We start from the raw sequence: 57,671 nt of genomic DNA, 5'->3' as shown, positions 1-57,671 counted from the left end.
GCACGGCCATCAGGTAATGGCCGTGGTGGTCGTCGAGGATGATCGATTTGGCCACGCGCTCGGCGGGCACGCCGGCGACTCGCGCGGTTTCCAGGCTGCTGGACGAGTGTCGGTGGGCGACGATGTCGTATTCGCAGTGCGCGCGGTTCAGGCTGCTCTGGACTTTTTTTGCCATACGCATGATGCACCTCGGTGTTGCGCTGAACGGTGGTTGCCGTGTCTTTGAGTCTAGTTCGACGGCGTGCTGATGCCGGTAAATCCGCCCACTGGACACATCCGCACATTGATCAAAATTCAGCCAGCGCAACCCTCAACTAGACTGTAAGAACCAGACATGACGCTCGCGGAGGGTCACGTGAACAGTCGATGTTGTGCGTTTGCCTTGCTCCTGCTGATCAGCGGATCAGCCCTGGCTGCCGACACCCCGTTGCCGGCAATGAGTCCAGTGGGTTTGTGGTTGATTACGCTGGGTATCGTCTTTTTGATCGCTGAAGCCGCGCTGCCCAATTACGGCGTTATCGGGTTGGGCGGGATCATCATGTTCGTCATCGGCGCGCTGATCCTCAGCAACGCCGAACTGCCGGTGCCGCTGATGATCGGCCTCGGTCTGATCAGCGCCCTGCTGTTGATCGGACTACTGATCCGCGCCCTGAAAACCCGTCCGCGCCACGCCGTCAGTGGCGACGCCGGCCTGCTCGGCAGTGTGACCGCGATCACCACGGTGCAACCGGGCGATGCGAGTAACGGCTGGGTGCAACTGCAAGGTGAGCGCTGGCAAGTGCTCAGCGCGACACCGCTGCACACCGGGCAATCAGTGCGCGTGGTGGGGCGCAAGGGATTGTTGCTGCAAGTGGCCGCGACTGACGCGGCGCCGCTCGGAGAGTGATCATGGGTCTGCAAATCGGTTTTGTTGCGCTGCTGCTGTTGGTGATTGCCCTGGCCGGCTCAACGTTTCGCATCCTGCGCGAATACGAACGCGGTGTGGTGTTCCAGCTCGGACGCTTTTGGCAGGTCAAAGGCCCCGGTCTGATCCTGCTGATCCCGGTGGTCCAGCAAATGGTCCGGGTCGACCTGCGCACGGTGGTGCTCGACGTGCCGCCGCAGGACGTGATCACCCGCGACAACGTCTCGGTGAAGGTCAACGCTGTGCTGTATTTCCGCGTGCTGGATCCGCAGAAGGCGATTATTCAGGTCGAGGATTATCTTTCTGCCACCAGCCAACTGGCGCAAACCACCCTGCGGGCGGTGCTCGGCAAGCACGAACTGGATGAACTGTTGGCCGAACGCGAACAGTTGAATATCGACATCCAGCAGGTACTCGACGCACAGACCGACGCATGGGGCATCAAGGTCGCCAACGTCGAGATCAAGCATGTCGATCTCAACGAGTCGATGGTCCGCGCCATCGCCAAACAGGCAGAAGCCGAGCGCGAGCGGCGGGCCAAAGTGATTCACGCCGAAGGCGAACTGCAAGCCTCGGAAAAACTCATGCAGGCGGCAGAAATGCTCGGCCGCCAGCCCGGGGCGATGCAGTTGCGTTATATGCAGACCTTGAGTTCGATTGCCGGCGACAAGAGTTCAACGATTGTCTTTCCGTTGCCGATTGAGCTGCTCAAGGGCATGGCGGATTTGTCGGGGAAATCCTGACCCGCCTATTCACCCGCAGGTTTGGGCACGAACAAGCGTGCTTGCATCCCGCCCGCGTGGACTTCAGCGCTGGTCTGCCAGGTCGCAGGTAGCGGTGAGAACTCTTGTGGCTCATCGACGGTTCCGACCAGCCAGACCCGGCCTCCGGCTGGCAGCTCGGTCAGGCTGTTCAGATAGACATCACTCGTTACCAGCGTGCCGAACCCGTACTCATTTGGCCGCGTCGATTGGCCATCGGCGTTCGGTGGAGTGAAGAGGCGCACCTGCGCCCCGGTGCGATCGTAGTAGACGTAGCTCAGATACCAGAGCATGTCGCTGGTGACGATGCGGTCACCGGGAAGGAAATGCTGGTTGACGTACTTCACGACCGTGTCGAGTTGATCATGAGTATCGACCGTGGCGTTGTTGTTTACGCCGACCAGTTCCACCGCGATCAGCGACACCAGCACTGCCAATGCCAACATTCGCACGCGGCTGTACAAACGGTCGATGGCCAACGCCGTCAGCATCGGCAAGCCAAGGGCATACGCCGTCAGATAACGCTCAATGAATACCGGCGTAATGAACGACACCAGATACACCAGCAATAGCGGCAGCCCGGTGTACAGCGCCAGCAGAACACTGCCGCGCGACACACTGCGATCGCGCATCACCGCGATGACTGCCAGCCCCAACATCGCCAGCGGCAACGCCGCGAAAATCAGCCACGGCAAACTTTCACCATCATCCTGAATCAACCATGACCAGATCATCGACGGCAGCGAACTCAACGTAACGGCAGGCTCCCAACCGACATCGCCACCGGCCTCGAGCTGCTGCATGTGCTGCATCAAATCAAGCAGGTTGGGCAGCCAAGGCAGATACAAAGCAACGATGGCCAGGTTCGCCAGCCACCAGTTCCAGCGCTGGATATGCCGGAACCGGTAACCGCGCTGTACGCGGATCGCGATCAGATAAAGCCAGTGACACAGCGCCGCGAGCACGGCGAAATAGTGGGTGTAGAGCGCGGCGCTCATCAGCAGCAGGTAATACACCAGATAGCGCTGGCGTTGCGGGCGTCGGATCCAGTAGACCAGCGCCAGGCTCGCGGCGAGCAGCAGCGCCGCGAGCAGCGCGTACATGCGCACTTCCTGGCTGTAGCGCACCGCGGTCGGCAACAGCGCCAGCAACACACCGGCGATGAACGCTGCGCGACGGGTGGCCAGGCGATCCACCAGCCACACGCCCAGCCCCACCGCCGTAATGCCGGCCAGCGCACTGAGAGAGCGGACCGCCAGAATGCCATCCCCGAAAAATTCGACCCAGCCATGCAGCAGCATGAAGTACAGCGGCGGATGCACATCGAATGCCGCGTGCTGCCAGATTTCACTCAGCGAATAGCGCGCCAGCAGCAGACTGGAACCTTCATCGCCCCAGATCGCTGCCGCGGTCAGATCGTAAAAACGCACGAATGCGGCCAGCGCCAGGATCGGCCATAGCCAGTGATTTTTTATCCAGCGCACCCAGCGCAAGCTGCCGAACCAGGAGCCGGGCGCGGCAAACGGATCTTGCGTGTCGCCCATTGGCGTGACTCTGTTCGCCGCCATTGCTGCCTCTTGCCGCGCCGCAGCGCCACGAGAGTATGACGCGCCAACCTGCCCATCACTTTAGGTCAGCCACGGCAGAACCGTCGATGTCGGTTGGCGCTTTCACGACACCCGGCAACCCGGCGGCGACTTTTGTCGCTGGATACACCGACTCCCATCCCCCACCCAACGCCTTGTACAACCCGACCATCGCCAGCGAAACGCCGGTGGAACTCTCCACCCACTGCTCCTGCGTCGCCAGCAGCGCGCCTTGCACGGTGAGCACGTTGACGAAATCCACGACACCTTCGACGTATTGCTGTTGCGCGGTGCGCAGGGCGATCTGGTTCTGGCGGACGGCTTCGGCGAGGCTGTCGCGGCGGCGCTGGCTGGCGTTGTAAGCGGTCAGTTGATCGTCGATTTCATGCCAGGCACGCAGCACGGTTTGCTGGTAGGCGACCGCCGCTTCCTGCTGCTGGGCTTCACGCAATTGCAGCACGCCGCGCAGGCGCCCGCCGTCGAACAACGGCAAACTGAATTGCGGGCCGATGCCGAAGGCCCGCGAACCCCACGAGCCGAAATCGCTGAGTTGCATGGCTTGCGAGCCGAGGTTGCCCGACAGGGTAATACGCGGATAGAAATCGCCCTTGGCCACACCGATATTGGCAGTCGCGGCGTGCAAGCGCGCTTCGGCCTGACGGATGTCCGGGCGGCGTTCGGCCAGTTGCGACGGCAGGCCGATAGCGACTTGCAGCGGCGACTGCGGCACGGCGGCGTCTGTGGATAACTCTTTGGCCAATGCCTGTGGCGGTTCGCCCATCAGCAGGCTTATCGCGTTGATCAACTGCGATTGACGTTGTTCCAGCGCAGGCAGGCGCGATTCGATGGCCGCGACTTGCGCGGCGGCTTCGGCGACGTCGAGATCAGTTGCCACGCCGTCGGCCAGACGCAGTTGCGAGAGTTTCAGGCTGTGCCGCGCGACATCGAGGTTTTGCTCGGTAACGGCGCGGGTGTTCTGCACGCCGCGCAGTTGAATGTAGTTTTGTGCGGTGTCGGCGAGCACCGCGAGCAGCACGCCGCGACGGTCGTTTTCAGCGACTTCGAGGTTGGCATCGGCAGCTTCGGTTTCGCGGCGCACACGGCCCCAGAAATCCAGTTCCCATGAGGCGGAGAAACCGGCGTCCCACAGGTTGAACGCGGAATCGCCGTTGTGTCCGGACGGGTCGCTCAGACCTTTGCTGCTGTTGCGTTCGCGCGCGTAGCTGCCTGTGGCCGTAGTGTTTGGATAGCGGTCAGCGGTGATGACCTGGCGGGCGGCGCGGCTTTGTTGCAGGCGGCTGCTGGCCAGTTGCAGGTCGAGGTTACTGCGCACGGCGCGCTGGGTCAGCGCTGACAGTTGCGGGTCGTGGAAGACTTCCCACCAGCGTTCGTTGAGGGGTTCGCTGACAGCTTGGCTGGGGGCTGACTTGGCCGGCTTAGTCCAGTCGGCGATTTGTGTGGCTTCGGGTTTATGGAAGTCTGGGCCGACGGCGCAGGCGGTGAGGCTTGCTGTCACCAAGGCGCTGAAAATGAGTGGCTGCCACTGACCCCATCGCTGGCAAGCCAGCTCCCACAGGGATTGTGCAGATTGACCGAATTGTTTTGTTCCAAAGGTGGACCCTGTGGGAGCTGGCTTGCCAGCGATGAGGCCAGTCGAATTACCACCCATCATCGCTGGGTCACCTCACGCACGGATTTCTCTGAACTGCGCGTATCAATACTCGCCTCCACCGACATACCCACGCGCAACCGTTCGGCCAACGGCTGACCCGGTTCCAGCATGATCTTCACCGGAATCCGCTGCACCACCTTGGTGAAATTGCCCGTGGCGTTGTCCGGTTTGACTGCTGCGAAGGTCACGCCAGTCGCCGGGGCGATACTCTCGACACGACCGGTCAGCGCTTCACCACCCAGGCTGTCGACACGCACTTGCACTTCCTGCCCAGGCTGCACGTCCGTCAGTTGCGTCTCCTGAAAATTCGCCACTACATACGCCTGCTGCAACGGCACCACCGCCAGCAGCTTGCTGCCCGGCGTCACATAGGCGCCGACGCGCACGGCCCGTTCGCCGATCATGCCGTCCTGCGGCGCCGTGATACGCGTGTAGGAGAGTTCGAAACTGGCGATTTCCAGTGCCGCTTGTGCGTGTTTCAAACTGCCCTCGGCCGCGTCACGCTGAGCGGTAAGAATGTCGACCTGCTTGCGCTCTGCTGCCAGTTTTGCCGTGGCGGTATCGAGATGCGCAGTGGCCTGATCGATGCGAGTGCGCGCCTGTTGCGCGTTCTGCACCGTGCCGGCGCCAACGCCCGCCAAATGGTTGTAGCGATTCAACTCCTGCTGGGCGAAAGCCATTTCCGCCTTGGCGGACACAACCGAGGCCTGCGCCTGGGCGATCACCGAACTCTGCCGTTCCAGTGTCGCCTTGGCGTTTTGCAACTGCGCCCGCGCCACCAGAGTTTGCGCATCCGCCGCTTCGGCAGAAGCACGCAAATCGCGATCATCAATCAGCGCCAGCAACTGCCCGGCTTTTACTTGCTGGTTGTCCTCTACCAATACCTCCTTGATGAAACCGGCCACGCGCGGCACCACCAGGGTGTAGTCGGCGGAGACGAATGCATCGTTGGTATTTTGCTGGGTCCGCTTGCCAAACAAGCCGGGCAGCGCCAGATACACCAGCACGCCAACGGCCAGCGCAGCCGCCACGGCCACCGCGAGTTTTTGCTTTGCTTGAGTCGTCATAAAAACCTTCATTGTTCAGTGCAGCAATCAGGTCGGCGCGCGCGGCGGATAGATCCGCGTCGGCAGCCAGAAAATCAGCAGGATCAGCGCCACCGCGACGCCGGCCATGCACACATAAAGATCGGATGCGGTCAGCACCACTGCCTGTTCATGCAGACGATGGGCGAGGCCGGGATCACTGCGATCGGCCAGCGGCGAGTTGCCGAGGCTGTCGACCAACATGGTCGAGTGGAAATGCAGCCGCGCGGTGGTCAGCGTCTCGATCACTCCGGTGGCGACCACGGCCGCCAAGCCTTTCACCGTGTTGAACCATGCGGAGGCGAACGGCCCGTCCTGCGGCTGGATGCTGCCGGTGGACAACATCAACAGCGGCAACACCGACATCGGTTGACCGAAAATCTGCAGCCATTGCAGGACGTAGAAATTGTCGCGAATCCATTCCGAAGTCAGCAGCGATCCGCCCAGGCAGGACAACGTCAACATGCTCAAACCGATGCCAAGCACCCAGCGACAATCGACCCAGCGCAGGTTGCACAACGCTGCGACCAATGGCAGCGCAATCAGTTGCGGCAATGCGGCGATCAGCATGATCGGTGCGGTCTGCGCCGGCCGATAACCCTGCACCTGCGCCAGATAACTCGATGGAATCAACACCACCGCCTGCAGAACGACCAGCACACCGGCCAACGTCATCAAGGCGAACGACAGGTTGCGGATACCGAGCATCTGCAATTTGAAAAACGGAATCGGCTGCGACCACTCGTTGATCAGAAACGCCACCAGCAACAACGAGCCGGCGCCGAGCAATCCACAGATCAGGTTCGACTCGAACCAGTCCAGCCGATTGCCCTGCAACAGGCCGATCACCAGCATGCAGATCGCCGGAAAACCCAGCAGCAGGCCTTTCCAGTTGAACGACTTGAGGCGTTCCAGGCGCAGCGGATCCTGTGGAAGACCGAAAGCCACCATTGCCATCGCGATCAGGCATGGCACGATGATTTGCCAGAACGTCCATTGCCAGCCGACGTATTCAGTCCACATCCCGGCCAGCGGTGTACCCAGGCCGGGGCCGAAAGTAGCGGTCAGCGCATAACCGGCCAGGCCATAGAGTTTGATGTTCGCCGGCAAGAAGCGCAGGGCGACGGTCATCAGCATTGGCGGTAACGCGCCACCGGCCAGACCTTGCAGGATGCGCATCAGCAGCAGACTTTCGTAATTCGGCGCGAACGGGCACAGCACACCGAGCAGGGTGAACAGGCCAATGGCGCAGAGAGTGAAGCGGCGCAGCGAGAAGGTCACCGAGCACCACGGTGCGAAGGCCATGGCCGCGACCGAGGTGGCGGTGTAGCTGGCAACCAGCCAGGTGCCTTCGTCGTAGCCGATGTGCAACCCGCCACGAATGTCGGCCAGGGCCACCTTGGTGACCATCTCGTTGAGGCCCGACACCAGCACCGCCAGCAGCACGCCGACCAGACCGATGATGATCCGCGCCCCGAACACCGGTGGCGTGGCCGTCGTCGCCGGGCTGGCCGCAGCGATAGGCGCCGCCGCCGTCAGGGATGTCATGAATACTCACTCCGGAGGGAAAAATACCGGAGCATCTTAGTCGGGCTTGGCAATGACGAAAATTGACTAATTGGCAGTTTATAAGTGCGTCAGACGCAATGATCAACCCTGTAGGAGTGAGCCTGCTCGCGATGGTGGTGGATCAGTCGATGCATGTATTGAATGACACACCGCCATCGCGAGCAGGCTCACTCCTACAAGGGGTTTGTGTGGATTCGGAAGTTAAGGCTGTGCAGCCAGCCACGTTTCATCGCAACAGGCCTTGAGGGTTTCGCGTAGCCAGCGGTGCGCCGGGTCCTTATCGAAACGCGGGTGCCAGGCCTGGGTCAGCATCAGCGTCGGCAACGGGATCGGCAGGTCGAATGAGCGCAGTTTCAAACCCAGGCGACGCACGCTGAGCAACGCCTCTTTGGGCACCGGCAGAATCAGATCGGAATCCGGCAGCGCAAACATCGCAGCATGGAAACTCGGCGCAATCACCGCCACCCGCCGCTCCAGACCCAAGGCATTCAGTGCCGTATCGATGGGGCCGCGAGCGATGCCACGGCGCGACATGCTGATATGGGAGAACCCGGCGTAGCGCTCGGCGGTGATTTCGCCATTGAGCAGTGGATGGTCTTCACGCACCAACCCCACAAAATGCGTAGAGAAAAGATTTTGCACTTTGACTTCAGGAGTGACCGGCCGAGTGTTGCTGACGCTCAGATCGATGCGTCCCTCGCGCAGCGCTTCATCATCGCCATCGCCTTCCGGAACGAAGCGCAACTCGCAGTGCGGCGCGAGTTGATCGAGGGTATCGAACAGCTTGCCGCCATACACACCAATGAAAAAATCATTGGCGCGGATGCTGAAGCGGCGGCGCAGTGTGCCCAGTTCCACCGAGTCGGCCGAGCGGAACAGCAGCGCGGCTTGCTCGACCACGTCGCGCACCTGTTCGCGCAGTTCCAGCGCCTTGGGCGTTGGCACCAGGCCTCGGCCGGCGCGCACCAGAATCGGATCGCCAATGGCTTCGCGGATCCGCGTCAGGGTGCGGCTCATGGCGGCTGGACTGAGGTTCATCCGCCGCGCGGCGCCGACCACACTGCCCTCGTCGAGCAAGGCGTCGAGGGCGACCAGAAGGTTCATGTCCGGGAGTTGCATGCTGAGCACTCTTGGCTGATCAGGATTGATCTGGGCGCAATGCTAGCAAACATCCTTCAAGTATTGCGGTGGCATGACTGACGCTATCGCGAGCAGGCTCACTCCTACATTAGATCTTCAGTGCCTACAGATTTTGTGTCCTACGCAGATCCCCTGTAGGAGTGAGCCTGCTCGCGATGAGGCCAGCCGCAACGCCACAGAATTACCGCTGCATCCCCCAACGCTTGACGGTCACCCGCTCCAGCGTATCGAACACCAGATTCTCCACCAGCAAGCCAATCAAGATCACCACCGCCAACCCGGCAAACACCTTGTCGGTGTACAGCTCATTACGGTTCTGGAAGATGTACCAACCCAGCCCACCCTTGCCACTGGTCGCGCCAAACACCAGCTCAGCGGCGATTAACGTGCGCCAGGCAAACGCCCAGCCGATCTTCAACCCGGCGAGAATCGACGGCAGCGCCGCCGGAATAAGGATGAACAGCACCAGTCGCAAACCCTTCAGACCATAATTGCGCCCAGCCATGCGCAGGGTGTCCGAAACCCCGAGAAACCCGGCATAGGTGTTCAGCGCCAAGGCCCACAACACCGAATGCACCAGCACAAAAATCAGGCTGTTCTGCCCCAGGCCAAACCACAGCAGCGCCAGCGGCAACAGGGCAATCGCCGGCAACGGGTTGAACATCGAGGTCATCGTGCTCAGCAGATCGCGACCCAACTGCGTCGAAACGGCCAACGTGGTCAGGGCAAACGCCAAAACGATGCCAATCAGGTAACCCTTGATCAACACCACCAACGATATCCACACCTTGGCCAACAACTCACCACTGAGCAGACCCTCGAACAGCGCGTGACTGGTCTGCAAGAAACTCGGCAGCATCAGGTCATTGTTCTGAATCCGCGCGACCACTTCCCACAGCACCGCCAGCAGAATCAGGATCAGGCCTTTACGCAACCAGCCCTGTTGCCACAGCCGCGTGCCGAGCGACAGCTCGCGCTCGACCGGCACTTCGGTCAGCGGCTCCAGCACAATTTCGAATTCTTCACGCACAGATGATGAATGGCTCATCGGGTAGTCCTCCTGGCCGCTCAATAGGCGATGCGAATATCGTTGAAGTCATGGTCACGCTCGGTTTCCGGCGACTGGCCTTCGTCGAAAAGCAGACGATGAATGCGTCGCGCCGACTCCTGAAACGCCACGCCACCCAAGCTGTGCAAGTCGTATTGATGGCTGTGCACTTCGGCGCGCACCCGACCCGGATGCGGCGACAGCAAAAGGATGCGATTGCCGACCACCAACGCCTCTTCAATCGAGTGGGTGACGAACAACAGGGTGAAACGCACTTCTTCCCAGAGCAGCAGCAATTCTTCCTGCATCTTGCGTCGGGTCAAGGCATCGAGCGCGGCGAACGGTTCGTCCATCAAGAGGATTTTCGGCTGCATCGCCAACGCCCGGGCAATCGCCACACGCGCCTTCATGCCGCCCGACAAAGTGTGCGGATAGGCATCGGCAAACGCCGCCAGGCCTACTTTTTCCAGATAGTGCAACGCACGCTCTTCAGCTTCTTTTTTCTTCAGCGTGCGCGAAGCTAGCAGCGGAAACATCACGTTCTGTTTGACCGTTTTCCACGGCGGCAGCTGATCGAACTCCTGAAACACCACGATCCGGTCCGGCCCCGGCGCATCAACGCGCTGGCCTTGCAGGCGGATCTCGCCTTCGCACGGCTGAATGAACCCGGCGACCGCTTTCAGCAAGGTGGATTTGCCGCAACCGGACGGGCCGAGCAGCACATAGCGATCGGCCGGGTCGATTTCAAAACTGACTTGGTGGGTGGCGCGCACCACACGTTGCGGCGTGCGGTATTCGAGGCTGACGTGATCGACGGCCAGCAGCGCTTCGCTGCGGGCGACCGGGTTGCTGGCCGCGTGGCCTGGCAAGGGAGCGTTCATTTTTTGATCAATCTCCGGCGAATCAGAAAGGCGCGTCGCCCTGAATGGTCGTGCGATACAGCTTGCGGCGCAGGTGCGCCGGGCAGCCGGCGGCGAGATGGATCAGCGAACGGTTATCCCAAAACACCAGGTCGTGGGGCTGCCACTGATGGCGGTAGATGTTTTGCGGCAGCACGCTGTGGGCGTAGAGCTCGGTCAGTAGCTGCTGGCTCTCGTCTTCCGGCAAACCGACGATGCGTGTGGTGAAACCTTCGCTGACGAACAACGCCTTGCGGCCGTTTTCCGGGTGCGTACGCACCACCGGATGCACCACTTCCGCAACCTGAGCCAGTTGCTCCGGGGTCAGGGTCGGGCGCCAGTTACCTTCGAATTTGGTTTCGCTATAGCGGGCGGTGTAGGAATGCGCAGCGCTGCGGCCTTCGACTGCTTTGCGCAACGCTTCGGGCAAGCTGTCCCAGGCTTTGTGCATATCGGCGAACAACGTGTCACCGCCCTCGGACGGCAACTCCTGCGCGTGGAGCATCGAACCGAGGCTCGGCAGCTCTTTATAAGAGAGGTCGGAGTGCCAGAACTTGCCGGCATCGCCGAGGCCGATGTTCTGGCCGTTTTCGATGATGTTGGAAACGATGAGGATTTCCGGGTGATCGGCCAGCAAGAACTGCTTGAGCACGTGGATCTGCAACACGCCGAAGCGTCGGCTGAAGTCGATTTGCTGTTGCGGGGTGATTTGCTGGTCGCGGAACACCACGACGTGGTGATCCAGGTGCGCGCGATGGATGCGCGCAAAGTCCTGATCATTGATCGGCCGGGTGAGGTCGAGGCCGATGATTTCGGCGCCGACGGCACCGCTGAACGGGCGGACTTCAAAAGATTGCGGCGCGGCGGTCGCGGCGCTTGAGGAAGCAGTAGCTGCGGACATCTTTCCATCTCCCACGCACGGCACGCTCACGGGCGCGCTCGTCGATCAGACACTCACGCTGGATTGCGTGTTGGTTCAGGTCGTGCGGCGCGCCGATTGGTCGGCAGGTACGCAGGGGGATGACTTTATAGCTATAAGAACTGAAGATTAAATACCGTTATTGAATAACGATATGGCGATTGGTGAGGAATGGACTGAGTGGTGAGTGACGGTTTTTGTCACTTATTGACAGAGATGTGGTGTTTGGGCTGCCGCCATCGCGAGCAGGCTCACTCCTACAGGGATCGCATTCCATCTGGAGAAATGCGGTTACTGTAGGAGTGAGCCTGCTCGCGATGAGGCCAGTGAGGTCACTAAAAAATCAACGCTCGTGCAACGCCTCGGCCCGCGCGCGGATGATCGGTTTGAGCAGGTAGCTCAACACCGACTTCTTGCCGGTGATGATGTCCACCGACGCGACCATCCCCGGGATGATCAGCAATGGCTTCTCGTCCGTGCCGAGGTGACTGCGCTCAGTGCGCACCTTGATGATGTAGTACGTGGTTTTCTTGTCTTCGTCGGTGATGGTGTCGGCACCGATCTGCTCAAGCTTGGCCTTCAGCCCGCCGTAAATGGTGTAGTCATACGCGGTGAATTTGACGATCGCTTCCTGCCCCGGATGCAGGAAGGCAATGTCTTGCGGACGGATTTTCGCTTCGACCAGCAAGGTGTCGTCCAGCGGTACGATTTCGACCATGTCGCTGCCCGGCTGAATAACGCCGCCGATGGTGTTGACCAGCAACTTGTTGACGATACCGCGCACCGGCGATGTCACCAGCGTACGGCTGACGCGGTCTTCCAGCGCCTTGCCGGTCGCGCTGGCCTTGTTCAGGTCGGTGCGGGCTTCGTTGAGTTGGGTCAGCGCTTCGCTGCGGAATTTGCCGCGCGTTTCGTCGATCTTGCGCTGCACTTCCTTGATCGCCGATTCGGCGCGCGGGATGGCCAGCGTCGTTGCATCCAGCTGGCCGCGGGTTTCCACCTCGGCCCGTTTCAGACGCAAGACTTCCACAGGGGACACCGCGCCCTGCGCGACCAGCGGCTCGGACATGTTGATTTCCTGACGCTGCAAGCCGAGTTGCTGACGGTATTGCGCTTGCTTGGAGGCGAACTCGCGCAGCTCTTGCTGACGCTGGATCAACTGCTCCTGCAAACCACCGATCTCGTCGTGCAGTTGCTGACGACGGCTGATGTACAGCGACTCTTCGCTTTTCGCCTGACCCGGCACGGCTTTGAGCACGTCCTCGGGGAAATTCAGCGGGCGATCATCCACTTCAGCACTCAATCGCTCGACGCGCAGCAGCATCGACAGGCGATCAGCCTCGGTTTCACCGACGTTGGAGGCAAATCGCGTGTCGTCGAGGCGAATCAACGGCGCGCCGGCTTCAACAATCTGGCCTTCCTTGACGAACAGTTCAGAGATGATCCCGCCCTCAAGGTTCTGGATTTTCTGGATCTTCGACGACGGAATCGCCTTGCCGTCGCCCTTGGTCACTTCGTCGATCACGGCGAAGTTGGCCCACAGCAGCAGGAAGATAAAGAAGCCGATGATCGCCCAGATGGTCAGGCGCACGACGCGCGGGGCGTCTTCGATCAGCGCTTTGTTGACCTCCGGCAGCGGCTGGCCCTGCAACGATGCCGAGCCTTTGAAGTAGCGACGGATCGAATCCTTGAAACCCGACTTAAGCAACACTGATCTGCCCCTTCTTCAACGCTTCCATCACGGCGGCTTTCGGGCCATCGGCGAGAATTTGTCCACGATCGATCACCAGCAGACGATCGACCAGCGACAACAGTGAAGCCCGGTGCGTGACCAGCACCACGGTCTTGTTTTCAATCACGGCGGCGAGGCGTTGCTTGAGACGTTCTTCACCGGTGTTGTCCATCGCACTGGTCGGCTCGTCCATCAGCAGGATCGGTGGATTGAGCAACAGCGCCCGGGCCAGCGCGACGTTCTGCCGTTGGCCACCGGAGAGGTTCTGCCCGCGTTCGCCGACTTGCAGCTCGTAGCCTTGCGGGTGCAGACGGGCGAATTCGTGGACGCCGGCCAGTTCGGCCGCCTGCAGGACAAGCTCGTCTTCTACATAGCGTGCGCCAGAGACGAGATTGTCACGCAGGGTGCCGGCCAGCAGCTGAATGTCCTGTGGCACGTAGCCGATGTTGTAGCGCAGCTCACTGACGTCGATCTGACGGATATCCACACCGTCGACCAGCAACGCACCGTCGTCCGGCTGATACAGGCCAACCAGGAGTTTCGCCAGCGAACTCTTGCCCGAGCCGCTGCGGCCGATGATGCCGATTTTCTCGCCGGGTCGGATCACCAGATTGATGTTCTTCAGCGCCGGGTTCTGTTGTTCCGGGTAAGTGAAGTTGAGCTGGCGGCATTCGATCGCACCCTGCAAAACCTTGCGGCTCAGCGGGCGCTCTTCGAAGTTGCGCTCTTGCGGCAGCTCCATCATCTGGTCGACCGAAGTCATGGTCACGCGGGCTTGCTGATAACGGGTCAACAGGCCCGACAGCGACGCCAGTGGGCTCAGTGCGCGGCCGCTGAGCATGTAGCAGGCAATCAGACCGCCCATGCTCAGGTTTCCGGCGATGATCTGGTACACGCCGAAGACAATCATGATCACCCCGGCCAGTTGCTGGATCAGCAGGGTGATGTTCATCGCCAGACCGGAGAGCATTTTCACCCGCAGTTCGAGGCGACTGAGGGTGCCGATGGTCTGCTCCCACTGGTACTGACGTTCGCTTTCGGCGTTGTTGACCTTGACCGCGTCGAGGCCGGCGAGGGTTTCGATCAGGCTCGACTGGCGCTCGGCACCGAGGGCCATGGTGCGTTCCATGGTGGCCACCAGCGGCTTCTGCAAGGCGTAGCCGATCAGCAACGCAATCGGGAACGCCAGCACCGGAATCCACACCAGATGCCCGCCGAGAATGGCGATGACGATGAAGATGAGGATGGTGAACGGCAGGTCGATCAGGCTGGTCAGGGTCAGCGAGGCAAGGAAGTCGCGCAGGCTCTGAAACTCGTGGATGTTCTGCGCAAAGCTGCCGACCCGCGCCGGGCGGTATTTCATCGACATGCCGACGATGCGTTCGAACAGCGTCGCCGAGATGATCAGGTCGGTTTTCTTCCCGGCCAGATCCAGGCACAGACTGCGCAGGCTCTTGAGGATCAGGTCAAAGAGGTAGGCGCCGGTGATGCCCAGCGCCAACACCCACAGGGTCGCTTCGGCCTGGTTCGGCACCACGCGGTCGTAGACGTTCATCACGAACAGCGGCGCGGCCATGGCGATGATGTTGATCAGGAAACTCGCGGCGATCGCATCGGCATACAGCCAGCGCGAACGCTTGAGGGTGTCGCGGAACCACGAGCGCGCACGCGGAATCAGCGTGCCGTGATTGACGTCGAATTTGTGTTGCGGCTGAGCGAAGAAGACTTTGCCGGTGTAATCGTCGGCGAGCAGTTCGCGACTGACGATGGACTCGCCGCCGTCGGTTTCGCTGAGCAGCACCCGTGCTTCGTTGTCGCCCTGCCAGCCGAGCAGGACGGCGCTGCGGCCATCCTTGAGCAGCAGCAACGCCGGCATGGCGATCGCCGGAATTTCTTCCAGTTTGCGTTGCAGCACCCGACCTTGCAGGCCGGCGCGAGCCGCGGCGCGGGGCAGCAACTCGACACTGAGGCGTTGTTTGGGCAGCGGCAGGCCGGTGGTCAGCATCGCCGCGCTGGCGGGTTTCTGATGGAGCATGCAAAGGGCGAGCAGGCCGTCCAGTAACGGATCGTCGTGCAACGCGCGTGGATCATGACTGAGTTGAACTCGACTGACTTCTGATTCCACGCTCGACACTCTTTGACAGTTGAAAAGGGATAACTCAATTCATCCCAGGCAGCTGGACCTTGGGCTTGACGTCGTTTTGCACAACGGATGCCAACGGTGCGACCACTCCCTGGCTTCTGAGCAACTCGCCCATGGTCGCCTTGATTCGGTACTGAGTAAATAACTGAATGTTTTTGATTTCAGCCAGACGCCGCGAAGCGGTGAACAACTCGTTTTCGCTGTCGAGCAAATCCAGCAAGGTACGTTCGCCAAGGCTGAACTGACGCTGGTAGGCGGTGCGCACCGAGGTGCTGTGATCGACGTATTGCTGCGCGATCGGCACCTGCGCGTTGGCGTTGTTCAAGGCGTTCCAGGCCAGACCGAGTTCTTCGTTCAACTGACGCAAAGCGTTGTTGCGGATGTCCAGCGCCTGGTTCGACAGGTACGACTTGGATTCCAGATCGGCCTTGTTGCTGCCACCGGAATAGAGGTTGAAGCGCATGCGCAGCATCGCCTGCCATTCGTTGTTGTGGCCGTTCTGGCCGTCGAGGTCGTTGTCGGCGGTGCGACCCAACTCAGCGTCGAAACGTGGGTAGAAGGTCGACTTGGCGGTTTCGTACTGCTTCTCGGCGGCGGCGATATCGGATTCGGCCGAGCGCAGGATCGGGCTGTTTTCCAGCATCTGCTGGCGCGCTTCATTGAGATTGGCCGGCATCATCGCCATGAACGGCGCCGGACGCTCCAGTTGATCAGGCATCTGGCCAACGGCGCTGAGGAAGTTGGTTTCCGAGTCGGCCAGATTGGTCTGCTCGGTGATCAGGTTGTTGCGGGCCTGGGCCATCCGCGCTTCGGCCTGATCGAGGTCGGCACCGCTGCCGACGCCGCGCTGGGTGCGCAACTGAATCTGATCGTAGATGCGCTGGTGGCTCTTGAGATTGTCTTCGGCCAGACGCACGAACTCACGACGGGTCAGCACATCCAGGTAAACCTGGGCGACGGTCAGCGCGGTGCGCTCGGAAGTGCCGAGCAACGAGTAGGCGCGGGAGTTGACGGTGGCTTGTTGACGCCCGACTTCGCTGGACGTCGCAAAACCGTCAAAGACCATTTGCGAGAGACGTAAACTTGACTCGCTACGGTTCAGGGTTTCGTAGTGGTTACCGCCGGAGTTGGCGCGAGTGGTCACGCTGTCGGTGCCTTCACGGCCATAACCGCCGAGCAGATCGACCTTCGGCAGGTATCCCCCTTTCGCCGCTCTTAATTGATAATCCGCGGCCAAACGACTGTTGACCCCTGCCTGGATTTCCGGATGGACATCCAATGCCTGCTGCATGGCTTCTGGTAAGGATTGTGCTTGTACAAAAGAGGCGGCGAGAGCGAAGGGTACGGCGAAAAGCAGGGGCGAACGCATGGTAGGAATTTCCCAGAACTTCTTGTCTTGAATCACAGCAAAACGTGGCGCTGCGTCGGATGATGGCAACCAGATTGACCGTATGTCGGAAAGTTCAAAACAGGAACTGGATCACACGCTGAAGGACAGGTCGCCGCGGAAATATCAATGTGACATTAGTGGGGCGATTGTTTAGGATGGCACCCAGAAGGTCAATAGTTTGGCATAAAGTTAATAGCGAAAGAATCTAGCCAAAATATTGACGATTAGACGCGTCAAACTTGTTTCGCAAATTTTTAAAGTACGTCCAGACTGAATCGGCGCCCATGCCGTCAGGTCCATGGAAGTCAACTGAACGTGACACCCGGAGAGTCTTCAATGAGCAGTGTTGTTGCCATCGTCAAAAGCATTGTCGGTCAGGTATTCGTGGTGTCACCAGAGGGCGTGCGCCGCGTACTCGTTGAAGGCGATCGCCTGTTTGTCGGCGACCAGATCGACACCGGCCTCTCCGGCGCCGTGTCGCTTGAATTGGCTGATGGCCGCACCCTCGATCTGGGCCGCGAAACCCAATGGAGCGCCAACGCGCCCGACTCCAGCACTGACCTGGCCGAAGCCACCGCGCAGGCTGCGCCGTCGGTAGCAGAATTGCAGCAAGCCATCGCCGCCGGTGTCGACCCGACTACCGCTCTGGATGCAACTGCTGCCGGCCCGAGCGCCGCGGGCACTGGCGGTGCCGCCGGGGGGGGGCACAGTTTCGTGATGCTCGACGCCACCGCTGGCCGCGTTGACCCGACCATTGGTTTCCCGACCGCAGGCATCAATTCCGCCGGTCAGGCCGCGCAAAACATTACCGGCGGCCAGACCACCGACACCACCACCAACGCCCTGCGTGAATCGACCCTGAGCCTTAGCGCTACGCCGAGCATCACTGAAGCCGGCGGCGTGCTGGTCTATACCGCGACCCTGACCCAGGCGCCACTGACCGACCTGACCATTACCCTGTCCAACGGCGCGGTGATCGTGATTCCTGCCGGTTCCACCACCGGCACCGTCAATGTGCCGCTGGCGCCGAACGACACGGTTTATAACGACCCAAGCCAGATCGATGTGACCGTCACCGGCACCACCGGCGGCAACGGCATCACCGTGACGCCGCCGACCACCCCGGCCACGACGCAAGTCACCGACACCATCGACACCACCACCGTCACTCTGACGGCGGGGCCGAGTGTCACCGAAGGCGGGCAGATCACTTACACCGCAACCCTGACCAACCCGGCACAAACGCCGGTGACCGTCACCCTGTCGAACGGCTCGACCATCACCATCGGCGCCGGCCAGACCACTGGCACCGTCAACGTGCCGACCCCGGCCAACGACGTCTATAACAACGGCAGCACCGTCACCACCACTATCACTGGTGCGACTGGCGGCAACTTCGAAAACCTGGTGCCAAACCCGACGCCAGCGGTGACCACCATCACCGATTCGATCGACACCACCAACCTGACCCTGACCGCTACCGGCACAGTGGTCGAAGGTGGCCAGATCACCTACACCGCGACCCTGACCAACCCGGCGCAAACCCCGGTGACTGTCACCCTGTCGAACGGTTCGACCATCACCATTGAGGCTGGCCAGACCACCGGCACCGTCAACGTGCCGACAGCGGCCAATGACGTCTACAACAATGGCGGCACTGTCAGCACCACCATTACCGGCGCTACTGGCGGCAATTTTGAAAGCCTGGTGCCGAACACTACGCCAGCCACCACCACCGTTACCGATTCGATCGACACCACCAGCGTCAGCCTCACCGCCACCGGTACAGTCGTCGAAGGTGGCCAGATCACCTACACCGCGACGCTGACCAACGCCGCGCAAACACCGGTGACGATCACCCTGTCGAACGGCTCGACCATCACCATTGAAGCCGGCAAGACCACTGGCTCCGTCAACGTGCCAACCGCGGCCAACGACGTTTACAACAATGGCAGCACCGTCAGCACCACGATTACCGGCACCAGCGGCGGCAATTTCGAAAACCTGGTGCCGAACACCACGCCAGCAACCACCACCATTACCGATTCGATCGACGACACCAACCTGTCGCTGACAGCCACCGGCAGCGTGGCTGAAGGTGGTTCGATTGTTTACACCGCGACCCTGACCAACCCTGCCGGCACCCCGGTGACCGTTACCCTGAGCAATGGCTCGGTGATCACCATCGATGCGGGCAAAACTACTGGCACCGTGACCGTTCCGGCGCCTGCGGATGATGTCTATAAAGACTCCGGCAAAGTTGAAGTGACCATCAAGGACGCTTCCGGCGGCAACTTCGAGAACCTCGTGCCGAGCACCGTTCCAGCCGTTACCGAAGTGACTGACACCATCGACACATCGACCGTGAAACTGACGGCCGACACCTCGGTCGCTGAGGGTGGCACCGTCACTTACATCGCTACCGTTGGCGCGCCGGTGACCGGCTCGCCTGTCGTTGTGACCTTGGCCAACGGCCAGAGCATCACCATCGAAGTCGGCAAAACCACGGGAACCGTGACCACCACCGCGCCGAATGACGCGTTGACCGGCAATGCGCCGCTGACCAATTCGATCACCGGCGTTTCCGGTGGTAATTACGAAGATCTTGTGGCCGACAAGACCCCGGTTTCGACCGCCGTTACCGATGTTACCGACACCACCAACCTGTCGCTGAGCGCAACTGGCTCTGTGGCTGAGGGTGGTTCGATTGTTTACACCGCGACCCTGACCAACGCAGCCGGTTCGCCGGTCACCGTGACCCTGAGCAACGGCTCGGTAATCACCATTGAAGCCGGTAAAACCACCGGCACCGTGACCGTCGCAGCGCCTGCCGATGACGTCTACAAGGACGCCGGCAAAGTCGAAGTCACGATCACGGATGCAACTGGCGGCAATTTCGAGAACCTGGTGCCGAGCACCGTTCCAGCCGTCACCGACGTGACCGATACCGTCGACACCACCACAGTCAAACTGACCGCCACCGAGTCGGCGGCTGAAGGTGGCATCGTCACCTACACCGCCACTGTTGGCGCTCCGGTGACCGGTTCACCCGTTGTGGTGACCCTGGCCAACGGTCAGAACATCACTATCGAAGTGGGTAAAACCACCGGCACCGTAACCACTCCTGCACCGAATGATGCGCTGACCGGTCACGCACCGATCACCAACGCGATCACGGGCGTGAGCGGCGGCAATTACGAAGATCTCGTCGCCGACAAAACCCCGGTCAGCACCACTGTTACTGACACCACTGACACCACCGACCTGACGCTGAGCGCGACAGGCACCGTGGCTGAAGGCGGCCAGATCACCTACACCGCGACCCTGACCAATGCCGCAGGCTCGCCAGTCACGGTGACCCTGTCGAACGGTTCGGTGATCACCATTGAAGCCGGTAAAACCAGCGGTACCGTGACCGTCGCGGCCCCAGCCGATGACGTCTACAAGGACGCCGGCAAAGTCGAAGTGACTATCAAGGACGCCACGGGCGGCGACTTCGAGAACCTCGTTCCGAGCACCGTTCCAGCCGTCACCGACGTCACTGACACCATCGACACCTCGACCGTCAAACTGACCGCGACCGAGACCGCTGCTGAAGGTGGCACCGTCACCTACACCGCAACTGTCGGCGCGCCAGTCACCGGTTCGCCGGTCATCGTGACCCTGGCCAACGGTCAGACCATCACCATCGCCGTCGGCCAAACCACCGGCACCGCGACCGCCACCGCACCGAACGATGCGTTGACCGGCCATGCACCGCTGACCAACTCGATCACCAATGTGACCGGCGGCAATTACGAGAATCTCGTCGCCGACAAAACCCCGGTCAGCACCACCGTGACTGACACTACCGACACCACCAGCCTGACGCTCAGCGCCACCGGCACCGTGGCTGAAGGCGGCTCGATCGTTTACACCGCAACCCTGACCAACCCGGCTGGCACCCCGGTAACCGTGAACCTGTCGAACGGTTCGGTAATCACCATTGAAGCCGGTAAAACCACCGGCACAGTGACCGTTGCTGCACCTGCCGATGACGTCTACAAGGACGCCGGCAAAGTCGAAGTCACTATCAAAGACGCGACTGGCGGCAACTTCGAAAATCTGGTGCCAAGCACCGTTCCAGCCGTGACCGACGTCACTGACACCATCGACACCTCGACGGTGAAACTGACCGCGACCGAAACCGCTGCTGAAGGCGGCACCGTCACTTACACCGCGACTGTTGGCGCGCCAGTGACCGGTTCGCCTGTCGTCGTGACCCTGGCCAATGGTCAAAGCATCACCATCGACGTCGGCAAAACCACCGGCACCGTGTCGACCACCGCTCCGAACGATGTGCTGGCCGGTCACGCTCCGCTGACCAACTCGATCACCAACGTCAGCGGCGGCAACTACGAAAACCTGGTCGCTGACAAAACTCCGGTCAGCACCACCGTGACCGACACCGTCGACACCACCACCGTTTCGCTGACCGCCACCGGCAACGTCAACGAAGGCGGTTCGATCGTCTACACCGCGACGCTGACCAATCCGGCCGGCACGCCGGTAACCGTGACCCTGAGCAACGGTTCGACCATCACCATCGACGCCGGCAAGACCACCGGCACCGTGACCGTTCCGGCGCCAGCCGATGACGTCTACAAAGACGCCGGCAAACTCGAAGTGACCATCAAGGAAACCTCGGGTGGCAATTTCGAAAACCTGGTGGCCAATCCGACGCCAGCGGTGACCAACGTTGCCGACACGATCAACACCACGCACCTGACCCTCAGCGCTGAAAGCTATGTGCTCGAAGGCACGTCGATCACGTACACCGCGACCCTGACCAACGCCGCGCAAACGCCGGTGACCGTCAACCTGAGCAACGGCCAGACCATCACCATCGAGGCCGGTAAAACCAGCGGTTCGGTGACCATCGCCGCACCGAGCGATGACGTCTACAAAGACGTCAGCAAGCTCACCGTGACCATGACCGATGCCACTGGCGGCAACTTCGAGAAGCTCGACGTCAGCAAGACCCCGGTCAGCACCACCGTCAATGACACCATCGACAAAACCACGCTGACCCTCAGCGCCAGCGACACCGTCAGCGAAGGTGGCCAGATCACCTACACCGCGACCCTGAGCAATCCGGCCGGCACTGCCATGACCGTGACCCTGGCCAACGGCGCAGTGATCAACATCGCTGCCGGCGCCACCAGCGGTTCGGTGAACTTCGCTGCGCCTGCCAATACTCCATACATCGACGGCGGCAAGGTACAGACCGCGATCGCCAGCCACAGCGGCGGCAACTTCGAACAGGTCGATGCCAACCGTTCGGCAGTGGTTACCACCGTGACCGACACGGTCGACACCACCAATATCAGCCTCAGCGCCACCGCTTCGGTCGCCGAGGGCGGCTCGATCGTCTACACGGCGAGCCTGACCAACCCGGCAGGCACGGCGATGACCGTGACCCTGAGCAACGGTGCGGTGATCAACATTGCCAAAGGCGCGACCTCTGGCACCGCTACCGTCGCCGCACCGGCCGATGACGTCTACAAGGACGCTGGCAAGGTCGATGCGAGCATCACCAAGACCACCGGCGGCAACTTCGAGAACCTGGTGGTCGACAAAACCCCGGCGGTCACCGACGTGACCGACACCATCGACAACAGCACTGTTTCGCTGACTGCCACCGCCAGCACCAGTGAAGGCGGCGTGGTGGTTTACACCGCTTCCGTCACCGCGCCGGTGACCGGTTCGCCGGTTGTCGTGACCCTGTCCAACGGCCAGACCATCACCATCCCGGTCGGCGCCAGCAGCGGCAGCGTCAACTTCACCGCACCGAACGATGCCCTGGCCGGCGGCAACACGCTGAGTGTGAAAATCGACGGCGCCAGCGGCGGCAATTACGAAAATCTCGTGGCCGACAAGACCCCGGCCGTGACTTCGGTGACCGATACCGTCGACACCACCAACCTGTCGCTGAGTGCGACCGGCACCGTGGCTGAAGGTGGTTCGATTGTTTACACCGCAACGCTGACCAATCCGGCCGGTACGCCAGTCACCGTGACCCTGTCGAACGGTTCGGTGATCACCATCGACGCTGGTAAAACTACCGGTACCGTGACCGTCGCAGCGCCTGCCGATGACGTCTACAAGGACGCCGGCAAAGTCGAAGTCACCATCAAGGATGCAACGGGCGGCAACTTCGAGAACCTGGTGCCGAGCACCACACCAGCAGTGACCGACGTCACTGACACCATCGACACCTCGACGGTGAAACTGACGGCCGACACTACTGTGGCTGAAGGCGGCACTGTCACTTACACCGCTACAGTCGGCGCGCCGGTCACCGGTTCGCCAGTCGTGGTGACCCTGGCCAACGGCCAGAGCATCACCATCGAAGTCGGCAAGACCACTGGCACCGTGACTTTCACTGCGCCGAACGATGCGCTGACCGGTCAGGCGTCGCTGGGTAATTCGATCACTGGTGTCAGCGGCGGCAACTACGAAAACCTGGTGGCCGACAAGACCCCGGTTTCCACCACCGTCACCGACACCGTCGACACCACTGACCTGTCGCTCAGCGCCACCAATTCGGTCGCCGAGGGCGGTTCGATCATCTACACCGCAACCCTGACCAATCCGGCCGGAACGCCGGTGACCGTGACCCTGAGCAACGGCTCGGTGATCACCATTGAAGCGGGCAAGACCACCGGCACCGTCACCGTTGCGGCGCCTGCCGATGACGTCTACAAAGACGCTGGCAAGGTCGAAGTGACGATCAAGGACGCTACGGGCGGCAATTTCGAGAATCTGGTGCCAAGCACCGTTCCAGCCGTGACCGAAGTCACCGACACCATCGATACCTCGACCGTCAAACTGACCGCCACCGAGTCGGCGGCTGAAGGTGGCACCGTCACTTACACCGCCACTGTCGGCGCTCCGGTGACGGGTTCGCCAGTGGTCGTGACACTGGCCAACGGTCAGACCATCACCATCGAAGTCGGTAAAACCTCCGGCACCGCGACTACCACTGCGCCGAACGATGCGCTGAACGGCCACACGCCGTTGACCAATGCGATCACTGACGTGAGCGGCGGTAACTACGAGAATCTGGTCGCCGACAAGACCCCGGTTTCGACCACCGTCACCGACACCGTCGACACCACCAATCTGTCGCTGACCGCAACAGGCACCGTCGCCGAGGGCGGCTCGATTGTTTACACCGCGACCCTGACCAACCCGGCCGGAACGCCTGTGACCGTGACCCTGAGCAACGGCTCGGTGATCAACATCGAGGCGGGCAAAACCACCGGCACCGTGACGGTTCCTGCGCCTGCCGATGACGTCTACAAGGACGCCGGCAAGGTCGAAGTCAGCATCAAGGATGCAACCGGCGGTAACTTCGAGAACCTGGTGCCGAGCACCACCCCAGCGGTAACCGACGTCACTGACACCATCGACACCTCGACGGTCAAACTGACCGCCACCGAGTCTGCGGCTGAAGGTGGCACCGTCACCTACACCGCGACCGTCGGCGCGCCAGTCACCGGTTCGCCGGTTGTCGTGACCTTGGCCAATGGTCAGAACATCACCATCGAAGTGGGTAAAACCACCGGCACCGTGACCACCACCGCACCAAACGATGCGTTGACCGGTCATGCGCCGTTGACCAACGCGATCACCGACGTTTCCGGCGGCAATTACGAAAACCTTGTTGCCGACAAAACCCCGGTCAGCACCACCGTGACCGACACTGTCGACACCACCAACCTGTCGCTGACCGCGACTGGCACCGTGGACGAAGGCGGCCAGATCACTTACACCGCGACCCTGACCAACGCGGCTGGCTCGCCGGTCACCGTGACCCTGAGTAACGGCTCGGTGATTACCATCAAGGCTGGTGAAACCACCGGCACCGTGACCGTCGACGCTCCGAAAGACGACGTCTACAAAGACGCCGGCACCGTTGAAGCGACCATCAAAGGCGCGACCGGTGGCGACTTCGAAAACCTCGTCACCAACACGGCTCCAGCGGTCACCACCGTCAACGACACCATCGACACCTCCACCGTGTCGCTGACTGCCACGGCGAACGTCGCCGAAGGCGAAACCGTGGTCTACACCGCGACCGTGACTGCACCCGTGACGGGCTCGCCGGTTGTCGTGAACCTGTCCAACGGCCAGACCATCACCATCGCCGTCGGTGAAACCACCGGCTCGGTGAACTTCGTTGCACCGAACAGCCCGTTGGCCGGCGGCAGCTCGCTGAGCGTGACCATCGACGGCGCTACCGGTGGCAACTACGAAAAACTCGCGGTCGACGGCAAGTCCGCCGACACCGCGGTTTCAGACACCACCGACACCACCAACCTGAACCTGACCGCGACCGATTCGGTAGCAGAAGGCGGTTCGATCGTTTACACCGCGACCCTGACCAACCCGGCGGGTACGCCGGTAACCGTGACCCTGAGCAACGGTTCGGTAATCACCATCGAGGCCGGCAAAACCACCGGCACCGTAACTGTTCCAGCGCCTGCCGATGACGTCTACAAAGACGCCGGCAAAGTCGAAGTGACGATCAAGGATGCAACCGGCGGCAACTTCGAGAATCTGGTGCCGAGCACCGTGCCGGCCGTGACCAACGTCACCGACACCATCGACACCATCACCGTCAAACTCACCGCGACCGAATCGGCGGCTGAGGGTGGCACCGTTACCTACACCGCCACCGTCGGCGCGCCAGTCACCGGTTCGCCTGTTGTCGTGACCCTGGCTAACGGTCAGACCATCACCATTGGCGTTGGCCAGACCACCGGCACCGCGATCACCACCGCGCCGAACGATGCATTGACCGGCCACGCGCCGATCACCAATGCGATCACCGAAGTGAGTGGTGGTAACTACGAGAATCTGGTCGCCGACAAGACGCCGGTTTCAACCAATGTCACCGACACCGTCGACACCACTAACCTGTCGCTGACGGCGACCGGCACCGTGGCTGAAGGCGGTTCGATCATCTACACCGCAACGCTGACCAACGCGGCGGGCTCGCCAGTCACCGTGACCCTGTCGAACGGCGCCGTGATCACTATCGACGCGGGCAAGACTTCCGGCACTGTCACCGTTCCAGCTCCGGCAGATGACGTTTACAAAGATGCAGGCAAAGTCGAAGCAACCATTTCGACCGCGACCGGCGGCAACTTCGAGAATCTGGTACCGAGCACCGTGCCGGCCGTGACCAATGTCACCGACACCATCGACACCTCGACCGTGAAACTGACGGCCGATACCTCCGTGGCTGAAGGTGGCACCGTCACTTACACCGCGACGGTGGGTGCGCCTGTTACCGGTTCGCCTGTGGTCGTCACCTTGTCAAACGGTCAGACCATCACCATTGGCGTTGGCCAGACCACCGGCACCGCGATCACCACCGCGCCGAACGATGCATTGACCGGCCACGCGCCGATCACCAATGCGATCACCGAAGTGAGTGGTGGTAACTACGAGAATCTGGTCGCCGACAAGACACCGGTTTCAACCAATGTCACCGACACCGTCGACACCACCAACCTGTCGTTGAGCGCCACGGGTTCTGTGGCCGAGGGCGGTTCGATTGTTTACACCGCGACCTTGACCAACGCCGCTGGCTCGCCAGTCACCGTGACCCTGTCGAACGGTGCTGTGATCACCATCGAAGCCGGTAAAACCACCGGCACCGTGTCTGTTCCAGCGCCAGCCGATGACGTCTACAAAGACGCGGGCAAAGTCGAAGCGACGATTTCCACCGCCACCGGCGGCAACTTCGAAAACCTGGTGCCGAGCACTGTGCCGGCCGTGACCGAAGTGACTGACACCATCGACACCTCGACCGTCAAACTGACGGCTGATACGTCGGTCGCTGAAGGCGGCACCGTCACTTACACCGCCACTGTGGGCGCTCCAGTAACCGGTTCGCCGGTCACCGTGACCTTGGCCAACGGCCAGAACATCACCATCGAAGTCGGAAAAACCACGGGCACCGTGACATTCACCGCACCGAACGATGCTTTGACTGGCCACGCTCCGCTGACCAACGCGATCACTAACGTGAGCGGCGGTAACTACGAGAATCTGGTGGCTGACACGTCTCCGGTTTCGACTAACGTCACTGATACCGTCGACACCACTAACCTGTCGCTGACTGCGACCGGCACCGTTGCGGAAGGTGGTTCGATCATCTACACCGCAACGCTGACCAACGCGGCTGGCTCGCCAGTCACCGTGACCCTGTCGAATGGCGCCGTGATCACCATCGACGCCGGCAAAACCACCGGCACCGTGACCGTTCCGGCTCCGGCAGATGACGTCTACAAAGACGCCGGCAAAGTCGAAGCAACGATCTCCACCGCTACCGGTGGCAACTTCGAAAACCTGGTGCCGAGCACTGTGCCGGCCGTGACCGAAGTCACCGATACCATCGACACCTCGACCGTCAAACTGACGGCTGATACGTCGGTCGCTGAAGGCGGCACCGTCACTTACACCGCCACTGTTGGCGCACCAGTAACCGGTTCGCCGGTCACCGTGACCTTGGCCAACGGCCAGAACATCACCATCGAAGTCGGCAAAACCACGGGCACCGTGACCACCACCGCACCGAACGATGCACTGACCGGTCAGGCACCACTGACCAACTCGATCACCGGTGTAACCGGCGGCAATTACGAGAATCTCGTAGCCGACAAGACCCCGGTTTCGACCACGGTCACCGATACCGTCGACACCACCAATCTGTCGCTCAGTGCGACCGGTTCCGTGGCCGAGGGCGGTTCGATTGTCTACACCGCTACTTTGACCAACGCCGCCGGTTCACCAGTGACCGTGACGCTGAGCAACGGCGCCGTGATCACCATCGAGGCCGGTAAAACCACCGGCACCGTCACCGTCGCAGCGCCAGCGGATGACGTATACAAAGATGCAGGCAAAGTCGAAGCAACCATTTCGACCGCGACCGGCGGCAACTTCGAGAATCTGGTACCGAGCACCGTGCCGGCTGTGACCAATGTCACCGACACCATCGACACCACCACTGTGAAACTGACGGCGACAGAGTCGGCAGCTGAAGGTGGCAACGTCACCTACACCGCGACTGTCGGCGCACCAATCACCGGCTCGCCGGTTGTCGTAACCCTGGCCAACGGTCAGACGATCACCATCGGCGTCGGCCAGACCACCGGTACCGCGACCACCACGGCGCCAAACGACGCATTGACTGGTCATGCTCCACTGACCAACGCGATCACTGACGTAACAGGTGGCAACTTCGAAAACCTGGTGGCCGACAAGTCCCCGGTATCGACCAATGTTACCGACACCGTCGACACCACCAATCTGTCACTCAGCGCTACCAATTCGGTTGCTGAAGGTGGTTCGATCGTTTACACCGCGACCCTGACCAACGCCGCTGGTTCGCCAGTGACCGTAACCCTGTCGAACGGCGCCGTGATCACCATCGACGCCGGCAAAACCAGCGGCACCGTAAGCGTTCCGGCCCCGGCTGACGACGTCTACAAAGACGCCGGCACCGTGCAAGCGACCATCAGCACCGCCACCGGTGGCAACTTCGAAAATCTGGTACCGAGCACTCTTCCAGCCGTCACCAGTGTCACCGACACCATCGACACCACCACCGTGAAGTTGACCGCCACTGAGTCGGCGGCTGAAGGCGGCAACGTTATCTACACCGCTACCGTCGGCGCGCCAGTGACTGGCTCGCCGGTTGTGGTAACTCTGTCGAACGGTCAGACCATCACCATCGGTGTTGGCCAGACCACTGGCACCGCGACCACTACCGCACCAAACGATGCGTTGACTGGTCACGCACCGCTGACCAACTCGATCACCAACGTCACGGGCGGTAACTACGAAAACCTCGTGGCCGACAAGACGCCAGTTTCGACTAACGTCACTGACACCGTCGACACCACCAACCTGTCGCTGTCCGCGACTGGCTCCGTGGCCGAAGGTGGCTCGATCGTCTACACCGCGACCCTGACCAACGCCGCTGGCTCGCCAGTCACCGTGACCCTGTCAAACGGCGCCGTGATCACCATCGATGCCGGCAAAACCACCGGCACCGTGACCGTTCCAGCGCCAGCCGACGACGTCTACAAAGACGCCGGCACCGTGCAGGCCACGATCAGCAACGCCACCGGTGGCAACTTCGAAAACCTGGTGCCGAGCACGACGCCAGCAATCACCAGTGTTACCGATACCATCGACACCACCACAGTGAAACTGACCGCGACCGCCACTGCCGCTGAAGGCGGCAATGTCGTTTACACCGCAACCGTCGGCGCGCCAGTGACTGGCTCGCCGGTTGTGGTAACTCTGTCGAACGGTCAGACCATCACCATCGGTGTTGGCCAGACCACTGGCACCGCGACCACTACCGCGCCAAACGACGCATTGACCGGCCACGCACCGCTGACCAACTCGATCACCAACGTCACGGGCGGTAACTACGAAAACCTTGTGGCCGACAAGACGCCAGTTTCGACTAACGTCACTGACACCGTCGACACCACCAACCTGTCGCTGTCCGCGACTGGCTCCGTGGCCGAAGGTGGCTCGATCGTCTACACCGCGACCCTGACCAACGCCGCTGGCTCGCCAGTCACCGTGACCCTGTCCAACGGCGCCGTGATCACCATCGACGCGGGCAAAACCACCGGTACCGTGACCGTTCCAGCCCCGGCCGACGACGTCTACAAAGACGCCGGCACCGTGCAAGCGACCATCAGCACCGCCACCGGTGGCAACTTCGAAAACCTGGTGCCGAGCACTGTTCCCGCCGTCACCAGCGTCACCGATACCATCGACACCACCACCGTGAAACTGACGGCTACCGAGTCGGCGGCTGAAGGCGGCAATGTTGTCTACACCGCTACTGTAGGCGCGCCGGTTACCGGCTCGCCGGTTGTCGTGACCCTGGCCAACGGTCAGACCATCACCATTGGCGTCGGCCAGACCACCGGCACCGCGACCACCACCGCACCGAACGATGCGTTGACCGGTCATGCGCCGCTGACCAACTCGATCACCAATGTGACGGGCGGCAACTACGAGAACCTCGTGGCCGACAAAACCCCGGTCAGCACCAACGTGACCGACACCGTCGACACCACCAACCTGTCGCTCAGTGCGACCGGCTCCGTAGCCGAGGGCGGTTCGATCGTCTACACCGCAACCTTGACCAACGCCGCTGGCTCGCCAGTGACCGTCACCCTGTCGAACGGCGCCGTGATCACCATCGATGCCGGTAAAACCACTGGCACCGTGACCGTTCCTGCACCAGCGGACGACGTCTACAAGGACGCCGGCACCGTGCAGGCGACCATCAGCACCGCCACCGGTGGCAATTTCGAAAACCTGGCGCCGAGCACGACGCCGGCTATCACCAGCGTCACCGACACCATCGACACCACCACTGTGAAGCTGACGGCAACGGCCACTGCGGCAGAGGGCGGCAACGTCGTGTACACCGCGACCGTCGGCGCGCCAGTCACCGGTTCGCCGGTTGTCGTGACCCTGGCCAACGGTCAAACCATCACCATCGGCGTCGGCCAGACCACCGGCACCGCGACCACCACCGCACCGAACGATGCGTTGACCGGTCATGCACCGCTGACCAACGCGATCACCAACGTGACCGGTGGTAACTACGAAAATCTGATCGCAGACAAAACCCCGGTCAGCACCACTGTGACCGACACCGTCGACACCACCAACCTGTCGCTGTCCGCAACCGGCACCGTGGCCGAGGGTGGCCAGATCACCTACACCGCGACCCTGACCAACGCCGCTGGCTCGCCAGTCACCGTAACCCTGAGCAACGGCTCGGTGATCACCATCGACGCCGGCAAAACCACTGGCACCGTGACCGTTCCAGCGCCAGCCGATGACGTCTACAAAGACGCCGGCAACGTCCAGGCCACGATCAAAACCGCCACGGGTGGCAGCTTCGAAAACCTGGTGACCAGCACCACGCCAGCCGTGACCAGCGTCACCGACACCATCGATACCACCACGGTGAAACTGACCGCGACCGGCACAGCGGCTGAAGGCGGCAACGTCGTCTACACCGCCACCGTCGGCGCAGCCGTGACTGGCGCGCCTGTTGTCGTGACCCTGGCCAACGGTCAGACCATCACCATCGACATCGGCAAAACCACCGGCACCGTGACCACCACCGCACCGAACGATGCGTTGACCGGTCACGCCCCGCTTACCAACTCGATCAGCAACGTCACGGGCGGCAACTACGAGAATCTCGTCGCCGACAAAACCCCGGTCAGCACCACCGTGACCGACACCATCGACACCACCAACCTGACGCTGTCCGCGACCGGCACCGTGGCCGAAGGTGGCCAGATCACCTACACCGCGACCCTGACCAACGCCGCTGGCTCGCCAGTCACGGTGACCCTGAGCAATGGCTCGGTGATCACCATCGAGGCTGGTAAAACCACTGGCACCGTGACCGTCCCGGCTCCGGCCGATGATGTCTACAAAGACGCCGGCAATGTACAGGCAAGCATTACCGGCACCAGCGGCGGCGGCTTCGAAAATCTGGTGACCAGCAATACACCAGCTGTTACGAGCGTCACCGACACGATCGACACCACCACGGTCAGCATCACCGGCAGCAGCTCGGTGACCGAAGGCCAGACTGCCAGCTACACGGTCAGCCTGAATCACCCTGCGCAAACCGAAGTGACCCTGAAAATCGTCTACAGCGGCACCGCCGCCGACGGTTCGGACTTCACCGGTGTGTACACCGTGAAGATCCCGGCAGGTGCGAGCAGCGCGCAGTTCAACGTTGCGACCATCGATGACAAGATCACCGAAGGCACCGAGAACTTCGTGGTCAAGATCGATTCCGCCACCGGCGGCAACTTCGAGAACCTCGCGGTCAGCAGCACCAACGGCAGCGTCAGCACGTCGATTATCGACAACGATGCGCCGCCGGTCATCGACCTGGATGCCAACAATTCCAGCGGCGCCACCGGTGCCGACTACAAGGTGACTTTCACCGAAAACACTCCGGGCGCGGGCGTGTCGATTGCCGACACCGATATCAAGATCACCGACCCGGACAGCACCATGCTGACCGGCGCCACTGTAGTGCTGACCAACCGTCAGGACGGCGATGCGCTGAACCTGGGCAACAGCGTCAACGGCATCACCATCAATGCCAACAGCACCAACGGCACCGTGACCCTGACCTTGTCGGGCAACGCGACGCTGGCCGACTACATGCAGGCGATCAAGAACATCAGCTTCACCAACAGCAGTGAAGATCCGAGCACCGTGCCGCGCATCATCACCGTGACGGTGACCGATGGCGGCAACTACTCCAACACCGCGACCACCACGGTCAACGTGGTGGCGGTCAACGACGCGCCGGTTGCTGCACCGAGCAATGTCACCGGCACCGAAGACACGCCGCTGGTGCTCGGCTGGTCGACTTTCGGTGTGACCGACGTCGACAGCCCGGCCAGCAGCCTGGGTATCAAAATCACCCAGCTGCCGGGCGAAGGCAAACTGCAGTACCTGGACGGTTCGACCTGGAAAGACGTCGCCAACAACCAGACCTTCAGCAAGGCTGACATCGACGCGGGCAAGCTGCGCTTCCTGCCGGATGCCAACGAGTCGGGCGTCAACGGTTACGGCGGCACCGGCCTGGGCAACAATCAGGCGGATTACGCACAGATCAAGTTCCAGCCAACCGACGGCCAACTGCTGGGCAACACCGGCACCGTGAAGATCGACATCACGCCAGTGGCGGATGCGCCGACCGTGGGCGTGGCCGACAACAGCGTGAAGTCCACCGGCCTGATCAAGGAAGTCTGGACCGGCCTCTCGGGCCTGGGCACCAACGGCAATGGCGCGGATTCGACCACGTTGAAAAACGTTATCGACGGCGCCGGTACGCCGAACAGCAGCACTAACGTGAACAACGTCCAGTCTGACGGCAGCGTGACCGCCGGTACGGCGTCGAAGACTTCCGGCCTGATCTACCTGGAAGCCGGCAAGACCTACACCTTCAGCGGCATCGGCGATGACAGCCTGTTGGTCACCATCGGTGGCAAGAATGTGGCCTCGACCACGTGGGGCGTGGGCGGCAACCTCAACGGTTCGTTCACCCCGACCACCAGCGGTTACTACACCCTGGACATCTACCACCACAACCAGAGTGGCCCGGGCAGCTACGACGTCAACCTGTCGGTCAACGGCAGCACGCCGATCGACCTGAGCAGCACCGGCGTACCGATCTACACCGGCGTGAAGGATCTGGTGAATTCGGGCGTGACCGTCTCCGATCTGCACGGCACTAACGGCGAAGGCTATTACGACGGCTACAAACTCAACACCGGCGCCGAAGGCACCACAGTGAAACTGTCGGCGATCACCACCGCACTGACTGACACCGACGGCTCGGAAACCCTGAGCGTGAAGATCAGCGGTGCACCAGTCGGCTCGGTGCTCAGCGATGGCGCGGGTCACACCTTCACCGTCACCGCCAGCAGCGGCGACGCCAACGTCACTGGCTGGAACCTCGGCAGCCTGACCGTGACCCCACCGCCGTACTACAACGGCCAGTTCAACCTGACCGTGACCTCGACCTCCACCGAAATGGTCGGCGGTTCGGCCAGCAGCACCGCGACCATTCCGGTCACCGTGGTGCCGGCGGTCTACAACGCCATCGTCGCGACTTCGGGTGACGACACCTTCAGCGGCACCGATGGCAACGACATCATGGTCGCCGACATCGGTGGTCTGACCGTGGTGCCGGGCACCAACTACAACATCGCGTTCATGGTCGATAGCTCCGGCAGTATGAGCAGTTCGTCGATCAGCGCAGCCAAGGACTCGCTGACGTCGGTGTTCAACACCCTCAAGCAGAGCCTGGGCGGCAGCAACTCGGGCACGGTGAACATCTTCCTGGTGGACTTCGATACCCAGGTCAACAAATCGGTGTCGGTGAACCTCAACGATCCGAATGCGCTGACGCAGCTCAAAGCGGTGCTGGACTCGATGAGTTCCGGCGGCGGCACCAACTACGAGGACGTGTTCAAAACCACGGCCAACTGGTTCCAGAGCGCCGACGCTGTGGCCAACACCGGGGCGAAGAACCTCACGTACTTCATCACCGATGGCCAGCCGACCTACTACCAGAGCGGCGAGCAGACCAACCCGACGCTGTACGGCAGCGTGAAGTTCGATAGCGTAGTGACCACCAGCAATTACAAGCTGGGCGACACCTTCAGCACCTATATCGACAACACGCATTACCTGAGCATCAACGCCAGCGGAATTGCCCAGTTGCAGACCTACACGGCCCGTTATGGCTGGAGCACTACCAATCTGGGTACCGTTCACGCGCAGGGCGATGGCACTTACGAGCTGTCGAGCCTGGCGGGCAGCGGCAGCAGCACCACCTCGACCACCACCGACAACTCGACCAGCAGTTTCGCGTTGCTCAGCGGCCTGTCCAACGTTGAAGCCATCGGCCTCAATAGCGGCGTCAGCCTCAACGACCTGAAGCCTTACGATTCGGACAAAACGCCACAAACCAACATCGATCCGAAGGATCTGGCCAACTCGATCATTGGCCACACCGAAGCGACGCTGCCGGGCAACGACACCGTCAGCGGTGGCGACGGCAACGACATCCTGTTCGGCGACCTGGTGAGCTTCAACGGCATTGCCGGTGAGGGTTATCAGGCGATGCAGGCGTTCGTCGCGCAGCAGACCGGCGTCGACGTCAGCAAAGTCACCACCAGCAACGTGCACCAGTACATCACCGAGCACTATCAGGCGTTCGATGTGTCCGGCGCGCACGACGGTAACGACACGCTGTTGGGTGGTGCGGGCAATGACATCCTCTTCGGCTCGGGCGGCAACGACCTGCTCGATGGCGGCAAGGGTAATGACATCCTGCTCGGCGGCACCGGCAACGACACGCTGATCGGCGGTCAGGGTAATGACATCCTCATCGGCGGTTCGGGTGCCGACACCTTCGTCTGGAAGGCGGGCGACACCGGCAACGACGTGATCAAGGACTTCAAGGCCGCCGACGGTGACCGTATCGATCTGCGCGATTTGCTGCAGGGCGAGACCGGCAGCACCATCGACAACTTCCTGAAGATCACCACGGTCGACGGCACGTCGTCGCTGCAAGTCAGCTCGGCGGGCAAGTTCAACTCCGGCGACGCTGCTGCGGCCACCCCGGATGTGACGATCAAACTGGAAGGCAACAACTGGTCGAGCGCCAACATTCACAACCTGATTGCCGGCAGCGACCCGACCATCAAAGTCGACCACAACAACAGCTGATACATGAACAAAAACGGCCGCCCTTCTGGGGCGGCCGTCACGTTTGCGCCTACCGCGACGGTGACGATTACGTCGCCGCACCGCATACTCGCGCGCAGTTGGCTATGCTGCTGACAGCATGACGCTGGTTCATTTCCGAGGGATGCTCAATGTTTTACGTGCAACGCGATGCGCAAGGTCTGTTGATTCGCGTGGAAGCCGCGGCCTACGCCGAGGCCACGGAAACGCTGCCGGCCGACAGCCATGAAATCCAGGCCTGGTTCGCCAATGAAGTGGTGGAAACCAGCCTCAAACAGCTCAAGCAGAGCGACTTTGAAATGATTCGGGTCCTCGACGACCTGATTCAGGTGCTGACCCAGAAAGGCGTGATACGCGTCACCGACCTGCCACCGGCGGCTCAGGCCAAACTGATGGACCGGACCCAGGCGCGTGAGGCGTTGGGCGGACTGAGTCAGCTGATCGATGAGGATGAGGGCGGGTTGATCTGATTTCTTCGGATCAAAGGCCGACCCTCACCCCAGCCCTCTCCCGGAGGGAGAGGGAGCCGACCGAGGTGTCTGGCGTCATACATCGACCTGAGAAATCGAGTCGATTATGGATTCAGCGCAAATCGCTCACGTCGGCGTATTGCGTCAATATCCCACGGTCAGTCCCCTCTCCCTCTGGGAGAGGGCTAGGGTGAGGGTTGCTTTGGTGATGACTCACCGCCAAGGCTTCGGCTCACCCAACAACTGACCCTGAACCCCATACAAGCCCATCTCGCGAATCACCGACAACTCGCCTTCCGTCTCGACCCGCTCGGCAATCAGCGGCAAATCAATGCTGTGCGCCGCACGCTGGATCGCTTCGATAAACAAGCGTTTGTCACTCTCCTGATCGATCGCACGAATGTAGCTGCCATCGATCTTCAAGTACGCCAGCCCCAGCCGCGCCAGGTTGCCGATCATGCTGAAGCGCCCACCAAAGCGCTGCAGGCTAAGCGAAAAGCCGAGTTCACGCAGACGCCGGGTCAACTGCTCCAGCACGGCTTGCTCCGGCAATTGTTCCTCACCGATTTCCAGAGTCAGGCGCGCGCCAAGATTGGAATGCGCGCGCAGAATCTCGAAAATTTTATTCAGCGCCTGCGGATCAGCCAGGGTCGCCGAGGACAGGTTCAGCGCCAGCGAATCCTCATGCTCTTTCATCTGCTCGAGCACGCGCTCGAGCATCAGCCGATCCAGGCGCGCGGTCCAGCCGAAGCGCTCCAGCCACGGCAGGAAGCGCCCGGCCGGAATGGTCTGGCCCTGATCATCGAGCAAGCGCGAAAGCACTTTGTAATGCAGCACCAGTTGCGTGTCGGCGGCAGCCACCACCGGTTGGAAATACAGCTCGAAACGCTGCTGACTCAAGGCCTGATCAAGCAAGCGGTGCCAGGCGTGGTGATCGTCGCCGACATCCGCCGTCAGGCTCTGATCGATGCAGGCCCAGTTCTGCTCGCCCTGCCCTTCGGCTTGCGCCAGCGCCTGATCGCCGAGCGTCAGCACCTGTTGTGGCGAATCGCCGTGGGTGAATGGCGCCAGACCGATCGACGCCACGGCCGCGACGTCGGTAGCGCCGGTGGCGTGCAAACTGCTCAAGGCATTGTCGAGATTCTGCGCCAGTTGCAGCGCTTCCTCGCGGACCAGTCCCGGCGCCAGTACGGCGAATTCACCGCCACGAATACGGGTGACGAGGTTCTGCGTTTCCGGGTACTTGGCACACTCGCGGGACAACTGTTCGCCGACCGCTTTAAGAAATTCATCGGTGCGCTGACCGCCCAGACGCTGGTTGAGCCCGGCCAGATCCTTGACCCGCAACAGCAGCAGATAACCGGAGCTGGCCTGCTCCGGGTTGCTCACCCGGTTGTTCAACTGCATCTCGAAATAACGCCGGTTGGCCAACCCCGTGAGGTTGTCCTGATAGGACTCGGCGCGCAGTTTTTCACTGCGCTCGGCCTGCTCCTGGAATAGCGCCTTGAGCTTTTCGACCATCTGGTTCATCGCCTGCACCACGCGACGCAACTCGGGCGTGCGCGGCAGATCCGGCAAGCTGAGGAATTCACGACGGGCGATGGCGTGGGATTGCTTGACCATATAATCCAGCGGCTTCAACTGCCGGCGCAGCAACAGCGCGCCGAGCACCGCACTCACTGCGCCGCAGATCAACAGCCAGCCAAGGCTGCCCAACGCGCTCTGCCACAGTTTGGCCACGGCGAACATCGGATGGCTGACCACCTCGACCCGCGCCGCCTGCTCCCAGCCACGGCTGACCAGCGCATCGCCACCGGCCGGCTCCAGGCCAATCAGTTTGACGAACCAGTCCGGCACGTTAGTGACGGCCGGAATGCCGCTGCGCTCGACAATCGTCTGATCGGTCTTCAGATCGACCACGCGGATGCTCGCGTAATAACCGCTGTCGAAAATCGAGCTGACCAGCAACTCGACCATCGCCGGGTCGTCGATATTCGGTGTCAGCGACAAGGCCAGCGCCGTCGCGGCGTCCTGGGCGTGGGAGCGCAACTGATTGACGTACTGGGTGCGCGAGCTCTCCAGACTGACCATGAAGCTGCCGGTGAAGGCGACCACCAGGAACAGACAGATAGCGATCAACAGCTGTTTGAACAAAGACATCTGAGCGCGTGCTCCTAGTTAGTCGTCTCGACCGGGAAACCTTCGGCCTGCATTTTCTTCAAGACATCCTGCCAGCGTGACAGGCGTTTGGTATCACCGACCTTCTTGTTGCCCTTGGCCCCCGGCAAATACAGACCTTCGGCATTGAAAGAGTAGACCGGCAGCAAATCGGTTCGCTGCGACGCCGGCTGGATCGGGTCGATCAGGCTGTCGAGCACCAACGGCATGGCATCGGGGGTGGCATAGTAAGTCAGGACCATGTGCGCGCGGTTCTGGCGCAACGCTTTGACATAGGTGATGCGCAGCTTGTCACTGGAAACCCCGAGGTGGCGCAGACTGAAATACTTGGCGATCGCGTAGTCTTCGCAGTCACCGGCGCCCTTCCACAGCGCTTCGATGGGGGTTTCCCAATAATCGACCTCGTGCCACAGGTCGATGTCTTCGACGTAGCGCACCTGTTTGTTAAAGAACAGGTTCACCACTTTGAGCTTTTCCATTTCGCTGACCTGTTTCTGCGTGGCCAACAGGTTCTGCCAGGCATCGATACGCTGCTGGCCGGCGCCCAGTGGCCCGTAAAGTGCCGTGGCTTTGCGGCTGATCGCGGAAAAATCCCAATCGGCATGCAGGCCGCCCAGCATCATGCCGGCCAGCAACAATGCGCAGCCTAGCCAGCGCAGCGTCCGAGGGATCACGAAACGTACCGCCACAGCAGGTTTCCAGAGGGCAGGAAGGAAAGCGTTTGATGGTGAAGCTTAGCCCGGCAAAAAACAATGGCACCATGAGATCATCTGCGGCACGCTAAACTTCAGTTGCCAGCGCAATGTTTTACAAGGTTTGACAACCTGTAGAGCAATCACTAGTGTCATTTGGATCCAAATCAGGCCGACATACAGGGTGCGTAGTCGTGACACAGAAGCCCAAACCGCTGCACAGCATTAAAGTCGACGGACCGATTCCTGCGCATCTGGCCCGTTCAGTGATCGAAGAAACCCTGCGCTCGGCAATCCTCGATGGGCGCCTGCCCTGCGGCACCGCCCTGCGTCAGCAGGATCTGGCCGATCTGTTCGGCGTCAGCCGCATGCCGGTGCGCGAAGCCCTGCGCCAGCTCGAAGCCCAGGAACTGCTCAGCGTTACTGCGCATAAAGGCGCAGTGGTTGCGCCGTTGATTCAGGGCGATGCCACTGAAACCTACGAGTTGCGCATCCTGCTCGAATCCGAAGCCATGCGGCAGTCGGTTCCGCTGTTGACCGCTGCCGATCACGCACGCGCGGCGGCTTACATCGATGAGCTGGAGGCGCAACACGACTACACGGAAATCGGCCGGCTCAACCGTCTGTTCCACATGGCCCTGTACAGCAAAGCGCCCAACAAACGCTTGCTGCGGCTGGTCGAAGACGGACTCAACGAAGAGGAACGCTTCCTGCGTTTCAACCTTGAGGCCATGGGTCTGGGCAAATTGTCCCAGGACGATCACCGGGCGATGCTGCAAGCGGTGCAGGATCGCGACACCGACCGGTCGATCAAACTCCTTGAGCAACACCTCAATCGGGGCGTCGAGGTGATTACCCGCTATCTCGCCACCCCCGCCGCACAAAGCCGCCAAGCCGCGCGCTGAACGCGTAGCTGCCCGCGAATCACCCGCTTACAAATCCCCAAGCGATCTGCCAGCCCTCGGGTGGGCGGATCCGCGTGCCCGCTCTAACCTCCCTGCGCCGCTGAGTCCGAAATTGCACCTTGCCGGTGACGAATCGGTAATAGCCGTGGCGGTCATTTACCCGCACTCTTGAACGGCCAACCCCATAAAGAACGGGCGACGCGCCGTCCTGACGGCGCAGTCCCCGCACCAGGAACCTACGGAAGGAGCCTTGCCACGGGAAAAAGGAAGTCATGGCGCGGGGTCACGGCCAACTTCCGCCCTTTTAAATCATTCAACTCTTATTACTGGAAAGTTGCTTCGAGTGAGGCATTCACTCTTGTCGATCAATTTTGGCCGTTATTCGCCGAAAGGAGCTTCTACGCCCAAATAAAACTTCCGCCAGAAATTTTATCGGTATTACTCAACTTCAAAAAACAGCCAACTTAAAATAATTGAAAATATACTTGTTAAACACTTTGGCGGTGTATTAGTTTTTCCCCGCCAAGTGTGAACTTCACCGTTCACTTCGGCAGCGGCCCAATGCCTGCGGCACAGCAGCAGCGCTTTATGGGCAGGCATGTCAGCGCTATATCAGCGCCGTACTTATCTTGCAGAAAGAAAGGCTGTCGTTCGCCGAAAAAACCAGCAAGTCGTCGTTTCATTGTTTGCGCAGTTGCCAGAACAGTTCCATTCAACATCAACGATAAAGGACATCATGATGCCCAATAAGAACCAACTCGCCCTGAAAAAAGCCGAACTTAGCATTCACCCGATCTTTTCCGAGATCACTTCGTTATCGGTGTTGCAACGTTTCATGGAAACCCACGTATTTGCCGTGTGGGATTTCATGTCGCTGACCAAACGCCTGCAGCAGGAGCTGACCTGCACGCGGTTGCCGTGGTTGCCGCCGCGCGATCCTCACGCCGCCCGGTTGATCAACGAGATCGTTCTCGGCGAAGAATCGGACGATCGTCTGACCGAAGGGCATTACAGCCATTTCGAGTTGTACCTGGATGCCATGCGCGAAATCGGCGCGAATACCACCGCCGTGGAGCGCTTTGTCGCGCTGCAACAGGAAGGTGTGAGCTATGACGTCGCGCTGCAAAGCGTCGAGGTTGATCCGGCCGCCGCGCAGTTTGTCCGCGACACCTTGCGTACCGCCCTGCATGCACCGGGACACAGTGTGGCGGCGGCGTTTCTGCATGGCCGCGAGAGCGTGATCCCGACCATGTTCCAGCGCATCCTCGACGACTGGGGCATCGGTATCGAGCAGGCGCCGACCTTCCGCTATTACCTGGAACGCCACATCGAAGTCGACTCCGAAGACCACGGCCCGGCGGCGGAGCACCTTCTCGAGCGTCTGGTCGCCGGCGATCCGCAGCGCCAGGCCGAGGTCTACGCCAGCGCCATCGCCGCCGTGGAAAGCCGTATCGCCTTGTGGGACGGCCTGCGCCTGAGCATGCGCGAACCATTGGCGGAGGTGGCCCAATGAATGCCGCCGACTATCAATCGTTTGCCGATGCCTGGGAAAACCGCGCGACCATCCGCACTCGCCCGCGACGCGTGCTCGAAGACGACGAGCGGCTGATCTACCCGCTCAGCCGCCAACCACTGGTGCTCAGCGAAACTTTCCTGCGCGAGTGTCCGCAGCAGCGTGATTTTGCCTTGGTGCAGACGTTGTACAAATTCATCAACGATGTGGTGATTTTCGAGACCGAGATCGTCGATAAAACCGCGCGCAGCATCGCCAAGAATCGCTTCGCCGTGGCCTTCCCGTTTGCCTGTCGTTACGACGCGATGACTGTGGTGGTCGACGAGGATTACCACGCGCTGGTGGCGATGGATTTCATGCAGCAAACGGTGGCGATGACCGGTATCGAACCGATTCAGTTGCCCGATGAAATCGAACTGAGCCGGGCCATTCCTGCTGCCGTAGCGTTGGCGCCCGAGCACCTGCGCAGCGCGGTGGAACTGGTTTGCGTGGCCATCGCCGAAAATACCGTGACCGGTGATGTGGCGGCGTTCGCCCGCGACGACACGGTCAAGCCGTCGATCAAAGGCCTGATGGCCGATCACCTGCTCGATGAAGGTCGTCATTCGAGCTTCTGGGCGCGGATGGTGCGCATCTATTGGCACACCGCCAGCGTGGCGGATCGCGAAACCATCGCGCAAATCCTGCCGGTGTTCATCGGCCATTACCTGACCAACGACATCCAGAAAACCTTCGACCTGCGCCTGATTGACGCACTGCGTGTCAGCGAGGCCACACGGCGCTCGCTCAGGGACGAGATGGCCGGACTGGCGTTCCCGATCAATCGCCACCACCCGCTGGTGGGCAACATCGTCAAGTTCTTCCACAACAGCTCGCTGCTCGACACGCCCTGCGTGCAGCACGCCTTGCGTGACTACCTGGTTTGATGAGGAGGTCGACATGAAACGTCTCGACATTTTGCTGATTGGCGCCAGCCAGGCCATGACCGACCTGGCGCAGGAACTGGAACAACACGGGCACTCATTGCAGCGCAGCGGCGTGGCGGCATCGACGATGGATCTGATCATCGATGACGGCTTCATTGGCGCTGGCGACTTCTGCGCCATCCCGCATCTGCATCTGCGTTTGGGTGTTGGCGTGCAGAGCCTTGGCGGCTTGCCGTCACTCGATCTGCTGTGTTTCCTCGGCTCCACACTGATCAGTCGTGTACCGATTGCCGATGAGCCGTCCGGCAACGGTCAGGCCCTGCGGCAACGGGTGCTGATGCAGGTGGTGGACGAAGTGGCGTTGCTGGTCAGCCGCTTCTCCCGTGACGCTGAGTATCTTCAGCAGGCCGGATCTGTGCGTGCGCCGGATTTCGAGCGGATGGAAAACCTGCTGTTTCTCGACAGCCTGGCATACGTCCATCGCCTCAATGACACCGCGAATGCGGCGCTGCTGAAACTGGCGCAGGTTCCGGTCATCGAGCGCCTGCAACAGAGCTTGATCCACCATGCCGAACGGCCGGCGCTGCACCTCGCCGAACAGTCGCTCAGCTACCAGCAACTGCACACCCACAGTCGTGCGATTCAACAGCGCTTGCTGCCTTTGCTCGAGCAACATCCGCAACCGTGGGTGGTCGGTATCTGCCTACCGAAAAGCCCAGAGCTGTTTGCCTCGATTCTGGCGATCCTCGGCAGCGGCGCGGTATACCTGCCGCTGGAGCCGAGCCATCCGTTGCAGCGCCAGCAATACATTCTGCAAAACGCTGGTGCGTTGCTGTTGCTGCATGACGGCGAGCATCCACTCAGCACAACCATTGCGGGGCTGGATGTCAGCTGTATCGACAGTGCTGACGCGGATCTCAGCCAACCGCTGATGCACCAGCGACCCAAACTTGAGGCGCCCTGCATGGCGCTTTACACCTCGGGCACGACCGGGCATCCGAAGGGTGTATTGCTCAGTCAGGCCAACCTTGCGCACTTCACCGCGTGGTACGCCGATTACGTGCAGTTGCAGGCCGAAAGTCGGGTCTTGCAGTTCTCTTCGCTGAGTTTCGATTCGTCACTGATCGATATCTTCCCGACGCTGCTTGAAGGCGCCGAACTGGTGGTGCCCGACGACACCCAACGGCGTGACCCGCTGCAACTGATCGCGCTGATCCGCCGCCGGCAACTGACCCATGCGTTCCTGCCGCCGGCGCTGTTGAGCATCCTGCCGCTGGAGCAACTGGAAGGCGTGCAAGTGATGACCGGCGGCGATGTCTGCGAGCCGTTCGTCATCGAGCAACTGACCCGTCAGGGCACGCTGCACAACCTTTACGGCCCGACCGAAGCCACGGTGCTGATCACTGCGCGTGAGCTGATACCCGGTGACAGCAACCGCAGCCTCGGCGCGCCGATCGCCAACAGCCAGGTGCTGATTCTAGATGACGATTTGCAACCGGTGCCGCAGAACACCGTCGGCGAATTGTTCATCGTCGGCCCCGGCGTCTGCCTCGGTTATCTGAACAATCCACAGCAGACCGCCGAGCGTTATCTGACCTTGAATCTGCCGGACGGGCAGACGCTGCGCGCCTACCGCAGCGGCGACATGGCCAAGTGGGGCGAGCACGGAATCGAGCTGTGCGGACGTCGCGACAATCAGGTGAAGATCCGTGGTTTTCGGGTCGAGCCGGAAGAGATCGAGCGCTGCCTGCGCGAGAGCCAGTTGTACCGGCAAGTGGCAGTGGTGATCGACAGTCAGCGGCGCATTCTGGCCTTCCTCGCCCAGCCGCAATCAGACACCGCGCGCGACGCATTGAAGGCCCACGCCCGACAGTTTTTGCCGGACTACATGCAACCCATGGCGTGGACCGAGCTGCCGAACATGCCGTTCGCCAGCAACGGCAAGGTCGACCGCAAAGCGCTACTGGAACTGCCGGTGAACGTGCAGGACAGCGGGCCGAAATGTCTGCCGGCTAATGCTGATGAAGCACTGCTGCTGGAGATCTGGGCGGAATTGCTGGAGTTGCCGACCAGTGACATTTCCACCGACGAAAGCTTCTTCAATCTCGGTGGCCATTCGATTCTGCTGTCGCGGATGTTGCTGCGTTTGCGTGAGGAATTCGGTCGTAGCATTTCGATCAATCGCTTCATCGAACTGCCGACCATCATCAAACTCGCAACGCTGGTGCGCGGCACCGATGACAACGCGGTGCTCAGCGCCCAGGCCATGGCCGACGCCGAACGTGCACTGGCCATCGAACCGCTGCCGATCAGCAGCATGGGCGATGTGCACAAGGTCATCGTTACTGGCGCCAACAGCTTTGTCGGTGTGCACATCGTCGAGGCGCTGCTCGGTTGGGGCGCCAGCGAAGTCGCGTGTATGGTGCGTGATGGCGGCGGGCAAACGGCGGCGCAGCGCTTTGCCGAGTCACTGCGGGAAAACCGTCTGGAGCATCTGGATTTGAGTCGGGTGCGGGTTTACGCGGCAGACATTACGCGTCCGCAGCTGGGCTTGAACGACGAAGATTATCAACGTCTGGATCGTGAGTTCGGCGCGTTGGTGCACAACGCCGCGAACGTCAATCACGTGCTTGATTACGAGTCGCTGGCGGCGGACAACGTCGAGCCGATTTTCGCGCTGCTACGCCTGTGCGAAGGGCAGAGCAAAAAGGTTTTCAATTTCGTCTCGACGCTGTCGGCTTCAAGCACGGTCGATGATGCGGGACGGGTGCTGGAACTGCCCGCCGCGCTGACGCCACCGATCTACATTCGCAACGGCTACAACCTGTCGAAATGGGTCGCTGAACGCATCCTTGAACGGGCGCGCGAACGGGGCGTTCGGGTCAATCTGTATCGCCCCGGCAACATTAGCTTCAACAGCTTGAGCGGCGTTTGTCAGCCGCACAAAAACCGCTTGATGCTGATGCTCAAAGGCTCGATCCAGCTCGGCCAGGTGCCGGCCTTCGCGCTGAATTTCGACCTGATGCCGGTGGACTTTCTCGCCCGTTTCATCGCCTTCCACGCCAGCCGTTATGCGCCCGAGCGGGCGGTGTTCAACCTGCACAACCCCGAGCCGCTGAGCTGGGACGCCTACGTCGCTTCGTTCCGCGAAACCGGCAGCGAGTTCGCGCTGGTCAGCGTCGCCGACTGGCAGCAGCAACTGGGCCGGGTCGATGCCGACAACGCGCTGTTCGGCGTGCTCGGTTTCTACCTCAACGGTTTTGAAGAAGACATCGGCGACATCTCTCTGATCGGCCACGCCAACGCTGAAGCCGGCGTGCAGCAAATGGGCGCGCATTACCCGCCGAAATCCCCGGCGCTGCTGCGTCGCGGCTGCGACTACCTGAAACAAATCAACTTCATCTGAAGCAATAAAAAAGGAGCAATACCATGAGCAATCTGCAACCCGACACCCTGATCAAAAACCCCCATGGCTGCCACGTTGTGTCATCGGTAGAAGTGCCGGCGGACGCCGCACAGGTCTGGGCGGTGGTGGGCAACTTCGCCGGTTTCGACCGTTTCATTCCGGCGCTGTCGCACATCGAAACAATCGGCGAGGGCGTGTCCTCGCTGCGCAAGAAATGTTTCAAGGACGGCAACGTGGTGGTTGAACAACTCAACTCCCGCGATGAACACGCGCGGAGCATGACCTGGACGACGATTTACAACACGCTAGGGGTGGCGAATCTGTGGGCGGCGATGAATGTGGAAGCGCTGGGCGCAGGCAAGTCCCGGGCGACGTGGACGATCATTGCCGAGCCGGCTTCGGGGGGAGAAGAAGCGCTGCCGGGGTTCAAGGATTTTGTGCAGGGGTTTGCGGATGATGCGATGGGGAATGTGCTGAGGCTGTTTGTTTAAGGCCTGAGTTCGGCGGTGAGTTCTAGACCGCTATCGCGAGCAGGCTCACTCCTACAGTTGATCGGGTTCCTTCAGATGGAACCCGGTTTAATTTGTAGGAGTGAGCCTGCTCGCGATGAACGATAACGCGGTCTGACTTGTGGTCAGATCTTGAAGCTGTCGACCAACTGCTTCAGGCGATTAGCCTGCTGCGACAACGCATCACAATCCTTCAACGTTTCATTGAGGTTAGCCACGCTCTGCTGGTTCAACAGGTTGATCTGGTTAACGTCGACGTTGAGGGTTTCGACCACGGCGGTCTGCTCTTCAGTGGCCGCTGCCACCGACTGGTTCATGCCGTCGATTTCACCGATGCGCTGGGTCACGCTGACCAGACGCAAACCGGCCTGGTTGGCCACTTCAACGCTCTGCTCGCTGGACGCCTGACTGGCGTTCATGGTGGTCACCGCTTCACGCGAACCGACCTGTAGCGAAGTGATCATCTTGTGGATCTCTTCCGCCGACTCCTGGGTGCGGTGAGCGAGGTTACGCACTTCGTCCGCCACCACCGCAAAACCACGCCCGGCTTCACCGGCACGTGCCGCTTCGATCGCAGCGTTGAGTGCCAGCAGGTTGGTCTGTTGCGAAATGCCTTTGATCACATCGAGGATGTGACCGATGTTGTCGGTGCTGGCATTGAGGGTTTCGATCTGCGTGCACGACAGGCTGATCTTCTGCGACAGTTCGGTCATCGCTTGAATCGTCTGCTCGACCACCTGCCGACCGTCATCAGCCTGCTCGCTGGCGCCACTGGCATGCTGCGAAGCATCGGCGGCGTTGCGCGCAATTTCCTGTGTGGCGGCGCCCAATTCGTTGATTGCTGCGGCCACACTGTTGGTGCGCGCACTTTGCTCGTCGGAACCGACGATCGAGGCGTTGGACGACGCCATCACCCGTTGCGACAAATCATGAACATGACGGGTTGCCGACGACACTTCGGAAATCGACGCGTGAATCCGCTCAACGAACTGGTTGAAGGCGCTGCCCAATTCACCGAACTCGTCTTTGCTCTCGACCACCAGACGACGGGTCAGATCGCCTTCGCCTTGAGCGATGTCTTTCATCGCACGGCCCATGGTGGTCAGCGGACGCATCAGGACGTTGATCAACAGGCTCAGCAGCAGTGCAATCGCCGCCACCGCAACGAACATCGCGATCAGCGCCGAGGTGCGGAATTGGCTGAGTGCGGCGTAGGCTTTGTCGCGATCGATCGACAGACCGATGTACCACTGCGCATTCGGCAGATCGCTGACCGGGGTGAACGACAGAATGCGTTCCTGGCCGTTAAGCACCACGTTCTGGTTGCCCTTCTCGATGCGCACGCTGGTGTTCGGATAGATGTCTTTCAGGTTTTTCATGACCTGATCTTTGTCCGGACTGACGATCACCTGACCGTCGGCACTGACCAGGAATGCATGGCCAAGACCACCGAAGTCCACCGAGTTGATGATCTTCACCAGGGTTTCCAGGCTCAGGTCACCGCCAACGACGCCGAGCAGTTCGCCGTTCTTCTTCACCGGCATGGCGATGGTTACCACCAGGCCACCGACAGCAGCCATGTACGGCGGCGTCAGCATGGTTTTGTCAGCCGCGACGGCTTGCTTGTACCAAGGGCGCTGACGCGGGTCGTAGCCGTCCGGCATCTTCGCGTCAGGGCGCTGAGTGAACACACCGTTGGCCTGGCCAACGTAGGTGAACTGGAAGTTCGAGGTGAAGGCCGGTTGATCGACCAGGCCCGGGAAATCGGCGTCCTTGCCCTGATGGGCGACGTTCTGCGCGAGGTTTTCCAGCACCAGAATCCGCCCGCTCATCCAGTTCTGCACGCTGCTGGCGGTCAGATCACCGGCCTGCTGCACAGAGGACTGGAGGTTCTGGCGAATGGTGTTTCGCTGCAGATAGTCGTTGTAGAGGGTGAACAGCGCGAACGCCAGGACCACGACGCCCGAGGCGGCCAACAGGATTTTATGGCTGAACTTGAGATTCATTTCATGGGACTTCTTATGCCAAAAGTGGGGATGCGTTCCGGATGCAACATTCCATGTACAGCGCAGGCAGCGTTCTTCTGGCCGCTCTACTTTGGTGCACGCATGTCTCACCAGTCTGTCGGCACGTGTCGGAGAAATCTTAGGGCTGTGCGGGAAATGGATGGCATTTCTGGCGAATTCCCGCTGAACGGCGTACTAGAGCGGCTGGTGACCGGTTTTTTATGAGCGTTGTATCAGTGGCAGTTGCAAATTCTGTAACCCTTGATGACAATGCGAGTAATTATCATTTGTGACGTTCGCGTTCATGTCCTCACCTGAGTTTGCAGTACAGGCGCTTTACAGTAGTCATCACGGCTGGCTCAACGCCTGGCTGCGCGCGCGGCTGGGCAACGCGGCAGATGCGGCAGATCTGGCCCAGGATACTTTCGTACGCCTGTTGCAACGCACCGAACGCCTCGAACTCAAAGCACCTCGCGCCTTCCTGCGCACCATCGCGCGTGGTCTGGTGATTGATCATTGGCGGCGCGAGGAAATCGAACGCGCCTATCTGGAAACCATTGCGCATCTACCCGAAGCCGAAACGCCAAGCGCCGAAGCCCGCGCACTGGTAATCGAACTGCTGGAAAGCATCGCGCGCATGCTTGAAGGACTGAAGCCGAAAGTGCGTCAGGCCTTTCTGCTGGCGCAGTGCGAAGGTTTGACCCACAAGCAGATCGCCGAACAGATGGGCCTGTCGTTGCGCTCGGTCGAACGTTACGTCGCCGATGCGCTGTATCACTGCTACGTGCTGCGGTACGAAAACTGATGCCTGTGGATAATCTTTCTCTGAGTCGCCGCACCGAGCCGCAGCAACAGGTGGTCAAGCAGGCCATTCACTGGCTGTTGCGACTGCGCAACAATCACGATAATCCGCGCCTGAACCGCCAGTGTGAACAGTGGCGCGCTGAACATCACGAGCATGAACTGGCCTGGCAGCGGGTGCAGTCGCTGCAAGCCGAATTGAGCAATAACCTGCGCGCAGTGCACGGTGCGCAAGTGGCGTTCAACACTCTGGAAAACAGTGCTCAGGGTTTGGGCCGGCGACAGGCCTTGAAATTGCTGTCTGGCGCTTTGCTGATGGGCTCCGCTGCATGGCTGGCCAAGGACACTGCGGCATGGCAACAGTGGAGCGCCGATTACACTACGGCGACGGGCGAGCGGCGCGGCTTCCAGTTGCCGGATGGCACGCGGATCGAACTGAACACCGCGAGTGCAGTGGATCTGGATTACACCGCGCAGCGGCGGCTGATCAAACTGACGCGCGGCGAGATCATCGTCACCTGTGGCGGCGCTGATCAGGGGGCATCCTTCGAGCGGCCGCTGCGCGTGCAAAGCCGTCACGGCATTTACGAACCGCAGGATGCGCGGTTCATCCTGCGTCAGGATAGCCGTTGCACGCGACTCAGCGTCACCAGTGGCCGGGTTGCCATTCACTCCGGTACGACATCGCTGGAAGCACTCGCCGGGCAGAGTTATCTGATCGACCACCACCAGGTACGTCCGGCGCCGCCGCTGGATATGGATGCCGGCGCGTGGGTCGATGGCCTGATCGTCACACGCAATATGCGCCTGGGCGACTTTCTCGCTGAAGTCGGGCGTTATCGCCAGGGCTTTCTGAGTTGTGCGTCCGACGTTTCCGAGCTGCGTCTGTCCGGCGTGTTCCGCCTGGAAGACACCGACAAGCTGCTAGCCATCCTGCCGCAGACGTTGCCGGTACAGTTGCGCTACCGCACGCGCTGGTGGGTGACGCTGGAGCGCGTCGCCTGAAATTATTGTGGCGGGTTTTCGCTGCAGGTCCGGCTTAGTCAGTAAGCACTTCAATTCAAGCGTTTGCGACTTCCTACGGAAACCTACAATGACTGTCCGCGCCACCTGTAAGACCACTCTGAATTTAACTGCCGAATCGGGCCTGCTGCGCCACGCCGTTCGGGCAGCGCTTTTTTCCACGGCGCTGGGCGTCAGTGTGATGCCCGGTTTGAGCATGGCGGATAATCCGGCGGCCAGTGAAGTCAGCCATCGCTACAACATTGCCGCCGGGCCGCTGGCAGAGGCGTTGAATCAGTTCGCCCGTCAGGCTGGCATCACGTTGTCGATGACCCCGCAGCAAACCCAAGGCCGGCAATCGCCCGGCGTACAGGGGGAGTATTCGACTGATCAGGCGCTGAGCCATTTGCTCGGCGGTTCCGGTCTGGAAGCGGTCAGTCAGGACGGCAGCAGTTACATCCTGCGCCCGCTGGCTGAAACCGAAGCACTCGCCTTGCCGACCACCGACATCAAAGGCTTCGCCCTCGGCAACGCATTGGGCAGCATGGATGGCTACAACGCCACGCACAGCCAGATCGCCACCAAGACCAGCACCGCGTTGCTGGAAACTTCACAAAGCGTCTCCGTGGTCACTCGCGAGCAAATGGACGACCAGGGTTCGCAGACCGTCGCGCAGGCAATGCGTTACACCCCGGGCGTGCTGACCAATCCGTATGGGGCGACCCACCGTTATGACTATGTGGCGATGCGCGGTTTCAACGATGGCTCGGTGGACAATATCTACCTCGACGGCCTCAAGTCGATGGGCGACAGCGGCACTTACAGCACCATGCAGGTCGACCCATATTTCCTTGAACGCGTGGACATTCTCAAGGGACCGTCGTCGGTGCTGTACGGTCGCAGCTCGCCGGGCGGTCTGGTGGCACTGACCAGCAAGAAACCGCTGTACGAGGCTTACCATCAGGTTCAAGCGACGGTCGGCACGCAAGGTCAGCGCGGGGTCGGTTTTGACTTCAGCGGCCCGGTCGATGACGACAAGCGTATTGCCTATCGTCTGATCGGGTTAACGGATCAGTCCGACACGCAATTCGACCACAACAAGGAAAAACGCTTCGCCCTCGCACCCACCCTGAGCATCGATTTCAGTGAAGACACTTCGCTGACCTTACAGGCTTATCTGCAACACGATCCGGATGGTGGCTACCACGGTGGTGTGCCGGCCGATGGCACGATTCATCAGCGTAATGGCAACCGTATCTCGCCGCACTTCTTCGAAGGCGAGCCGGGTGTGGATGGCTATTCACGTGATCAGCAATCGTTCGGTTATCAATTCGAACATCGCTTCAACGATGTCTTCACCGCACGGCAGAATTTCCGTTACCTCGATTCCAAAGTAAACATGGATCAGGTCTACGCCTATGGCTGGACCTCACCGACCAGCAACGAGCTGAACCGCTACTACACCGGCGGTGATGAGCGTCTGCATGCGTTCATCGTCGACAACATGCTCCAGGCCGAATTTTTCACCGGCGCGACCAAACATACGGTGCTGATGGGCGCGGATTATCAGCGGCGTAAAACCGTGGTCGACTGGACCAGCGGCGGACTCGCGCCGATCAATGCGTTCAATCCGGTGTACGGCAACTCGGCGATCGACATGTATGGCGAGACCAGTTATCTGCGACGCCTGGAGCAGACTGGGGTTTACCTGCAAGACCTGATCGAGATGGACAAGTGGCGTTTCTCGCTGGGTCTGCGCCAGGACTGGGTCGAGACTTCAGATGAAAACCGTATCGCTGAGGCCGGACGTCCGGTTGGCACAGAGATCAATGATCGCCGCACCAAACTCACTGGCCGGGCCGGTGCGTTGTACCTGTTCGATAACGGTTTGGCGCCATACATCAGCTATTCCGAATCGTTTAACCCCAACTCCTATGCCGACAGCGCCGGTAACCCGCTGGCCCCTACCGATGGCACACAATGGGAAGTCGGTTTGAAGTATCAGCCACCTGGTACGGACAACCTGTTCACCGCGTCGCTGTTCCGCATCGACCAGGAGAACCTGGCGACCAAACTGCCGCAGGAAAACTTCTATCGTGCGGTCGGTGCCGTCCGCTCTCAGGGTCTGGAACTGGAAGCGCACATGCAGTTGACCGATAACCTCAAGGTTCTCGGCAGCTACACCTTCACCGATATCGAATACTCGAAGTCGATGGTCAGTACGTTGAGCACCCCGACTGACGTGATCGAGAACAAAGGCAATTCGCCGACGCAGGCGCCACGACACATGGCTTCGTTGTGGGCGGACTACAAGTTCGACAGTGCGGTACTCGATGGCCTGCGCCTGGGCGGCGGCGTGCGTTATGTCGGCTATAGCTGGGCGGATGCAGAGAACACCTTGAAGGTGCCGTCCTACACACTGTTCGACGCCTCGATTGGTTATGACCTGGGCAAGGTCGGTTTGAAGGGCGTTGATGTACGCCTGAATGCGAACAATCTGACCAACGAGTCCTACGTGGCTTCCTGCGCCAGTCTGAACTTCTGCTACATGGGCGAAGAGCGCAATGTCGCGGCGACGGTCAGCTACCAGTTCTAAGCCTTTGTCCTGGGCATAAAAAAGCCAGCCTCTGAAACTCGGAGGCTGGCTTTGTCGTTTTCGCGGGGAAATTTCAATGCGTGCGTTTCTGGTTCTATTGCATCGATATATCGGTTTAGCCACAGCAGTGTTTTTGCTGTTGGCCGGGATTACCGGGAGCATTCTGGCGTTCAATCATGAACTGGATGAATGGTTGAACCCTGAGTTTTATGCTGCGTCTGCGCAGGGCTCTCGACTGCCGCCGGGCGAATTGGTTGATGCGGTGCAATCTGCACATCCAAAGCTGCAGGTCTGGTACATGGAGTATCCGCATGAGGCGGGGCATACCGCTTTACTGGCGGCAGTTGCGCGTACTGATCCGGCGACAGGAAAGCCATTCGATGAGCGTAATCAGGTGTTTTACCTGGACCCGGTGAGTGCAGAACAGACGGGGCAGCGTTATTGGGGGGAATGCTGTTTTGGACGGAAGAATTTTGTTCCGTTCATCCTTGAATTTCACTACAACCTGACATTGCCGGGGAACTGGGGGTTGTGGCTGATGGGGTTAGTGGCCGTCGCCTGGGTGATCGACTGTTTTGTGGCGCTATGGCTGACATTGCCGCGTGGACAGCCGTTCTGGAAGAAGTGGTCAACTGCCTGGAAAGTGAAGGGCGGTCATGCCTATCGGCTCAACTTCGATCTGCATCGCGCCGGGGGGTTGTGGTTGTGGCTGTTGTTGCTTCCAATCGCCGTGAGCAGCGTGGCGATGAACTTGCCCAGTCAAGCATTCAAACCAGCGGTATCGCTGTTTTCGCCGATTGAGCCGAGCGTCTATGAGGCGCGAGGACGAATGCCTCCATCAACGCTGGGGGTGACGCAATTGAGCTATCAACAGGCATACGAAAGGGCACTGCAGGAGGGGAAAAGGTTAGGACTGACAGCAGCGATTGGGGAGTTGTATTACAGCTTTGAGTACAACTTCTACGGCGCTGGATTTGGACAACATGACACTGAAGCCCATGGCAAATCCTGGTTGTTCTTTCATGGTACGGATGGGCGATTGTTAGGGAAGGAAATTGCAGGCCAGGGAACGTTGGGAGAGCAGTTTTATCGGTTGCAGTTGCCGATACATGGTGGACGGATCATTGGTGTTACCGGGCAAGTAATGATCGCGGTGTTAGGTGTTTTGATTGCAGGACTGTCAGGGACCGGCGTCTACATCTGGTGGCGCAAATGGCAGGCTCGACGCATCAGCAAGGCACGCAAAGCAGTCTGATTATTGGTTTTTACAGGCGCTGAAATGACAAAACCCCTGTCTGCGTTAGCAGACAGGGGTCTCGGAATTTAATCTTGACGATGACCTACTCTCACATGGGGAAACCCCACACTACCATCGGCGATGCATCGTTTCACTGCTGAGTTCGGGATGGGATCAGGTGGTTCCAACGCTCTATGGTCGTCAAGAAATTCTGTATCTGGCTCGTCAACACGGTAACAAGCCAGCAAAAACGGATGTTTCTACTAAAACAAAACCCCAACTGCTTTCGCAATTGGGGTTTCGGAATTTAATCTTGACGATGACCTACTCTCACATGGGGAAACCCCACACTACCATCGGCGATGCATCGTTTCACTGCTGAGTTCGGGATGGGATCAGGTGGTTCCAACGCTCTATGGTCGTCAAGAAATTCGGGTACTGAGTCGTGACCTTATGGCCTCGCTTCAGCAAATTGGGTACGTGATAGCTTTCGGTGTCTTGTGCTGCCTTTTTAGGTGCAGTCGAACTTTCGGTTCGTTTCGTCTTCACACACCGCAATCTGGTCTCTTCGACGCAAATTGCTTGGGTGTTATATGGTCAAGCCTCACGGGCAATTAGTATTGGTTAGCTCAACGCCTCACAGCGCTTACACACCCAACCTATCAACGTCGTAGTCTTCGACGGCCCTTCAGGGAACTCAAGGTTCCAGTGAGATCTCATCTTGAGGCAAGTTTCCCGCTTAGATGCTTTCAGCGGTTATCTTTCCCGAACATAGCTACCCGGCAATGCCACTGGCGTGACAACCGGAACACCAGAGGTTCGTCCACTCCGGTCCTCTCGTACTAGGAGCAGCCCCTCTCAAATCTCAAACGTCCACGGCAGATAGGGACCGAACTGTCTCACGACGTTCTAAACCCAGCTCGCGTACCACTTTAAATGGCGAACAGCCATACCCTTGGGACCGGCTTCAGCCCCAGGATGTGATGAGCCGACATCGAGGTGCCAAACACCGCCGTCGATATGAACTCTTGGGCGGTATCAGCCTGTTATCCCCGGAGTACCTTTTATCCGTTGAGCGATGGCCCTTCCATACAGAACCACCGGATCACTAAGACCTACTTTCGTACCTGCTCGACGTGTCTGTCTCGCAGTCAAGCGCGCTTTTGCCTTTATACTCTACGACCGATTTCCGACCGGTCTGAGCGCACCTTCGTACTCCTCCGTTACTCTTTAGGAGGAGACCGCCCCAGTCAAACTACCCACCATACACTGTCCTCGATCCGGATAACGGACCTGAGTTAGAACCTCAAAGTTGCCAGGGTGGTATTTCAAGGATGGCTCCACGCGAACTGGCGTCCACGCTTCAAAGCCTCCCACCTATCCTACACAAGCAAATTCAAAGTCCAGTGCAAAGCTATAGTAAAGGTTCACGGGGTCTTTCCGTCTAGCCGCGGATACACTGCATCTTCACAGCGATTTCAATTTCACTGAGTCTCGGGTGGAGACAGCGCCGCCATCGTTACGCCATTCGTGCAGGTCGGAACTTACCCGACAAGGAATTTCGCTACCTTAGGACCGTTATAGTTACGGCCGCCGTTTACCGGGGCTTCGATCAAGAGCTTCGCGTTAGCTAACCCCATCAATTAACCTTCCGGCACCGGGCAGGCGTCACACCCTATACGTCCACTTTCGTGTTTGCAGAGTGCTGTGTTTTTAATAAACAGTCGCAGCGGCCTGGTATCTTCGACCGGCATGAGCTTACGGAGCAAGTCCTTCACCCTCACCGGCGCACCTTCTCCCGAAGTTACGGTGCCATTTTGCCTAGTTCCTTCACCCGAGTTCTCTCAAGCGCCTTGGTATTCTCTACCCAACCACCTGTGTCGGTTTGGGGTACGGTTCCTGGTTACCTGAAGCTTAGAAGCTTTTCTTGGAAGCATGGCATCAACCACTTCGTGTTCTAAAAGAACACTCGTCATCAGCTCTCGGCCTTAAGATCCCGGATTTACCTAAGATCTCAGCCTACCACCTTAAACTTGGACAACCAACGCCAAGCTGGCCTAGCCTTCTCCGTCCCTCCATCGCAATAACCAGAAGTACAGGAATATTAACCTGTTTTCCATCGACTACGCTTTTCAGCCTCGCCTTAGGGACCGACTAACCCTGCGTCGATTAACGTTGCGCAGGAAACCTTGGTCTTTCGGCGTGGGTGTTTTTCACACCCATTGTCGTTACTCATGTCAGCATTCGCACTTCTGATACCTCCAGCAAGCTTCTCAACTCACCTTCACAGGCTTACAGAACGCTCCTCTACCGCATCATCCGAAGATGATACCCGTAGCTTCGGTGTATGGTTTGAGCCCCGTTACATCTTCCGCGCAGGCCGACTCGACTAGTGAGCTATTACGCTTTCTTTAAAGGGTGGCTGCTTCTAAGCCAACCTCCTAGCTGTCTAAGCCTTCCCACATCGTTTCCCACTTAACCATAACTTTGGGACCTTAGCTGACGGTCTGGGTTGTTTCCCTTTTCACGACGGACGTTAGCACCCGCCGTGTGTCTCCCATGCTCGGCACTTGTAGGTATTCGGAGTTTGCATCGGTTTGGTAAGTCGGGATGACCCCCTAGCCGAAACAGTGCTCTACCCCCTACAGTGATACATGAGGCGCTACCTAAATAGCTTTCGAGGAGAACCAGCTATCTCCGAGCTTGATTAGCCTTTCACTCCGATCCACAGGTCATCCGCTAACTTTTCAACGGTAGTCGGTTCGGTCCTCCAGTTAGTGTTACCCAACCTTCAACCTGCCCATGGATAGATCGCCCGGTTTCGGGTCTATTCCCAGCGACTAGACGCCCTATTAAGACTCGCTTTCGCTACGCCTCCCCTATTCGGTTAAGCTCGCCACTGAAAATAAGTCGCTGACCCATTATACAAAAGGTACGCAGTCACAGAACAAAGTCTGCTCCCACTGCTTGTACGCATACGGTTTCAGGATCTATTTCACTCCCCTCTCCGGGGTTCTTTTCGCCTTTCCCTCACGGTACTAGTTCACTATCGGTCAGTCAGTAGTATTTAGCCTTGGAGGATGGTCCCCCCATATTCAGACAAAGTTTCTCGTGCTCCGTCCTACTCGATTTCATGACTAAGAGATTTTCGCGTACAGGGCTATCACCCACTATGGCCGCACTTTCCAGAGCGTTCCGCTAATCTCAAAGCCACTTAAGGGCTAGTCCCCGTTCGCTCGCCACTACTAAGGGAATCTCGGTTGATTTCTTTTCCTCAGGGTACTTAGATGTTTCAGTTCCCCTGGTTCGCCTCTTGCACCTATGTATTCAGTACAAGATAACCATCTTATGATGGCTGGGTTCCCCCATTCAGACATCTCCGGATCAAAGTCTGTTTGCCGACTCCCCGAAGCTTTTCGCAGGCTACCACGTCTTTCATCGCCTCTGACTGCCAAGGCATCCACCGTATGCGCTTCTTCACTTGACCATATAACCCCAAGCAATCTGGTTATACTGTGAAGACGACATTCGCCGAAAATTCGAATTTCTCAACTAAGAGAACTCACAAATTTTACCTTAGCCTGATCCGTTACCAGTGAAAGTAACGTTCAGTCTATCTTTCTATCACATACCCAAATTTTTAAAGAACGAACTAGTCAAAGACTAGAAATCAACATTCACCATCATAATGATGGAATGCTCATTTCTAAGCTTTATACAAGAGAAGCAGTAGTGGTGGAGCCAAACGGGATCGAACCGTTGACCTCCTGCGTGCAAGGCAGGCGCTCTCCCAGCTGAGCTATGGCCCCGTATTTCTACAGGCGTTTCCCACACAAAATTGGTGGGTCTGGGCAGATTCGAACTGCCGACCTCACCCTTATCAGGGGTGCGCTCTAACCAACTGAGCTACAGACCCAATTTCGGGCTGCTTCTTTCGTCTTCTTCAATGAATCAAGCAATTCGTGTGGGAACTTATGGAGCAGCTGATGTCGTCGATTAAGGAGGTGATCCAGCCGCAGGTTCCCCTACGGCTACCTTGTTACGACTTCACCCCAGTCATGAATCACACCGTGGTAACCGTCCTCCCGAAGGTTAGACTAGCTACTTCTGGTGCAACCCACTCCCATGGTGTGACGGGCGGTGTGTACAAGGCCCGGGAACGTATTCACCGTGACATTCTGATTCACGA

The 57,671-nt window shown here is 60.0% G+C and carries 28 protein-coding genes, 2 tRNA genes and 4 rRNA genes (2 of these 34 running past the window's edge); 13 read left to right on the top strand and 21 right to left on the bottom strand.

Going from position 1 to position 57,671, the window contains the following annotated elements; translation table 11 throughout:
• Positions 1-181: the start of a YbaK/EbsC family protein gene (locus tag U6037_RS00740; protein WP_322845474.1), read on the bottom strand. The gene continues 281 nt to the left of window position 1, outside the view; only the first 181 of its 462 coding nucleotides appear in the window; its start codon is at positions 179-181; its stop codon lies off the left edge, out of view.
• Positions 182-355: 174 nt separating this feature from the next.
• Between U6037_RS00740 and U6037_RS00735 the strand changes: the two genes are divergently transcribed.
• Both U6037_RS00735 and U6037_RS00730 read left to right on the top strand, forming a co-directional pair.
• Positions 356-886, top strand: a complete 531-nt coding sequence (locus U6037_RS00735; RefSeq protein ID WP_322845473.1) for an NfeD family protein — start codon at positions 356-358, stop codon at positions 884-886.
• A 2-nt stretch (positions 887-888) separates the two neighbouring features.
• Complete coding sequence (locus tag U6037_RS00730; protein ID WP_007917711.1) at positions 889-1,647, top strand: slipin family protein; 759 nt, start codon at positions 889-891, stop codon at positions 1,645-1,647.
• Between the two features lie 5 nt (positions 1,648-1,652).
• Here the strand turns inward: U6037_RS00730 and U6037_RS00725 are convergent, their stop codons facing one another.
• From U6037_RS00725 to U6037_RS00675, 11 genes are all read right to left on the bottom strand, one after another.
• Complete coding sequence (locus tag U6037_RS00725) at positions 1,653-3,233, bottom strand: glycosyltransferase family 39 protein (protein WP_322845472.1); 1,581 nt, start codon at positions 3,231-3,233, stop codon at positions 1,653-1,655.
• A gap of 55 nt (positions 3,234-3,288) precedes the next feature.
• Positions 3,289-4,923 (bottom strand): efflux transporter outer membrane subunit, encoded by a 1,635-nt coding sequence (locus U6037_RS00720; RefSeq protein WP_322845471.1) that lies wholly within the window; start codon positions 4,921-4,923, stop codon positions 3,289-3,291.
• A complete protein-coding gene (locus U6037_RS00715) occupies positions 4,920-5,990 on the bottom strand; it encodes an HlyD family secretion protein (RefSeq protein WP_322845470.1) in 1,071 nt (356 codons plus the stop codon). Before U6037_RS00715 ends, U6037_RS00720 begins: the two co-directional genes overlap by 4 nt.
• 27 nt (positions 5,991-6,017) lie before the next feature.
• Positions 6,018-7,556, bottom strand: a complete 1,539-nt coding sequence (locus tag U6037_RS00710) for an MFS transporter (protein WP_322845469.1) — start codon at positions 7,554-7,556, stop codon at positions 6,018-6,020.
• 222 nt (positions 7,557-7,778) lie between these two features.
• Positions 7,779-8,696 carry a LysR family transcriptional regulator gene (locus U6037_RS00705; RefSeq protein ID WP_322845468.1) on the bottom strand — a complete coding sequence of 306 codons (918 nt, stop codon included), beginning with the start codon at positions 8,694-8,696 and terminating at the stop codon, positions 7,779-7,781.
• Positions 8,697-8,898: 202 nt separating this feature from the next.
• Complete coding sequence (locus tag U6037_RS00700; protein WP_322845467.1) at positions 8,899-9,765, bottom strand: ABC transporter permease; 867 nt, start codon at positions 9,763-9,765, stop codon at positions 8,899-8,901.
• A 20-nt stretch (positions 9,766-9,785) separates the two neighbouring features.
• Positions 9,786-10,646 (bottom strand): ABC transporter ATP-binding protein, encoded by an 861-nt coding sequence (locus tag U6037_RS00695; protein ID WP_158834421.1) that lies wholly within the window; start codon positions 10,644-10,646, stop codon positions 9,786-9,788.
• A 22-nt stretch (positions 10,647-10,668) separates the two neighbouring features.
• The gene (locus U6037_RS00690) at positions 10,669-11,565 is read right to left on the bottom strand and encodes a TauD/TfdA family dioxygenase (protein ID WP_322845466.1); all 897 of its coding nucleotides are present in this window, start codon (positions 11,563-11,565) and stop codon (positions 10,669-10,671) included.
• A 361-nt stretch (positions 11,566-11,926) separates the two neighbouring features.
• Complete coding sequence (locus tag U6037_RS00685; RefSeq protein WP_007918311.1) at positions 11,927-13,294, bottom strand: HlyD family type I secretion periplasmic adaptor subunit; 1,368 nt, start codon at positions 13,292-13,294, stop codon at positions 11,927-11,929.
• Entirely contained in the window at positions 13,284-15,440 is a 2,157-nt protein-coding gene (locus U6037_RS00680; RefSeq protein ID WP_127925365.1) for a type I secretion system permease/ATPase, read from the bottom strand. The genes U6037_RS00685 and U6037_RS00680 overlap by 11 nt, the downstream gene beginning before the upstream one ends.
• 34 nt (positions 15,441-15,474) lie before the next feature.
• Positions 15,475-16,827: a TolC family outer membrane protein gene (locus U6037_RS00675; RefSeq protein WP_194935313.1), complete on the bottom strand. Its 1,353-nt coding sequence runs from the start codon at positions 16,825-16,827 to the stop codon at positions 15,475-15,477.
• A gap of 357 nt (positions 16,828-17,184) precedes the next feature.
• Between U6037_RS00675 and U6037_RS00670 the strand changes: the two genes are divergently transcribed.
• Positions 17,185-35,223 carry an immunoglobulin-like domain-containing protein gene (locus U6037_RS00670; RefSeq protein WP_322845465.1) on the top strand — a complete coding sequence of 6,013 codons (18,039 nt, stop codon included), beginning with the start codon at positions 17,185-17,187 and terminating at the stop codon, positions 35,221-35,223.
• 149 nt (positions 35,224-35,372) lie between these two features.
• Positions 35,373-35,711 (top strand): hypothetical protein, encoded by a 339-nt coding sequence (locus U6037_RS00665; protein WP_007918987.1) that lies wholly within the window; start codon positions 35,373-35,375, stop codon positions 35,709-35,711.
• Between the two features lie 213 nt (positions 35,712-35,924).
• Here the strand turns inward: U6037_RS00665 and lapD are convergent, their stop codons facing one another.
• Entirely contained in the window at positions 35,925-37,871 is a 1,947-nt protein-coding gene (gene lapD / locus U6037_RS00660) for a cyclic di-GMP receptor LapD (RefSeq protein ID WP_322845464.1), read from the bottom strand.
• Between the two features lie 14 nt (positions 37,872-37,885).
• Complete coding sequence (gene lapG / locus U6037_RS00655; protein ID WP_322845463.1) at positions 37,886-38,578, bottom strand: cysteine protease LapG; 693 nt, start codon at positions 38,576-38,578, stop codon at positions 37,886-37,888.
• 197 nt (positions 38,579-38,775) lie between these two features.
• On the opposite strand from lapG, the gene U6037_RS00650 reads away from it, so the two are divergent.
• The 5 genes from U6037_RS00650 to U6037_RS00630 all read left to right on the top strand — a co-directional run bounded on the left by U6037_RS00650 (position 38,776) and on the right by U6037_RS00630 (position 45,822).
• Positions 38,776-39,486 carry a GntR family transcriptional regulator gene (locus tag U6037_RS00650; protein WP_322845462.1) on the top strand — a complete coding sequence of 237 codons (711 nt, stop codon included), beginning with the start codon at positions 38,776-38,778 and terminating at the stop codon, positions 39,484-39,486.
• A gap of 739 nt (positions 39,487-40,225) precedes the next feature.
• Positions 40,226-40,999 carry a DUF3050 domain-containing protein gene (locus tag U6037_RS00645; RefSeq protein WP_416221695.1) on the top strand — a complete coding sequence of 258 codons (774 nt, stop codon included), beginning with the start codon at positions 40,226-40,228 and terminating at the stop codon, positions 40,997-40,999.
• Positions 40,996-41,925 carry a diiron oxygenase gene (locus U6037_RS00640; RefSeq protein WP_322845460.1) on the top strand — a complete coding sequence of 310 codons (930 nt, stop codon included), beginning with the start codon at positions 40,996-40,998 and terminating at the stop codon, positions 41,923-41,925. Before U6037_RS00645 ends, U6037_RS00640 begins: the two co-directional genes overlap by 4 nt.
• Before the next feature lie 13 nt (positions 41,926-41,938).
• Positions 41,939-45,331 (top strand): non-ribosomal peptide synthetase, encoded by a 3,393-nt coding sequence (locus U6037_RS00635; RefSeq protein ID WP_322845459.1) that lies wholly within the window; start codon positions 41,939-41,941, stop codon positions 45,329-45,331.
• A gap of 23 nt (positions 45,332-45,354) precedes the next feature.
• On the top strand, positions 45,355-45,822 hold the full coding sequence (locus tag U6037_RS00630; protein WP_322845458.1) for an SRPBCC family protein: 468 nt from the start codon (positions 45,355-45,357) through the stop codon (positions 45,820-45,822).
• A 143-nt stretch (positions 45,823-45,965) separates the two neighbouring features.
• Here U6037_RS00630 and U6037_RS00625 read toward each other — a convergent pair whose 3' ends face one another.
• Positions 45,966-47,846 (bottom strand): methyl-accepting chemotaxis protein, encoded by a 1,881-nt coding sequence (locus U6037_RS00625; protein WP_322845457.1) that lies wholly within the window; start codon positions 47,844-47,846, stop codon positions 45,966-45,968.
• Between the two features lie 304 nt (positions 47,847-48,150).
• Here U6037_RS00625 and U6037_RS00620 point away from each other — a divergent pair, with 304 nt between their 5' ends.
• The 4 genes from U6037_RS00620 to U6037_RS00605 all read left to right on the top strand — a co-directional run bounded on the left by U6037_RS00620 (position 48,151) and on the right by U6037_RS00605 (position 53,500).
• Positions 48,151-48,651 carry a sigma-70 family RNA polymerase sigma factor gene (locus U6037_RS00620; RefSeq protein WP_150687708.1) on the top strand — a complete coding sequence of 167 codons (501 nt, stop codon included), beginning with the start codon at positions 48,151-48,153 and terminating at the stop codon, positions 48,649-48,651.
• Positions 48,651-49,652, top strand: a complete 1,002-nt coding sequence (locus U6037_RS00615; RefSeq protein WP_322845456.1) for a FecR family protein — start codon at positions 48,651-48,653, stop codon at positions 49,650-49,652. Before U6037_RS00620 ends, U6037_RS00615 begins: the two co-directional genes overlap by 1 nt.
• An 88-nt stretch (positions 49,653-49,740) precedes the next feature.
• Complete coding sequence (locus U6037_RS00610) at positions 49,741-52,245, top strand: TonB-dependent siderophore receptor (protein WP_322845455.1); 2,505 nt, start codon at positions 49,741-49,743, stop codon at positions 52,243-52,245.
• Positions 52,246-52,321: 76 nt separating this feature from the next.
• Positions 52,322-53,500 carry a PepSY domain-containing protein gene (locus U6037_RS00605; protein ID WP_322845454.1) on the top strand — a complete coding sequence of 393 codons (1,179 nt, stop codon included), beginning with the start codon at positions 52,322-52,324 and terminating at the stop codon, positions 53,498-53,500.
• Between the two features lie 72 nt (positions 53,501-53,572).
• Here U6037_RS00605 and rrf (U6037_RS00600) read toward each other — a convergent pair.
• The 6 genes from rrf (U6037_RS00600) to U6037_RS00575 form a co-directional block, all read right to left on the bottom strand.
• A 5S ribosomal RNA gene (gene rrf, locus U6037_RS00600) occupies positions 53,573-53,688 on the bottom strand.
• A gap of 105 nt (positions 53,689-53,793) precedes the next feature.
• Positions 53,794-53,909: ribosomal RNA gene (rrf, locus tag U6037_RS00595) — 5S ribosomal RNA — on the bottom strand.
• Positions 53,910-54,075: 166 nt separating this feature from the next.
• Positions 54,076-56,969: ribosomal RNA gene (locus tag U6037_RS00590) — 23S ribosomal RNA — on the bottom strand.
• 246 nt (positions 56,970-57,215) lie between these two features.
• Positions 57,216-57,291, bottom strand: a tRNA-Ala gene (locus U6037_RS00585).
• A gap of 30 nt (positions 57,292-57,321) precedes the next feature.
• Positions 57,322-57,398 (bottom strand) — tRNA-Ile (locus U6037_RS00580).
• 81 nt (positions 57,399-57,479) lie between these two features.
• Positions 57,480-57,671: ribosomal RNA gene (locus U6037_RS00575) — 16S ribosomal RNA — on the bottom strand; it runs 1,345 nt beyond the window's last position.
• Together the 16S, 23S and 5S rRNA genes with 2 tRNA genes alongside form the textbook arrangement of a ribosomal RNA operon.

Source organism: Pseudomonas sp. B33.4 (assembly GCF_034555375.1).
Lineage (GTDB): Bacteria > Pseudomonadota > Gammaproteobacteria > Pseudomonadales > Pseudomonadaceae > Aquipseudomonas.
The sequence above is the reverse complement of the archived record's forward strand: the minus strand, read 5'-3'. Positions and strand labels throughout refer to the sequence as shown.

What these genes read in the sequence shown, in the direction of transcription:
- U6037_RS00625 (WP_322845457.1), bottom strand. Translation starts at nt 47,846, where the DNA reads ATGAATCTCAAGTTCAGCCATAAAATCCTGTTGGCCGCCTCGGGCGTC.
- U6037_RS00695 (WP_158834421.1), bottom strand. Translation starts at nt 10,646, where the DNA reads ATGAACGCTCCCTTGCCAGGCCACGCGGCCAGCAACCCGGTCGCCCGC.
- U6037_RS00720 (WP_322845471.1), bottom strand. Translation starts at nt 4,923, where the DNA reads ATGATGGGTGGTAATTCGACTGGCCTCATCGCTGGCAAGCCAGCTCCC.
- U6037_RS00605 (WP_322845454.1), top strand. Translation starts at nt 52,322, where the DNA reads ATGCGTGCGTTTCTGGTTCTATTGCATCGATATATCGGTTTAGCCACA.
- U6037_RS00705 (WP_322845468.1), bottom strand. Translation starts at nt 8,696, where the DNA reads ATGCAACTCCCGGACATGAACCTTCTGGTCGCCCTCGACGCCTTGCTC.
- U6037_RS00630 (WP_322845458.1), top strand. Translation starts at nt 45,355, where the DNA reads ATGAGCAATCTGCAACCCGACACCCTGATCAAAAACCCCCATGGCTGC.
- U6037_RS00635 (WP_322845459.1), top strand. Translation starts at nt 41,939, where the DNA reads ATGAAACGTCTCGACATTTTGCTGATTGGCGCCAGCCAGGCCATGACC.
- U6037_RS00675 (WP_194935313.1), bottom strand. Translation starts at nt 16,827, where the DNA reads ATGCGTTCGCCCCTGCTTTTCGCCGTACCCTTCGCTCTCGCCGCCTCT.
- U6037_RS00715 (WP_322845470.1), bottom strand. Translation starts at nt 5,990, where the DNA reads ATGACGACTCAAGCAAAGCAAAAACTCGCGGTGGCCGTGGCGGCTGCG.
- U6037_RS00615 (WP_322845456.1), top strand. Translation starts at nt 48,651, where the DNA reads ATGCCTGTGGATAATCTTTCTCTGAGTCGCCGCACCGAGCCGCAGCAA.
- U6037_RS00730 (WP_007917711.1), top strand. Translation starts at nt 889, where the DNA reads ATGGGTCTGCAAATCGGTTTTGTTGCGCTGCTGCTGTTGGTGATTGCC.
- U6037_RS00620 (WP_150687708.1), top strand. Translation starts at nt 48,151, where the DNA reads ATGTCCTCACCTGAGTTTGCAGTACAGGCGCTTTACAGTAGTCATCAC.
- lapD (WP_322845464.1), bottom strand. Translation starts at nt 37,871, where the DNA reads ATGTCTTTGTTCAAACAGCTGTTGATCGCTATCTGTCTGTTCCTGGTG.
- U6037_RS00670 (WP_322845465.1), top strand. Translation starts at nt 17,185, where the DNA reads ATGAGCAGTGTTGTTGCCATCGTCAAAAGCATTGTCGGTCAGGTATTC.
- U6037_RS00700 (WP_322845467.1), bottom strand. Translation starts at nt 9,765, where the DNA reads ATGAGCCATTCATCATCTGTGCGTGAAGAATTCGAAATTGTGCTGGAG.
- U6037_RS00710 (WP_322845469.1), bottom strand. Translation starts at nt 7,556, where the DNA reads ATGACATCCCTGACGGCGGCGGCGCCTATCGCTGCGGCCAGCCCGGCG.
- U6037_RS00690 (WP_322845466.1), bottom strand. Translation starts at nt 11,565, where the DNA reads ATGTCCGCAGCTACTGCTTCCTCAAGCGCCGCGACCGCCGCGCCGCAA.
- U6037_RS00665 (WP_007918987.1), top strand. Translation starts at nt 35,373, where the DNA reads ATGTTTTACGTGCAACGCGATGCGCAAGGTCTGTTGATTCGCGTGGAA.
- U6037_RS00725 (WP_322845472.1), bottom strand. Translation starts at nt 3,233, where the DNA reads ATGGCGGCGAACAGAGTCACGCCAATGGGCGACACGCAAGATCCGTTT.
- U6037_RS00645 (WP_416221695.1), top strand. Translation starts at nt 40,226, where the DNA reads ATGCCCAATAAGAACCAACTCGCCCTGAAAAAAGCCGAACTTAGCATT.
- U6037_RS00640 (WP_322845460.1), top strand. Translation starts at nt 40,996, where the DNA reads ATGAATGCCGCCGACTATCAATCGTTTGCCGATGCCTGGGAAAACCGC.
- U6037_RS00610 (WP_322845455.1), top strand. Translation starts at nt 49,741, where the DNA reads ATGACTGTCCGCGCCACCTGTAAGACCACTCTGAATTTAACTGCCGAA.